This is a genomic window from Micromonospora haikouensis (assembly GCF_900091595.1).
Taxonomy (GTDB): Bacteria; Actinomycetota; Actinomycetes; order Mycobacteriales; family Micromonosporaceae; genus Micromonospora; species Micromonospora haikouensis.
The window spans coordinates 1-56932 of the sequence record NZ_FMCW01000038.1 but is presented as its reverse complement, the minus strand read 5'-3'; the positions used below and the strand labels follow the sequence as shown (position 1 = coordinate 56932).

Genomic DNA, 56932 nt, shown 5'->3' with positions numbered 1-56932 from the left:
GCGGCTGCGGCCGTCGACCCGCCGGCCGGCGGTGGCGCGGCGATGGCGGGTGCACCTGCCAGGACGGTGCAGGCGCTGGTCAGCAGTGCGAGGGTGGCGAGGGGGCGGGTTGGCACGTGATTCGTCCCTTCCGGTGGATCCTGGCGGTCAGTACGGGTAGCCGGGCACGTTCAGCCGCACGCTGTAGAGCCCGGAGTCGTTCGTCGGGCCGGAGGTGACGTAGAGGGTCCGCCGGTCGGACCCGCCGAATGCCACGTTGGTGGTGCCCGTGGAGCCGGAGCGGACGGTGCCGAGCTCGACGCCCGTGGGCGAGTAGACGTGGACCAGGCCGTCGAAGCCCGACGCCCAGTACACGTTGCCGGCGCAGTCGATCGTGCCGCCGTCCGGGCCGCCGACGTAGTTGACGAAGACGCTGCGGGGGCCGGTGCTGCCGTCGGGTGCGACGGCGTACTTGTAGATCTTGTTCTCGCCGTAGGCGCCCACGTAGAGCGTCGCGCCGTCCGGGGAGAGCGCGATGCCGTTGGGCTGGCGCAGCGCGTCGTCGACGAGCGACACCTGGCCGCCGGAGACGCGGAAGACGCTGGTGCGCCCGCTCATCTGGTCGGCGCGGGCCCCGCGCTGGAAGTTGGGGTCGGTGAAGTAGACGACGCCGTCGGAGCGGACCGCCACGTCGTTCGGCGAGTTGAACGCCCGGCCCTGGTAGTTGGCGGCGACCACGCCGCGGGCCAGGTCGTCGATGCGGTACGACGAGACGCTGCGCTGGTCGTGTGTGGCGGCGACGAGCTGCCGCCCGTCGGGGCTGAGGGCGAGCCCGTTGCTGCCGGAGTTGGCGAGGAACGTGTCGAAGGTCGCCGGCGGGGTGAAGCGGCGGATGGTCGACGGCTGGACCCGCTCCGGCCCGGTGGCCGCGCCCATGTCGGACACCAGCAGGTAGCCCCGGTCGGCGAGCCAGACGGGCCCTTCGAGGAACGAGAAGCCGCCCCGGATCTTCGCCGCCGTGACCGAGGTCGCCGGCAGCGGCGGGCCGTAGCTGGCGCCGGACGGGCAGACGCCGGGCGGGGCCCCGGGTGGCCCGGCCAGCGCGGTCGTGGTGTGAGCGCTCACATGGCCGGCGCGAAGAATCTGCGGGGGCGAGGCGGCGGCGCCCACCGGGACGGCGGTGGGCAGGGCGAGGCAGAGGCTGGCCAGTGCGGCGAGTGTGGGAGTCGGGACCATCGGGGGCTCCGATCGGCGAGGGCCCGCCGCCGATGGCGGGCGCGGGGTGGCGCGGCGACGGATCCGCCGAGTGGCTCCGGTGGTGGCGGACGAGCCCGTCGGGCGCGATGGGGACATCGGGCAGCATAAGTCCTAATCCATCGATCTGCATGATTTCGTTGCCGCCAACTTCCCATGTGGGGCGGGGTGGGTCGCAGTGCTTGAGTTCAGCGAAATGGCCCGGTAACATCGTCACCCTTCAATGGATAGTCGTCGAGGTGGGCAACTCCTGCGCCCCGGCCGTCCGGACTGTCGTGGGTGGAATCGACGTTTCAGGGTTGCTCATCTACCCTCAGGGCACATCCGGTCTCAACTTTCGTGGGCCGGCGTCGGTTTGGCAGCCATGGGTGTCGTGTGTGGTCTCCCCGCCAGTCTGTGAGCGACCATGGCCGTGTGCGGAGGGGTCGAAGCGTTGACCAGCGAGAATGTGGCGCCTCCGGGCGTCGACACCACCCGGCCCAGCATTGCCCGGGTCTACGACTACTACCTAGGCGGCAAGGACAACTTCGCGGTCGACCGGCAGGCCGCCCAGATGGCCATGCAGATCACGCCGGACGGTCCCGAGGCGGGGCTGGCCTGCCGGGCCTTCCTCCGGCGATCGGTCAGATTCCTCGCGGCCGAGGCCGGCATCCGGCAGTTCCTCGACATCGGCTCCGGGCTGCCCACCCAGGGCAACGTGCACGAGATCGCCCACGAGGTGGACCCGAACGCCCGGGTGGTCTATGTGGACAACGACCCGATGGCCCTCGCCCACGGCCGGGCCCTGCTCGCCGACGCCCGCACCACCACCGTGCTCGGGGGTGACGCCCGCCGGCCCGAGGAGCTGCTGGCGCAGCTCACCGAACGCAAGCTGATCGACTTCGACCAGCCGGTCGGCCTGCTGCTCCTGGCGATCCTGCACCACCTCAACGACGAGGACGACCCTGCCGGCGTCGCCCGGCGGCTCGTCGCCGCCCTGCCCTCCGGCAGCTACCTGGCCATCTCCCACTTCCACGATCCGGGCGACGCCCAGCCGGAGGTCTCGGAGCGGGCGCGCGCGGTGGAGAAGGTGTTCAACGCGACCCTCGGCACCGGCCGGTGGCGCACCCGCGAGGAGATCATGGGCTTCTTCGGCGACCTGGAGCTGCTGCCGCCCGGGCTGGTCCCGCTGGCGGAGTGGCACCCGGACGGCGAGGAGGACCCCAAGCAGACCGCCACCTACCACACCATCGTCGGCGGGGTGGCCCGCAAGCCCTGAGGCTCGTCGGGCGGCGGCTCCGCGCCCGAAGTCCGTTCACGATCCCGGCGGATGCCGACAGAGGCCGCCGACCCGCGCCACGAACCGCGGGTCGGCGGCGAGCCGGTGCCCGTCCTGGACGTGCGGCCGCAGGTCGAACCGCCGCCAGATCCGGCCGACCGTCGAGGCGGACAGCCCGCTGTGCGCGGCCATCGACGCCCGGGACCAGCGGGCCGCCCGCTCCGGCTGCGAACCCAGGGTGGCGGCCACCACCTGCTCCACCCGGCCCGGCCCGATCGTCGGGGGCCGGCCGGCGCGCGGTGCGTCGGCGAGGCCCGGCAGCCCGCGCGTCACGAACCGGGACCGCCACTTGCCCACGGTCGGCGGTGACACGCCGAACCGGGCCGCGACCTCCGCGTTGCTGGCCCCGTCGGCGCAGGCCAGCACGATCCGGCAACGCAGCGCGTACGCCTGTGTCGAACGGGCGGCCCGCGCGCCCCGCGCCAGCCGTGCCCGCTCCTCCTCGCTCAGCATCAGCTCGGCCTTCGGCCGGCCCTTTCCCCCATGCGGCCGATGATACATATATGTAAACGAATTTGTGGCGCAGATATCCGGACGTCGCAGGTGGTGGGACGAATCGATGTCCCTTCTGGACAGCGTCAGGCCCCCTCGGTATGGTCCCGACGAGTTCCCAAGCGAGGGACTCGCTCGCTGCTGCAAGGTCGCGGTGGCCCGTGGAATCACATTGACATGGAGACCGCTTCAGTGACTATGACCGATTTGCAACTGAAGATGACATCCATCTGCGCCGACGTGCTGAACCGTTCCACCCTCGGGCCGGACGAGGACCTCGTCGCGCTGGGCATGGACTCGGTCGCGGCGGTGGAGATCGTGACCCGCGTCGAGACGGCCTACGGGGTCGACGTCGTCGACGTCATCTTCGACAACCCCACGGTGAACCGCCTCTGTGACCTGGTGGGGGCGACCGCCAGCAGCGACAGCACACATGCCTAGTCCGCTGGACGAGCCGGATCTCGCGGTCACCACGAACCTGCTCGACCTCGTCCGCGCCGCCGCCGAGCGCCACGGCGACCGCCCGTACCTGGTCCCCGCCGAGCCGGGCGGCCGGGCGGCGAGCTTCGCCGACGTCCTGACCTTCACCCGGGGCTGCGCCGCGCTGCTCGACGAGCACGGGGTGCCACCGGGCGGCCGGGTGGCGGTGGTCATGCACAACTCCTCGCTGACGGCGCTGCTGTTCATCGGCGTCATCGCCGCGCAGCGCGTCCTCGTGCCGCTCAACCCGAAGTCGGGGCCGGGAGAGCTGGACGCGCTGCTCGCGCACTGCGCGCCCGCGCTGGTGCTCGCCCCCACGCCGGTCGCCGCGAAGATCGGCCCGGGGTCCCGCCGGGTCGCCGTGGACGACGCCGCAGCCCTCCTGGCCGACGTGCTGGCGCGCGGCGCGGCGTACCAGGGGGAGCTGACCGCCCCCCGCGACGGCGGGGCGGGCGACGCGGAGATCGTCTACACCTCCGGCTCGACCGGGGTCCCCAAGGGCGTCGTGCTGTCGCACCGCAGCCTGCTCGCCAACTCGCTGGCCATGGTGAAGTGGGCCGACGCGGGCCCCGACGACGTCTTCCTCAACGTCGTCCCGCTGTTCCACGCCGGCGGGCAGGGGTTCCCGACGCTCACCCCGCTGTGGAGCGGCGGCCGGTCGGTCTGCGTGCGCTCCGAGACGGCGCTGGTGCGGTTCTGGCACTACGTCGACCGGCACCGCCCGACCTGGACGCTGGTTGTCAACGCCTACCTGGCCAACCTGGTGGAGCGGCCGGAGCGGCCGGCGACCGGCAGCCTCAAGGGCGTCCTCGCCGGCGGCTCGGCGCTCGGCCCCGAGCTGATCCACCGCTTCGAGGACACCTTCGGCATCGGCGTCCACCAGGTGTACGGCATGACGGAGATGACCTCCCTGACGACGGTGGAGCCGCGCGACCGCCGGCCGGGGGAGCCCCGCAGCGCCGGGCTGCCCGTGCCGTTCGCCCGGGTGCGCGTGGTCGGCCCGGACGGGCGGGACGTCCCGGCGGGCGAGAACGGCGAGGTCCTGCTCAGCGGCCCGAGCATCTTCACCCGCTACGAGGCCGCGCCGGAGCTCACCGCGAAGCGGCTCGACGACGGCTGGGTGCGCAGCGGCGACCTGGGGCACCTCGACGAGCGCGGCGAGCTGTCCATCGTCGACCGGATCGACAGCATGGTCATCGTCAGCGGCGAGAACGTCTACCCCGCCGAGATCGAGAACGCGGTGTCCCACCTGGCGGGCGTCGAGGACGCCGTCGTCGCGGCGCTGCCGCACCCGGTCACGGGCGTGGAGCTGATCCTCGTCTACACGCTGCTGCCCGGCGCCGTCGCCGACGACGACGCCTGGCGCACGACGCTGCTGCGGTTCCTGAGCCCGTTCAAGGTGCCCCGCAGGTTCGTCGCGCTCAAGGAGATCGGCGTCGACGCCTTCCCCCGTACCCCGCTCGGGAAGATCCAGCGGCCGGAAGTGCAGCGGCTGGCCGCCGACAGTCTTTCCCCGACCCGGACCTGATTCGGGCCACCAGAACTCCACGCGATTCGGCGGGAATGCCGTAACGGTGCGGCAGATCCCTTTCTTTCCGGCCGGCACCATTCGGGCTTTAGTCGACAGGAGGTGGTTTGTCATGTCAGTCGAGATTCTCGACGACGAGGAAGTCGTGGTGCGCACCCCCGAAGAGTTCAAGCGCATGCCCCGGGCGTACCAGAAGGCGCTCATCAGCCAGGTCATGATCAATACGGAGGGCGAGCTCTCCGGCGGCGACGACTACACCATGATGTTCATCCCGCTGGCCCCCAACGCCGAGGAGCGCCAGGTGTGCGCCGAGCGGGCGGCGGAGGAGTACGACCACTACAAGATCGGCAAGCGGGTCCTCGCCGAGATCGGCATCGACACGACCTACATGGAGGAGCAGACGATCGAGGAGCGGCGGCTCTTCTCCGACAAGCGCCTGCACCAGTGCACCACGTGGGCCGAGCGCGGGATCTACTCCTACATCGGCGAGGAGAGCGCCCTGCTGATGATCAGGGAGTTCGCCGAGAGCAGCTACAAGCCCTGGGCCGACGCCGTCCGCACGATCATCCTGGACGAGAAGATCCACATCGCGCACGGCGCGCGGGTCTGCCGCAACCTGGCCACCACCGACGAGGGCCGCGAGCAGCTCCAGGCGGGCCTCAACCGCCTGTGGCCGGTGTTCCAGGGCCTCTTCGGCACGCCGGACTCCGAGCGCTCCAAGCGGGCGGTCCGGTTCGGCCTGCGCAGGACGACCAACCGCGAGGCCCTGGAGAAGTGGTTGCAGACGGTCACGCCCCGCATCCACTCCCTCGGGCTCGTCGTACCGGACTGACGGAAGGGACGACCGCGTCATGCCCACCCCTGTCGCCATCAATCCACGCCCGCCCTCCCGCAAGGAGGCCAAGGCCCGGCTCCAGGCGCTGCTCGCCGGCCGCCCCGACCTGGCCGGGCGGCTCGCCGCCGTCCGGGACATGGGCCTGCGGGTCACCGCGTCCGAGGTCCACCTGACCACCACGTGCAACATCCGGTGCAAGGGCTGCTGGTACTTCGAGGGAGGCTTCGACGCGGCCGTCCCCGAGACGTCGGACCCCGTCGTCATCTCCGACTTCGTCGACTCGCTCGTCGCCCGGGGCGTCACCCAGGCGACGCTCATCGGCGGCGAGCCCACGCTGGTGCTCAACCGGGTCGTGCCGTTCGTCGAGCGGCTCCCGTACGTCACGATCTCCACCAACGGGATCCGGCCGCTGCCGCGCGCCGGGTTCGAGGACGTCGCGGTGGCGATCAGCCTGTTCGGCGGCGGCCCGCTCGACGACTCCCTGCGCGGCTACCGCCCGAACGGGTCGGCGTTCACCGGGCTCTTCGAGACCGCCCTCGGGCACTACCGCAACGACCCGCGCGTCATCTTCGTGTACGCGCTGTCCGAGGAGGGCCTGCAGTACGTCGAGCCGACGGTGCGGGCGATCCAGGACAACGGCAACCAGGTCACCTTCAACTTCTACTCCGACCACGGCAGCGACCACGCACTGCGGATCGACAACGAGCAGCGCACCCTCGCCGAGGCGCTGCGGATCAAGGAGAAGTATCCGGAGACCGTGGTCAGCCACCCGTACTTCATCGAGACGCTGATCACCGGGCGCAGCCACTGGGGCGGCCAGTTCGGCTACGACGTCTGCCCGAGCATCAGCGTCGAGCACCCCGACCACGCCGACCGGATCGCCAACGGCAACCCCGTCCTGGACGGCTTCGCCGTCTACGGCGCCGACTACCAGACCCTCCAGTTCTGCTGCACGTCCGGCAACTGCGCCGACTGCCGCGACAGCCAGGGCGTCTACAGCTGGCTCCTGGTCAGCGCCAACCGGTTCCTCGACGACGTCGGCCGGCTGGAGACCTGGCTGGACCTGGCGGAGAGCTACTGGCGTCAGTGGTACTGGGCGCAGCGGCACCACGCCAACTTCGCCCGCCGCGCGCCGCTGGCCGCGTAGCCAACCCATCCGATCGAAGGAGCGCCCCGCATGTCTTCCCCCTCTGCCCCGATCACCGAGTCCGTCGTCGCCGACCGGCTCCGCGTGGAGCTGATCGACCTCGGCGTCGACGAGGAGGCGATCACCCCGGACGCCAAGTTCGACCAGCTCGACATCGACTCGCTGGACGTCGCCGACCTGATGGCCATGGTCGTCAAGGAGTTCAAGGTGGAGATCCCGCGCAGCGAGCTGGCCGACGTCACCATCGGGCAACTCGTCACGCGGATCGTCGCGGGCGCGTCACATTGACCTCCCTGCTCAGCCTGGACAAGCGCCGCTACCTCGTCACCGGCGTCCTCAACAACGAGTCGATCGCCTGGCACGTGGCGGCGGCCCTGCAACGGGAGGGCTGCGAGGTCGTCCTGACCTCGTTCGGTCGGGTGGCCCGCATCACCCGCAAGGTGGCCGACCTGCTGCCGTCCCCGGCCGAGGTGCTCGACCTGGACGTCATGTCCGACGAGAGCGTCGCGTCCCTGGCCGAGCAGATCGAGAGCCGCTGGGGGCAGCTCGACGGCGTGCTGCACAGCATCGCCGCCGCGCCGCCCGACGCGCTGGGCCCGGGCTTCGTCAGCGCGCCGGCCAGCGGCGTGCTCGACGGGTTCCGGGCTTCGGCGTACTCCTTCCAGCAGCTCACCACCGCGCTCGCGCCGCTGCTCGCGCGCGCCCCGGGCGGCGGCGCGGCGGTCGGCCTGACCGTCGACTCCACCCGCGCGCTGCCCGGCTACGGCTGGATGGGGGTCTACAAGTCGGCGCTGGAGGCCGTCGCCCGCTACCTCGCGCTGCACCTCGGGCCGTCCGGCATCCGGGTCAACCTGGTCGCCGCCGGCCCGGTCGAGACCGTGTCGGCGCGCGGGGTGCGCACCTTCGCCGAGCTGGCCGACCAGTACGAGCGGTGGGCCCCGCTGGGCTGGGACCGCGCCGACCCGGCGCGTGTCGTCGGCGCGGTCCTGTTCCTGCTGTCGGACCTGTCCCGGCACACCACGGGGCAGGTGGTGCACGCCGACGGCGGCATGCACGCCGTCTTCGGCGGGGTCGGCGTGTCGCCGGCGACGGGCACCGGCGTGCCCCCCGCCGCGACGGCTCAGGCCGGCGGGACGACGGCGTCGCGCGGCGAGACCGCGACCGGCTGACACACACTGCGGGGAGCGACCGTGCGTCTTGTCATCAAGGGGACCAGCGAACCCCTCGTGGGGGAACTCGACATACCGGCATCGAAATACCATGCCCACCGCGCGCTGATGCTGGCGTCGCTCGCCGACGGGACGAGCCGCATCCACGGCGCCTGCGGCGCCGGCCACGTGCGCCACACCATCGGCGCCCTGCGTGACCTCGGCACGTCGATCACCGTCGACGACGACACGTTCGTGGTGCGGGGCGGCCCCTACCGGCCGGTCCGGCCGGAGGTCTCGGTCGGCAGCTCCGGCACGACGCTCTACTTCCTGACCGGGCTGGCCGCGCTGGCCGGGTCGCCGGTCACCATCACCGGCCAGAAGTACTTCCGGCGGCGGCCCATCGGCCCGCTGCTCGACGCGCTGGCCGGCATCGGCGTGGAGATCGGGTCCACCGGCGGGCTCCTGCCGATCCGGGTCCCGGCCCGTCCACCGACCGGGGGCCGGGTGGAGATCCCGGGCACCCTCTCGCAGTGGATCTCCAGCCTGCTGCTGGTCGGCCCGTTCGCCACGGGCCCGACCGTGGTCGACGTCGTCGGCCCGTTCAACGAGCGCTCCTACGTCGACCTGACCATCGCGATGATGCGACGGTTCGGCCTGCACGTGAGCGTCGGCGCGGACGGGCGGCGGTTCGAGATCGAGCCGGGGCAGCGGGCCACCCCCGCCGAGATCCACCTGCCGCCCGACGTCGGCGCGGCGGCCTTCGGCCTGGCGGCGGCGGCCCTGCACCCGTCCGACGTCCTGTTCCGGGGGCTGGCGGCCGGCCCGTCGGGCGAGGTGGACCACCCCGAGGCCGACCTGCTGGACCACCTGCGCGAGATGGGCCTGCCGCTGCTGCGCGACCCGGCCACCGGCTGGACGCGGGTGCGGCACGACGGGTCGCGGCTGGCCGGCGTACGCGTCGACTGCCGCGCCGTGCCCGACATGCTCCCGGTGCTCAGCGTGCTCGGGGCCCACGCCCGAGGCAGCACCGTCCTGGAGAACGTGGCGCACGTGCGGCTCAAGGAGTCCGACCGGGTGGCCGCGATGCTCCAGCTCAACCGGATGGGCGGGCGGGTGCGGCTGGACGCCGACCGGCTCGTCTGCGACGGCGTGGACCGGCTGCGGGAGGCCGACCTGTCGTCGTTCAACGACCACCGGGTGCTGATGGCCCTGGCCGTGGCCGCGTCCCGGGCCTCCGGCGAGAGCCGGCTCACCTACCCCAACGCCCACCGGATCTCCTACCCGCAGTTCCTCGACCAGATGAACGCGGTCGGCCTGAACATGTCCGTCGACCGGGCACCGGTCGACAGGCCGCCGGCCGACCGGGAGCCGGCCCGGCCGGCGGCGCTGCCGTCCCCGGCCCGGCTGGCCGCCACCGGCCCCGCCGACCTGGTACGCCGGCACGCCCGCGCCCACCCGGGCACCGCCGCCGTGATCGAGGCCGCCTCGCCGGGGCGGCCGGGCGGCGTACTCACCTGGCGGGAGCTGGACCGGCGCGCGGACGCCGCGGCGGCGCTGCTGCTGGAGCTGGGCGTCGGGCCGGGCGACGTGGTCGCCTGGCAGCTGCCCAACTGGCACGAGTTCGTCGTGCTCTCCCTCGCCACCCTGCGCGTCGGCGCGGTCTGCTGCCCGATGATGCCGTTCTTCCGCGAGCGGGAGGTCGACGACCTGCTGCGCCGCTCGCGGGCGCGGGTGTTCGTGGTGCCCGCCGCATTCCGGGGGCGCGACCACGTCGCCGAGACCGCGTCGGTGCTGGCCGCGCCCGGCGCGCCGGCCGTGGCGCACGTCCTCGTCGTCGGCGGCGACGGCCCGCTGCCGCCGGGCCCGGCGTCCCAGGGGCCGGAGCCGGCGGGCCCGGCGTCGCCCGGTCCGGCGCCGGAGGGCGGCCCGGCCGCGCGGTGGCAGCGGTTCGACGCGGCCCTCGCCCGGCAGCGCCCCGACGCGGCGGCCCTTTCCGCCCGCCGGCCCGCCCCGGACGCCCTCGCCCAGCTCATGTTCACCTCGGGCACGTCCGGCCAGCCCAAGGGCGTGCTGCACCGCGCCGACACGCTGACCCGCGCGGCGGCCATGCAGGCCCGCCACCTCGGGCTCACGGCAGCCGACCGGTTGTACGTGCCGTCGCCCCTGGCGCACCAGACCGGCTTCCTCTACGGCATGTGGGTCGGCTTCGTCCTCGGCGCGCCGGTCGTGCTGGAGCCCATCTGGAGCGGCCCCGCCGCCCTGGCCACCCTGCACCGCACCGGCGCGACCTTCGTCCAGGCCGCCACGCCGTTCCTCGCCGACCTGGTGGACGCCGTCGAGACCGGCGGCGGGCCGCCCGAGGCGCTGCGCGTCTTCGTCGCCACCGGCGCGGCGGTGCCCCGCACGCTGGCCGAGCGGGCCACCCGCACCCTGGGGGCGGCGGTGTGCGGCGCGTGGGGCTCCACCGAGTCCTGCCTCGGCACGCTCGCCGCGCCGACCGACGAGCCGGCCCGCGCCTGGGGCACGGACGGCCGCGCGCTGCGCGGCGTGCGGATCCGGGTCACCGGCGACGACGGCAGCGTCCTGCCCGCCGGCACCGAGGGCAACTTCGAGGTCGGCGGCGACTGCCTCTTCGCCGGCTACCTCGACCATCCGGAGTGGACGGCCGCCGCCCTGACGCCGGACGGCTGGTACCGCAGCGGGGACCTGGCGGTCATCGACGAGGCCGGCTTCGTCCGGATCACCGGCCGGGTGCGCGACGTCATCAACCGGGGCGGGGAGAAGATCCCGGTGGCCGAGGTGGAGCAGCTCCTGCACACCCACCCGGCCGTCCGCGACGTGGCGATCGTCGCGATGCCGGACCCGCGCCTCGGCGAGCGGGCCTGCGCCTTCGTCGTGCCGCAGCCGGCACCGGAGGCAACCGGGCCGGCAGAGGCGGCCGGGCCGGGGGGTTCGTCCGAGCCGTTCACCCTCGACGGGATGCGGCGGTTCCTGGACGCGCGCAAGGTCGCCAAGCAGTACTGGCCCGAGCGGCTGGAGACCGTGCCCGAGCTGCCCCGCAACGTGGTCGGCAAGGTGCAGAAGTTCGTGCTGCGAGACCAGCTCAAGCAGATCATCAGCGAGGAGGCCACGTGACCGACGACGACGGCGAGGCGTTCGCGACGCTCGCCCGCGAGGTCGAGGCGTTCGTCCGCGGGCCCGGCGAGGAGTACGCCGAGACCATCGAGCGCACCCGGGCGGTGCCGCCGCAGCTCTGGGACGACCTGCGCGACCGTGGCTACCTGCGGCTGGCCGCCCCGGCCGAGTACGGCGGCGCCGGGCTCTCCTTCACGCAGTACCTGCGGCTGCTCGAACTGTTCTCCATGTCCCACGCGTCGCTGCGGATGATCGTGCACGTCTGCAACGGCGTCTGGCGGGCCATGGACCAGTTCGCCACCGACGAGCAGCGCAAGCGGTTCGTCCTCCCGCAGGTGGCCGGCGACCTGCGGGTGGCGTTCACCCTCACCGAGCCCACCGCCGGCACCGGGGCCGACCTGCGCGCCAGCGTGGTCCGCGACGGCGACACCTATCTCCTCTCCGGCGAGAAGCACCTGATCACCTTCGGGGTGAGCTGCGACTACTGGCTGCTGTTCGCCCGGCTCGCCGGCACCACCGGTAAGGACGGCACCGTCGCGCTCATGGTGGACCGGCACGTCCCAAGCGTCCGGGTCGAGCCGATGGCCGACACCATGGGGGTACGCGGCACCGACCACGCCCACCTGATCTTCGACGGGGCCCCGGTGCCGGTGGCCAACCGGCTCGGCGAGGAGGGCGCGGGCCTCGCGGTCGCCCTCGGCGGCTTCCTCACCCCCAGCCGCATCGGCGTCGCCATGACCTGCGTCGGCCTGGCCCGCCGCGCCCAGGAGCTGGCGGTCGCCCACGCGCGCCGCCGGGTCACCTTCGGCAAGCCGCTGACCGCCCGCCAGGCGATCGCCTTCGCGCTCGCCGAGAACGCCGCCGACATCGAGGCCGCCCGGCAGCTCACCCTGCACGCGGCGCGGCGGTGGGAGGCGGGGGCCGCCGACGCGGACGCGCTGTCCTCGATGGCCAAGCTGGTCGCCGTCGACATGCTGACCCGGGTCACCGACAAGGCGCTGCAGGCGCACGGCGGCATCGGCTACTGGGAGGGCAGCCCCATCGAGCGCGTCTACCGCGACGCCCGCGCCCAGCGGTTCGAGGAAGGCACCAACGAGATCCAGAAGACGGTCATCGCACGAGAGATCCTGGCGGAGCAACGGTGACGAGCTACCACGGCAAGACCGCACTGATCACCGGCAGCTCCCGGGGCATCGGGCGGGCCCTCGCGTTCACCCTGGCCCGGGGCGGCGGCTCGGTCGTCGTCAACTACAAGAAGAACGCGGAGCTGGCCGACCAGGTCCGCAAGGAGATCGAGCAGCTCGGCGGCCGGGCGCTCACCGTGGCCGCCGACGTCGAGCAGCCCGAGGAGATCGACCGGCTGTTCGCCGCCGCCGAGCAGGAGTTCGGCACCCTCGACTACTTCGTCTGCAACGCGGCGGCCAGCTCGTTCAAGAACATCATGGACCTGAAGGTGCACCACCTCGACCGCTCGTACGCGATGAATTTGCGCGCGTTCGTGCTCGGCTGCCAGCACGCGGTGCGGCTGATGCCCGACGGCGGCCGGATCGTGGCCCTGTCCAGCTACGGCAGCATCCGCGCCTACCCCACGTACGCGAACCTCGGCGCGGCCAAGGCCGCGATCGAGGCGTGGGTGCGCTACATGGCCCTGGAGTTCGGCGGGCGCGGCATCAACGTCAACGCGGTCAACGGCGGCATCATCGACACGGAGTCGTCGCAGTACTTCTACGACGTGCCCGGGATGGCCCCGCTGTCCACGGTGCTGCCCAAGATCCCCAAGGGTCGGATGGGCACCGCGCAGGAGATCGCCGACGTCGTCGCGTTTCTGCTCTCCCCGGCGGCCGAGTACATCACCGGGCAGACCATCGTCGCCGACGGCGGCCTGTCGATCGTCTCGCCGCCGTTCGTCCAGGACCTGACCGCCCCCCTGACATGACGTCCGGCCTGGAGCACGTGCTGCGCCCCGGCCGGATCGGCCGGCTGGCGCTGCCGCACCGCGTCGTCACCGGAGCCATGCACCTGGGCTGGGAGGCCCGCGACGACGGCGGGGCGGCGCTGGCGGCGTTCTACGTCGAGCGGGCCCGGGGCGGGGCCGGGCTGATGGTCACCGGCGGCGCGGCCGTCAGCCCGGAGGGCGCCGGGGGGCCGGGCTACGGCGTGCTCGACGACGCCCGCTTCCGCGCCCGGCTGCGGCGCGTCGCCGCCGAGGTGCGCGCGGCCGGAGGGCTGCTCGCGCTGCAGTTGTTCCACGCCGGCCGGTACGCCCGGCCGGCGGCGGGCGGCCCCCACCCGGTCGCCCCGTCCGCCGTCTACAGCGCGTTCTCCCGGCACACCCCGACCGCGCTCGACGCCGCCGGCATCGCCCACACGGTCGCGGACTTCGCCCGGGGGGCCGCCCACGCCCGCGACCTCGGCTTCGCCGCCGTGGAGATCATGGGCTCCGAGGGCTACCTGCTCGACCAGTTCCTCTCCCCGCTGACCAACCTTCGCGACGACGAGTGGGGCGGCGACCCGCGGCGGCGGTCCCGCTTCCCGGTGGAGGTGGTCCGGGCGGTGCGCGCGGCCGTCGGCACCGACTTTCCGGTCATCATGCGGATGACCGGTGACGACCTGATGGCCGGCGGCACGACCCGCGACGACGTCCTGGCGTACGCTCGCGCGCTCGCCGCTGCCGGTGCGGACGCCCTCAACGTCGGGGTCGGCTGGCACGAGTCCCCGGTCCCCACCGTGCAGGCCGTGGTCCCGCCGGGGCACTGGGTGCCGGTGGCGGCGGCGGTCAAGCAGGCCGTCGGCGCGTTGCCCGTGCTGGCCAGCAACCGGATCAACCGGCTGTCGCAGGCCGAGGCCGTCCTCGCCGGCACGCCGTTGGACCTGGTGTCGATGGCGCGGCCGTTCCTCGCCGACCCGGCGCTGGTCGCCAACGCCCGTGCCGGCCGGCCGGTGAACGTCTGCGTGGCCTGCAACCAGTCCTGCATCGACCGGTCGCTGGCCGACGAGCCGGTGTCCTGCATGGTCAACCCCCGGGTCGGGCGCGAGCACGAGCCGGCGGCGACGCCCGCCGCGTCGCCCCGCCGGGTCGCCGTCGTCGGGGCCGGACCGGCGGGCCTCAGGGCCGCCCGCGAGCTTGCGCTGGCCGGGCACCGGGTCACCGTGTACGAGGCCGCCGACGAGCCCGGCGGCCAGTTCCGGCTGGCGGGCCGGGTGCCCGGCAAGGCCGACTACCTCGCCGCGATCGGCTTCCTCGTCGCCGAGCTGGCCCGGCTCGACGTCGAGCTGCGCACCGGCCGTCGGATGACCGCCGCCGACCGGGACCTGCTCGGCGGCTACGACGGGGTGGTCGTCGCCACCGGCGTGCTGCCCCGGCCGGTGCCGATCCCCGGCGTCGAGCTGCCGCACGTGCTCGACTATCCGGCCGCCTTCGCCGACGGGGCGCTGGCCGAACGCGTCGTCGTGATCGGCGGCGGCGGCGTCGCCGTGGACGTGGCGCACCTGGCCAGCCACCCGGCCGGGCCGGCACGGCGGGTCACGGTGCTGCACCGGGGCCGCCGGCTCGGCCCCCGGCTGGGGCGCTCGACGCGGTGGGCGGTGCTCGCCGAGCTGCGCCGGCAGCGGGTCGACGTCGTGCCCGGCGTCCGCGACCTGCGGATCAGCCCGGCCGGGGTGCACTTCGCCGACGCCGAGGGGCAGCCGCGCACCGTACCCGCCGACACCGTGGTGATCGCCGCCGGGCAGGTGCCCGACGACGGCCTCGTGGCGACGGTGCGCGCGGCCGGCGTCTGGCACCACGTCGTCGGCGGCGCGCGGGACACCGCCGGGCTGGACGCGGTGCGGGCCTTCGCCGAGGGCACGGCGGCGGCGGAGGCGTTCCGGCGCGCGCAGGACCGCGCCGACCAACTCGCGGGGATCGAGGAACGGGTATGACCGTCGACGGGCAGGAACGCATTACCGCGCTCGGCGTGCTGCGGCGCACCGCCGTGGACCGGTGGCGCATCGTGCGGCTGCTGCCGCGCGCGGGCTGGGCGGCGGTGACCGCCGCCGTCGTCAACAACGTGCTGCTGGCCGCCGCGCCGGTGCTGTTCATCGTGATGACGAGCCTGCTCGTCGGGCGGCTGCCCGCCGCCGTCCGCGACGGCGTGGACTCGCCGGCGTTCGGGCGGCTGGTGACCGCGTTCGTCGTCGCCGCCGCCGCGCTCAGCGCGCAGCAGCTGCTGGCCCAGCTCCAGCTCACCACCGGGCTGCTGGTCCAGCGCCGCGTCGACGGGTGGGTCGCCGACGAGCTGATGGCCGCCGCGCTGAGCAGCCCGGGCATGGAACCGCTGGACGACCGGGCGCTGACCGACCGGCTCAGCGAGGCGTCCCGCGAGGTGGAGCAGGGATTCCAGAGCCCCGGGGCCGCCTGCGCCGGGATGCTGGCGCTGCTCGCCCGCTACGGCCAGCTCACCGGGTACGCGGTGGTCGTCGGCGTCGTGTTCTCCTGGTTCGCGGGCGTGGGCCTGCTCGCCGCCGTCCTGGCGTTCCGCCACGGGCAGCGCGGTGGCCTGCGCAAGTACGCGGCGATCTACGGCACGATCGTGGCCCAGGTGCGCCGACTGACATACTTCCGCTCCGTCGCCACGGGCAAGCCGGCCGCCAAGGAGATCCGCGTCTTCGGTCTCCTGCCGTGGCTGCGCGAGCAGTACGCGGCGGCGTACCTGGACTGGATGCGCCCGGTCTGGGCCGAGCGCCGCCGCGTCTACCTGCGGCCCTACTTCGGCTACACGGCCCTCGGGCTGGTGGTGCTCGTCGCGGTCCTCGCCGCGCTGGGCCTGGCCGGCGGGCAGCGGGAGGTCGACCTCACCCGGCTGGCGCTGGTTATCCAGGCCGTCCTGGCGGCGATCCAGCTCGGTGAGTTCTATCCCGAGGCCGACGTGCAGACCCAGTTCGGCATGAACGCCTACCGGGCGGTCGACGAGTTCCGCGCCGGCATGCGGGCCCGATCAGCCCCGGACCAGGCCCCCGCCCAAGCCCCCGCCCTTGTTCCCGGGCCCGCATCGGCACCCCCGCCGGTGCCCGCGCCGCGCCCCGCCGGGGAGCCGGGCGCGCCGCCCGCCGCCGTGCCGATCCGGTTCGAGGCGGTGTCCTACCGCTACCCGCACCGGTCCGCGCCCGTGTTCACCGATCTCGACCTCACCCTGCCCCCGGGCAGGTGCACCGCGATCGTGGGGCTCAACGGCGCCGGCAAGACCACCCTGGTCAAGCTGCTCGCCCGGCTGGCGACCCCGACCTCGGGCCGGATCACCGCGGGCGGGCAGCCCGTTGACGCCCTGCCCGTGGCACGCTGGCGCGGCAACCTCGCCGTGATCTTCCAGGACTACCTGCGGTACGAGGCCAGCGCCGCCGACAACATCGCGCTCGGTGCCGCCGGGCACGCCGGTGACCTCGCCGGCATCCGGGCGGCGGCCGAGGCGGCGGGCATCCTGGGCACGCTCGACGCGCTGCCGCAGGGGCTGGACACCCCGCTGTCCGGGCAGCTGCGCGGCGGGGTGGACCTCTCCGGCGGCCAGTGGCAGCGGCTCGCCATCGCCCGGGCGCTGTTCGCCGTCCGCCACGGCGCGTCGGTGCTCGTCCTCGACGAGCCGACGGCCAGCCTGGACGTCCGCGCCGAGGCGCGGTTCTTCGACGAGATCATCGCCGCCACGGCGGGCGTCACCACGGTCCTCATCTCGCACCGGTTCGCCACCGTGCGCCGCGCCGACCACATCGTCGTGCTGGCCGAGGGGCGCGTCGTCGAGCAGGGCTCGCACGACGAACTGTTGCGCCACGGCGGCCGGTACGCCCGGCTGTTCGAGTTGCAGGCGGCCCGGTTCCTCGACGCCCGCCCGGACGACGACCCGGACCACCCGGACGGCGACGGCCCGGACGGCCGGGACGGCGACGACCCGGGCGGCCCGGAGGGCGACGGCGCGCCGGTGGAGATCGGACAGGAACGGAGCCTCGGATGAGTCGCGGACTGCTGTCGGCCGCCTGGTCGCTGTGGCGGACCTCGCTGCGGCAGGACCGGCGCAAGGCCGTCACGGCGCTGGTGCTCGTCGTCGCCGGCGCGGCGGCGTGGCCCCTGGTGGCGATCATGCTGCGCGTCCTGTTCGAGGCCGCGAACGCCGGGCGGCCGGTCGCCGCGAGCCTCGCCGGGGTCGCCGTGGCGGTGCTGCTGATCGCCGGCCTCACCCTCGGCCACTTCGCGCACATCGCCTACTTCGAGCTGTCGGAGCTGGACGTCCTGCACCTGCACCAGGAGCTGATGGACGCCACCAACGGCTCGGCCGGGATGGCCCACTTCGAGCAGCCCGAGTTCGCCGACAAGGTCAGGATCCTGGAGGAGGACGTCGAGCAGCTCCGCGTCGGCCTCCAGGCCGTGCTGACCGGCGTCGGCCTGGCCGTGTCCATGACGCTGACGACGGCGGTGCTCGCCTCGCTGCACCCGCTGCTGCTGTTGCTGCCGCTGGTCGCCGTGCCGCCGCTGCTGGCCGGCCGGCGGGCGGAGCGGATGGTGGACCGGTCTCGGGAGGCCAGCGCCGAGTCCACCCGCCGGGCCCTGGGCCTGTTCCGCCTAGCCACCCACGCCGCGTCCGGCAAGGAGCTGCGGGTCTTCGGCCTGGAACAGGAGGCACGCCGCCGGCACGGCGCGTTCTGGCAGGACGCCACCCGGCGGCTGTGGCGCACGCAGGCCGTGGCGAGCCTCGTCCGCATGCTCGGGCAGTTGGCGTTCGCGGGCGGCTACATCGCCGCCGTGCTCCTGATCCTGCGCGACGCCGTCGCCGGCCGCCGGGGCGTGGGCGACGTCATCCTGGTCATCACCATCGCGGCGCAGGTCAACCAGCAGGTGGCCGCCGCGGTCGGTGTCCTCCAGGACCTCCAGCGGCTGCGCAGCGTCTACCAGCGGCTCGACGAGGTCCACGAACTGGTCCGGGCCGGGGAGCGCGCCGACCGGGACGAGGCCCGCCCCGCCGGTTCCGCTGACCCGCCCGGCCTCACTGACCCGCCCGGCCCCACTGACCCGCCCGGCCCCGCCGGCTCACCCGCCCCGCCGGCCGGGTCGCCGCCGGAGCGGCTGCGCGACGGCATCCGGCTCGTCGGCGTCGAGCTGCGCTACCCCGGCGGGGAACAGCCGGTGCTCGCCAACCTCGACCTGCACCTGCCGGCGGGCGCGACCGTGGCGATCGTCGGCGACAACGGCGCCGGCAAGACCACCCTCGTCAAGCTCGTCTGCGGGCTGCTGCGCCCGACCGCCGGCCGGGTCCTCGTCGACGGCGTCGACCTGGCCGACCTGCCGCTGCCCGGGTGGCGGGCCCGGATCGCGGCCGGCTTCCAGGACTTCGTCCGCCTCGAACTGCCGGCCCGGCGGACCATCGGCGTCGGCGACCTGCCCCGGCTCGACGACGAGCCGGCGGTGCGTGCCGCGCTGGAGCGCGCCGGCGCCGGCGACCTCGTCGGGCAACTCGAAGCCGGCCTCGACACCCAGCTCGGCCGCGAGTACGCCGACGGGGCCGAACTCTCCGGCGGCCAGTGGCAGAAGCTCGCCCTCGGCCGGGCGTTCATGCGCGACGACCCCCTGCTGGTCGTCCTCGACGAGCCCGCCGCCGCCCTCGACGCCGAGGCCGAACACGCGATGTTCGAGCGGTACCGGCTCCAGGCCGCCCGGGTCGCCGCCGCCACCGGCGCCGTCAGCGTGTTCGTGTCGCACCGCTTCTCCACCGTCCAGTTGGCCGACCTGATCGTGGTGCTCGCCGACGGCCGGGTCGCCGAGCTGGGCGGCCACGCCGACCTGATCGCCGCCGACGGCCTCTACGCGGAGATGTTCGAGCTGCAGGCGAGGGCGTACCGGTGACCGGGGTGGACGCCGACGTCCGGCCCACCAGCCACAGCGAAGTCCGGAGGACCCGTCAGTGACCAGCGCAACGCACACCGCAGAGTTCGACCCCTTCTCACCGAGCGCCATGGACAACCCCTACCCCGCGTACGCGGAGCTGCTGCGCCACGAGGAGCCGCTGTACCTGGCCGACCGCGACATGTGGCTGGTCATCCGGTACGACCACGTCCGCGCGGCGGCGAAGGACCACGGCGGCCTCTCCTCGGCCGAGGGGATCGCCTACCACCGGTCCACGCTGCCCGTGCTGTTCGGGCTCGACCAGCCCGACCACACCCGGATGCGCGGGCTGATCCGGCACGACTTCTCGCCCCGTGGCGTGCAGTTCTGGCGGCCGTTCATCGAGCAGGTCTGCGGCGAGCTGCTCGACGAGGCCGTCGCCACCGGCGACATCGACCTCGTCCAGCAGGCGATCATCCTGCTGCCCGTCAAGGTCGTCACCACGATCGTCGGGGTGCCCAGCGACAACCTCGCCAAGCTGAAGCTGACCGCCGGGGTGCTGGAGAGCTTCATCGCCAACGCGAAGGTCGGCGAGGACGCCCCGGACGACCCCGACGAGAACGCGCTGCGGCTGCGGGCCGCCAAGTCCGCGCTCTCCTCCGTCGCCGGCCTGTCCACCTTCCTCGGTGGGCTGCTGGAGGAGCGCCGGGCGCAGCCGCCCCGCAGCGACGTGGTGTCGAAGCTGTTCGCCGCCGCCGAGAAGGGCGGGGTGACCGAGAACGAGATCCTCTGGCTCTGCCTCACCCTGCTCGTCGGCGGCCAGGAGACCATGACGCACTTCCTGGGCAACATGCTGGACGCCCTGCTCAACCACCCCGACCAGTTCCGCCTGGTGCGCAGCCGGCCCGACCTGATCCCGGCGACGATCGAGGAGACGGCCCGCTTCTACCCGCCCGTGCAGAACGTCTTCCGCACCGCGACGACCGACGTCGTCGTCGGCAACACCACCATCCCGAGGGACGCCCGGGTCGAGCTGTCGTTCGCGGCGGCCAACCGCGACCCGCGCAAGTTCCCCGACCCCAACGCCTACCGGATCGACCGCCGCACCGACGGGCACCTGGGCTTCGGGGCGGGCATCCACACCTGCGTCGGCATGCACCTGGCCCGCCTCCAGGCGGCGACGTTCCTGCGCCTGCTCATCGAACGCACCGACGACATCGAGCTGATCGGCGAGCTGGTCAAGATCCCCAGCCCGGCGTTCCGGGGGCTCGACCACCTGCCGCTGCGCCTCACCCCGAAGGGCGGTCGCCCGGCCGCCGGGCCGGTGAACGGGGGGCACCGTGCGTGACGCGACCACCGGCGGCCCGCCGGACCCGGCCGTGCGCGACCTGCCGTTCGCCGTCGGCGAGGCCGCGTCCGGGCCGCTGACCTGGGCGCAGAGCGTGATGTGGGACGCGATGCAGTGGTTCGGCAAGGAGGCGAACCAGTTCAACATCGGCCAGCCCCTCGTGCTCGCCGAACCCGTCGGGCAGGCCCGGCTGCTCGCGGCCCTGCGGGGCCTGGTCGAGGCGCACCAGACGCTGCGGACCCGGTACGTGGCCCGGTCGGGCCAGCCCCGCCAGGAGGTCCACGCCTCGGGGGCGTACGACGTCGTGGTGGCCGACGGGCACGACGACCCGGCGCGCGTCGCGGAGGAGCTGGCCGGGCGGTTGGCGGAGACCGCGTTCGACCACGAGGCCGAGTGGCCGCTGCGGGTCGGCTGCGTCGTCGACGGGGACGGCCGGGTCACCGCCGTGGCGCTCGTCGGGTCGCACCTGGCGTTCGACGGCTGGGCGTTCCACACGATCGTCGACCTCCTGCTCGCCGGGCTCACCGGCGAGCCGGACCAGCCGGAGCAGCCGGAGCAGGCGTCGCCGCCGGCCGCCGTGCCGCAGCCGGCGTCGCCCGTCAGTGCGCAGCCGTCGGCCGGTGAGGGCGTGCCGCAGGCGCTGGAGCAGGCCGCCTTCGAGGGCTCACCCGCCGGCCAGCAGCAGAGCCGGCTCGGGCTGCGGCACTGGGAACAGGGCCTGTCCGCCGCGCCTGCGTCGATGTTCGACCTGCCGCGCGCGGCCACCGGCGACCAACCCATCGAGCGGCACCTGCTCGACTCGGCGGCGGTCGCCGCGGCGGCGGCCACCCTCGCGGCGCGCACCCGCACGTCGTTCTCGACCGTGCTGCTCTGCCTCACCACGCTCGTCCTGACCGCCTACAACGGCCACGACACCGCCGTGTTCAAGCTGATCACGGGCAACCGGCTCGACCGGCGCAGCCGCGACCTGATCGCGCTGAACACCCTGGACGCGCTGCTGGCGTTCACCGTCCCGCGCGACGTGGACCTGCTCACCGCCATCCGGCAGACGCACCGGCCCGCGTTCGACGCGTACCGCCGGGCGCAGTGCGACCCGCGCGCCGTCCGGACGGTGGTCGAGGAGGTGGGCCGGCGGCGGGGCGTGTCGTTCGACCTGTCCACCTACTTCAACAACGGGCACCGGGGCAACGACTGGGCCGTCACCGGCCCGGAACCGGGGCCGGACCGGCTCGCCGAGCTGCGCGCCGGGTCCCGCTACACGCGGCTGGACCCCCTGCCCCGCAGCGACATGAAGTTCATGGTCGCCGCCAGCAACGCCGGGGAGGGGATCTGCCGCCTCGGCCTGCTGGTGGACACGACGTACCTGCCGGGCGGGCTCGGCGAGACCATCGTGCGGGGCATCGAGACGCTGCTGTGCGACGCGGTCGCCGACGAGATCGGCGTCGCCGAGATCCCCGGCCGGATCGGCCTCACCCCCGCCGTCCGGGGGGCGGACTGGGTGCGTACCCCCGCCGGCTGGGTGCGCCCCGCCGACGTGGCGGAGCTGGTCCGCGAGGCGGCCGGGGGCGTCGAGGTCGCCGTCCTCGCCGCCGGGCCCGCGCCGGGCACCGGGCTGACGGCGTACGTCGCCGACGCCTCGGCCGTACCGGAGGAGTTGCACCGGCGCGTGCTCGACCTGCTGCCGGGCCGCACGGGCGTGGCCGCCCCCGACGGGTACGTCGCCTGCGTGGCGGCCCCGCCCGCCGGGGTCGGGCCCGACGCCTGGCGGGGCGTGCCCGTCGCGGCGCGCGGCCCGGGGCGGCCGGCATGACCGGCGGGCTCTCCGGGACGACCAGCGCGGCGGCCGGCATGCGCGGCGGAGCGGTCGGCGGGAGCGGCGACCGCCGCACGGACGCCTGCCGCGCGGTCACGGCGATTGATAGTCTGCGGTGGGTCGTTCGATGCCTGAGAAGTGGGGCCGTGGCGGGATGGTAGGGGGCGACGTCGTCATCACCGGCATCGGCGCCGTCACGCCGCTCGGCCTCGACCGGGAGAGCACCTGGCACGGCCTGCTGGCCGGCAAGTCCGGCGTCGGCGCGATCACCGCGTTCGACGCCGCCGACCTGCCCACCCGCATCGCCGCCGAGGTGCGGGGCTTCGACCCGGCGGCGCACTTCACCCCGAAGCGGGCCCGCCGGATGGCGCGGTTCAGCCAGTTCGCGGTCGTCGCCGCGCGGGAGGCGGTCGCCGACGCGCGCCTGACCGTCGACCCCGACCACGCCGACCGGGTGGGCGTGGTGGTCAACGCGGCCGTCGCCGGCTTCGACACCGTCGAGGCGGCCACCCGGGGGCTCCTCGCGCCCGTGCCGTCCGCGCCCAGCGCCCAGTTCGTGCCGTCCTCCCTGACCAACATGCCGGCCTGCGAGATCGCCATCGACCTGGGCGCGCACGGGCCGGTCAACGCCAGCGCCCTGGCCTGCGCCAGCGGCGCGTACGCGCTGCTCGACGCCCGCCGCCTGATCCTCAGCGGCGAGGCGGACGTGGTCGTCTGCGGCGGCACCGACGCGGCGATCACCCCGGCCATGTTCGCCGGCCTGGTGAGCATGGGCGCGATGTCCGAGCGCAACGCCGACCCGGCGGGCGCCAGCCGGCCGTTCTCCGCCGACCGCGACGGCTTCGTCTTCGGCGAGGGCGCGGTGGTGCTGGTCCTGGAGTCGGCCGAGCACGCCCGCCGCCGGGGGGCCACCCCCTACGCCACCCTCGCCGGTGGCGCGCTGACCAGCGACGCGTTCCACGTGAGCGCCCCCGCCCCGGGCGGCGTGCACGCCGCCGCCGCGATCCGGCAGGCCGTGGCCCGCTCCGGGCTGCGCCCCGACGACGTCGACTACATCTGCGCCCACGGCACCTCGACGAAGGCCAACGACCGCACGGAGACCGTCGCGATCCGCGCCGCGCTCGGCGACGCCGCCGACCGGGTGGCGGTCAGCGCGCCCAAGTCGATGCTCGGCCACCTGATCGGCGCGGCCGGGGCGCTCGGCGCGATGGTGTGCGCCATGGCGATCCGCGAGCAGGTCGTGCCGCCCACGATCAACCTGCACGAGCCGGACCCGGAGTGCGACCTGGACTACGTGCCGCACCAGGCCAGGGAGATGCCGGTGCGGGCCGCGCTCACCAACGCCTTCGGCTTCGGCGGGCAGAACTGCGTCGCCGTCTTCACCGAGCCACCGTCCCGAGGAGAGCCCAGATGACCGCCGAGTTCCGGTTGAGGCGAACCGACCACCCGACTCCCCAGCAGCAGCGGGAGGAGATCCTCGCCGATCCCGGGTTCGGCCGGCACTTCACCGACCACATGGTCACCGTGACGTGGACGCCGGACGCGGGCTGGCACGACCACCAGGTCACCGCGCTGGCCCCGTTCACCCTGCACCCCGGGGCGGCCGTCCTGCACTACGCCCAGGAGATCCTCGAAGGGCTCAAGGCGTTCCGCCGCGCCGACGGCAGCATCTGGCTGTTCCGGCCCGGCCTCAACGCGCGCCGGTTCGCCGCGTCCGCCGACCGGCTGGTCCTGCCCGAGCTGGACGAGGAGACCTTCGTCGAGTCCGTCGCCGCGCTGGTCCGCGCCGACGAGGCGTGGGTGCCGCCGTACGGCGGGGAGCAGAGCCTCTACCTGCGCCCGTTCATGTTCGCCGCGGAGGCGTTCCTCGGCGTGCGGCCGGCGCAGCAGGTCACCTACTGCGTGATCGCCTGCCCGGCCGGGTCGTACTTCCCGAACGGGGTCACCGGCGTGACCCTGTGGATCTCCACGAAGTACAGCCGGGCGTCGATCGGCGGCACCGGCGCGGCCAAGTGCGGCGGCAACTACGCCGCGAGCCTCGCCCCGCAGCGCGAGGCGCTGGGGCACGGCTGCGAGCAGGTGCTCTACCTGGGCGGCGAGCAGCGGCGCGACATCGACGAGTCCGGCACCATGAACGTCTTCTTCGTGACCCGCGACCAGCAGCTCGTCACCCCGAGCCTCGGCACCATCCTCGACGGGGTGACCCGCGACAGCGTGCTGGCGCTCGCCGCCGAGCACGGCCTCGACCCGGTGCAGCGGTCGATCGGCATGGACGAGATCCGCGACGGGCTCGCCGACGGCACGGTCACGGAGGCGTTCGCGGCCGGCACCGCCGCCGTGATCACCCCGATCATCGGGTTCAAGAGCGAGGAGTTCTCCGCCCCGGTCGGCGACGGCACCCCCGGCAAGTACACCCGCCAGTTCCGCACCCACCTGCTGGACATCCAGTACGGCCGGGCCGAGGACACCCACGGCTGGATGCACCGGGTCCTGTAGTGGGCGCACCCATCGCGGTGGTCGGGATGGCCGTCCGCGCGCCGGGCGGCATCGCCGACCTCGACGCGTACTGGTCGGCCATCCTGCACGCCCGCGACCTCACCGGCGACCTGCCGGCCGACCGGCGCGACGCGTTCGGCGCGGCGTGGGACGGCATGGTCACCCGGGGCGGATACCTCGACGCGGCGTTCGACTTCGACCCGAAGTTCTTCGGCATCGCGCCGAAGGAGGCCCGGGTGCTCGACCCGCAGCACCGGCTGCTGCTGGAGGTCGCCTGGGAGGCGTTCGAGCACGCGGCGATCCCCGTCGCCGCCGTCGCCGCGTCCACCGGCGTGTTCGTCGGCATCACCGGCCGGGACTACTGGCAGTGGCTCTCCGGCGACCCCAACTCGTACTGGACCATCGGCAACGGCCACGCGTTCGCCGCCGGCCGGGTCGCGTACACCCTCGGGTTGGGGGGTCCGGTGTTCGCGCTGGACACGGCCTGCTCGTCGTCGCTGGTGTCCGTGCACACCGCGTGCCGGGCGCTGGCCGCCGGCGACTGCGACGTCGCCCTCGCGGGCGGCGTCAACCTGGTCCTCGCCCCGGGCACCACCCGGGCGGTGGCGCAGACCGGCGCGCTGTCGCCGCAGGGCCGCTCCCGCCCGTTCGACGCCGATGCGAACGGGTTCGTCCGGGGCGAGGGCTGCGGCCTGCTGGTGCTCAAGCGGCTCGCCGACGCCCGCCGGGACCACGACCGCGTCCTCGCGGTGATCGGCGGCACCGGCATCAACCACGACGGGCGTACGGCGACGTTCACGACGCCGAACGTGTCGGCCCAGGCGGGGCTCATCGACACCGTCCTCGCGGCGGCCGGCGTGTCCGCGCGGGACGTCGGCTACCACGAGGCGCACGGCACCGGCACCCCGCTGGGCGACCCGTCCGAGCTGGAGGCGGTCGTGGCCGCGCTCGGCCGCCGCGACGGCCGCCCGCTGTACGTGGGCTCGGTGAAGGGCAACGTCGGCCACACCGAGTCGGCCGCCGGGGTGCTCGGGCTGGTGAAGGCCGTGCTGTGCCTGCACCACCGCACGATCGCCCCGCAGGCCAACTACCGGGCGCTCAACCCGCGCGTCGACCTCGCGGGCACCGGCATCGAGATCGCGGCGGCGGCGGTGCCCTGGGACGACCGGCTGGGCCCGTGCGCGTCGACGAGCTCGTACGGGATGAGCGGCACCAACGCCTTCGCGGTGCTGTCCCCGGCACCGCCGCCCGAGCCGGCCGCAGCGGTGCCCGCCCCGCGCGGCTTCCCCGTGTCGGCCGCCGCCCCGGGCGCGCTCGCCGAGCTGGCCGGCCGGTACGCGGCGCACCTGGCCGCCGTGCCCGACGCGGACTACCCGGCGTTCGTGTCGACCGCCACCGGCGGCCGCACCCGGCTCAAGCACGCGGTGTGGGTCGAGGCGGCCGAGCCGGCCGGCGCGGCGGCGGCGCTGGCGGCCCTGGCCGCAGGCGAGGCGCACCCGGCCGTGCGGGCGCTCGGCGCGGACGAGCCGGTGCCGGCCCCGCCCGGCCGGGCGGTCGTCTCGCTGCCCGGCTACCCGTGGCAGCGCGGCACCTACCTCTCCGCCCCGGCCTGAGCCCTCTCCGCCCCGGCCTGGGCGGCGAGCGTGGCCGCGCGGGCGGCCCGCGACGGCAGCGCGAAGTGCAGCGTGGCCATGGCGACCAGGCGGCCACGGTGGTCCGTGGCCCGCGCGTCCACGACCGCCGAGCGGCTGGCGATGTTGACCACCTCGGCGGCGACCCGCAGCACGCCGGGCTCGGCCGGCTCCAGGAAGCTGATGCTGCTGTTGGCCAGCGCCATCGCGGGCGCCGGCCCGACCAGCACGTTCACCGCGACGAAGCCGGCCAGGTCGATCGCCCAGAACATGGCCGGCCCGGACAGCGCCCCGTCGATGCGGCGTTCGAGCCCGTCGGGGCCGGCGGCGCAGACCACCCGGCCGCCGTCGATCGCCTCCACCCGGAGCCGGTCGGTGCCGGACAGGATCTCGGCGAGCCACGCCCGCGCCTCGTCGATCGCCATCACCGGTTGCCACGCCATGGCCACACTATAAGTCGCGATCGATCTTTTCCGGTCGTCTCGTACGGTGGGGCGATGGGGGAGAGAACGGTCCTGATCGTCGGCTACGAGGGCGCGGAGCTGATCGACATCGCCTGCGTCAGCTCCAGCCTGGACATCGCCAACCGCATCGGCGCGGACCCGCCGTACCGGATCGTGCTGGCCACGCCCGGCGGGCAGCCCATCACCTGCGACTCCGGCCTGCGACTCTGCGCCCAGGAGACGCTGGAGCGGTGCACGGGCCCCGTCGACACGCTGGTCGTCTCCGGCGGCCTGGGCCACACGCGGGCCGCCGCCAACCCGCTGGTGACCGGCCACGTGCGCCGGCTGGCGGCGCTGGCCCGCCGGGTCGCGTCGGTGTGCACCGGGGCGACCGTGCTCGCCGAGGCCGGCCTGCTCGCCAACCGCCGGGCCACCAGCCACTGGATGTACGCCGACCAGCTCGCCCGCAGCTATCCCGACGTCACCGTCGACCCGGAGCCGATCTACATCCGCGACGGCAACGTCGCCACCTCCGGCGGCGTCACCAGCGCCCTCGACCTCACCCTCGCCTTCGTCGAGGAGGACCACGGCATGGCCCTGGCGCGGGGTGTCGCGCTGGGCGTGGTCACCTACCTGCAACGCCCCGGCGCCCAGGCGCAACTGAGCATGTTCCTGGCCCGCTGCTCGACCGACGACCTCGTGGTGCGCCGGGCCCGCAGCCACATCGCCACCCACCTGGCCGACGACCTCGGCACCGCCGCCCTGGCCCGGCTCGCCGGGGTCAGCGAGCGGCAGCTCTCCCGGCTCTTCCACGCCCACGCCGGGTCGACCCCCGCCCAGTACGTGCGGCGGGCGCGCACCGAGGCCGCCGCGCACCTGCTGACGTCGACCGCGCTGCCGCTCGCGGCGGTGGCCCAACGGTGCGGCTTCGGCTCCACCGAGTCGCTGCGCCAGGCGTTCCTCACCCACTACGCGGTGACCCCGTCGCGTTTCCGGGCCGAGCGCCGCAGGACCGTCGACGCCCCGTGACCCCGTCGGGCGGGACCGGGGTTGGGCACCGGCCCTCGGTTTCTGTAACTATCCGTGGGGTGACGTTCACGGATGGGGTCGGCGTCTCGGTGGCGTCGGGATGAACGGCCGGCTGGGGGCCCTGCTGCGGCGACACCGCACGGACGCCGGCCTGACCCAGGAGGAGCTGGCCGACCTCGCGGGCGTCGCCGTGCGTACGGTGCGGAACCTGGAGCTCGGCCGCGTGGCCCGGCCGCAGCGCCGCACCGTGCAGGAACTGGCCGACCGCCTCAGCCTCTCCGAGCCGGACCGGTCCCGGTTGCTCACCGCGGCCCGTGGGGGCGGGTGGGACGACGGGGCGGGCTCCCTCCCCGGTGACCTGGCCGACTTCGCCGGCCGGGCCGGGGAACTGCGCCGGCTGGCCGGCGCGGCCGAGGCGGCCGGACGGTCCGGCGTCAGCCGGGTCGTGGTCGTCAGCGGCGCGCCCGGGGTCGGCAAGTCCAGCCTGGTGGTGCACGCCGCACACGAGCTGGCGCGCCGCTTCCCGGGCGGCCCCCTGCACGTGGACCTGCGGGGCCTGGACGACGAGCCGACGACCCCGGCGCAGGCCCTCGACCAACTGCTGACCGCCCTCGGCGTGACGGCCCCACCGCCCGCCACGGACGCCCGGCTGACCCTGTGGCGCACCCTCGCGGCCGACCGTCGCGGGCTGCTGGTGCTGGACGACGCGCGCGACGAGGCGCAGGTGCGGCCCCTGCTGCCGGGCGGGCCGGGCTGGCTGGTGCTGGTGTCCAGCCGCAACGCCCTGGCCGGGCTGGTCGGGGCGGACCGGATGCCGCTGGGCGTGCTGTCCGACGCCGAGACGCGCACCCTGCTCGCCGCGTCGGTGGGTGGCGGGCGGATCGCCGCCGACGACCCGGCGGCGGCGGAGCTGGGCCGGCTCTGCGGCGGGCTGCCGCTCGCCGTCCGGGCGGCCGCGAACCGACTCGCGGTCCGGCCCGAGTGGAGCGCGCGGTGCTTCGTCGAGCGGCTCCGCGACGAGCAGCGCCGGCTCGACCTGCTGCGGGCCGGCGACATCCAGGTGCGGGGGGCGTTCGAACGGTCGTACCGGCTACTCGACCCGTCCGTCCGGCGCACGTTCCGGCTGCTGGGCGCGGCCCCGCTGCCGGAGTACACCGCGCCGGTGGTCGCGGCGCTGTCCGGCGAGCCGGTGCCGGTCGCCGAGGACCGGCTCGACAGGCTGGTCGACGCGGGACTGCTCGGCACCGGCGCGGCGACCGGCCGGTACGTCCTGCACACGCTGCTGGCGCTGTTCGCCGCCGAGCGGTTCGCCGGTGACGAGGTGGCCGGGGACCGGGAGGCGGCCCGGGGGCGGCTGGCCGCCCACCTGCGGGGTCGGGGCGCGGCGACACGACCAGCAGCCAGCCCGGGGGCCGGCGGGCCCGGCTCCCTCAGGTGACCGGGTCGGTGCCCCCCGACCGCCGCCGCACCAGGCCGAGGGTGATCGCCTCGCGGGTCAGCTCCGCCTTGTTCCCGACGTCCAGCTTGGACCTGATCCGGGTGAGGTAGGTGTTCACCGTCGCCTCGGAGATGCCCAGCCGGCGCGCGGCCTGGGCGTGCGTCAGCCCCTGGGCGATCAGCGTCAGCGTCGCCGCCTCCCGGGGGGCGAGCGCGGGGCGGCCGGGCGGCCGGAAGCGCGCCCGGTCGCGGCCGGGGCCGGGCCCCGGCGCGCAGGCCGGGGCCCGACCTCCGCCGGCCGCCGGCCGCCCCGCCTCCGGGCCGGTCGCGCAGGCCCGGAGCCGCGCCGACAGCGTCGGGCACAGGTAGAACCCGCCGGCCGCGACCACGTCGAGGGCCGTCCACAGGTGGACCCGCTCGGTCGCGGTGGTCACCACCGAGCGGGCGCCGGCCCGGATGGCGTCCAGCGTCGCGCCCTCCGCGGACTCCGGCACCATCACCAGCGTCGGATGCCGGGCGCACGACCAGCGGAGCACCTGCGGTGGCGGGTCGACCAGGACCACGACCGCCACCGTCCCGGCCGCCACCTCGCCCACCGCGTCGACGGTGCACAGGCTCCGCACCCGGTCGTTGCCGTCGATGAGCTGGCGCACCCCGCGCCGGGCCAACGGCTCGGCCACCACCACACACACGTCGAACATCGCCCCACCCCTCGGTGAGCAGTCAACTACGGTGCGGTTGGTGGGGCGAGGCAAGATGACCGGCAAGAACGGGTTCACACCGACAAATAGCCGAGTTCCACCGCCCGCCGGGTCAGCTCCGCCTTGTTGGCCGCCCCGAGCTTGCGGCGCAGCCGCTTGGCGTACGTGTTGACGGTCTGCTCCGTCACCCCGAGGCGGTGGGCGACCTGCCGGTGGGTGAGGCCCTGCGCGATGCACCGCAGGGTCTCCACCTCGCGGGGGCCCAGCGACACCTCCGGCCCGCCCGGCGACGCCCGGCCGCCGCCGTCCGGTCGGCCGCCGACCAGCGCCGCCACGCTCCGCGACAGGTACGACCCGCCGGTGAGCACCGCCGACCGGGCCAGCTCCAGCTCGTCGATGCCGTCGCCGTCGCGCAGGACGGCCCGGGCCCCGGCGGCGAGCAACGCCAGCGGGTCGACCGTGGTGGCGCGGGGCAGCACGAGCAGCACCAGCCCGTCGGCGGTGAGCGTGGCCAGCTCCGGCCAGCGTTCGCCGGTCAGGCGGTCCCACCGGACGACGACCGGCGCGGGGCCGGCGTCGGGTGGATCGACGGTCGGCATCAGGTTGCTCCCGGGAAGGAGGGGTGCCCGAACTCCAGCGTGTACCGAGCGCTACCGATGGTAGATGCCGGAGAAGTCCCCAAAATGACGGCTGTCCATGTCCCCCGCGCGCCGCGCACACTGTCCCCCGCGGCGTCGACGTCGCCACCTCCCCAGCACCGGCCGTCGCGCCTGGGCCGCCCCGGCGTCGTCGCCCCGCGCGGCCCGGTGTCGGCGTCCGGCGCGTGCCGGCGCGCGGTCGGCGTCGCCGTGGCGGCAAGGGAGACAGATCACATGATTTCGAGGGATCGCCCGATCGTTGCGGCAGAACACCCCCGCCTGTGGCTGCGGTGCTTCGGCGGATTCCGGCTGGAACTGGACGGCGTCCCGGTGGCCTGGTCGGGCGTCCGGCCCCGGGTCCGGGCCCTGATGCGCTACCTGGCGGCCGAGGCCGGTCGGCCCGTGCACCGGGAACGGATCATGGCGGCGCTCTGGCCGGAGCTGCCGGAACGGGCCGCCGTCAACAATTTGCACGTGAGCGTGTCGACGCTGCGCACCTTCCTGGAGCCCGGGGTGGCCCGGGGCGCGTCCCGGTTCGTCGTCCGGGACGGGTCGTCGTATTTGCTGGACCCGGGGCCGGGCGGCGGCAGCGACGTGCTGGCCTTCGAGGCGGCGCTGGCCGTCGCCCGGCACGCCGGGCCGACCGGCGACGCCACCGCGGTCACCGGGGCGCTGCGCGGCGCCCTCGACCACTACGGCGGTGACCTGCTGCCCGAGGACGGGACCGCCGAATGGGTGGTCGCCGACCGGGAACGGTACCGGGCGCGAGCGACGGAGGCGGCGGCGCTGCTCGCCCGGGTGGAACTGGACCGAGGGCGGGCGCGGGCGGCGGTGCTGGCCGCCCGGCGGGCGCTGGAGCTGGACGGCTACCACGACGACGGCTGGCGGCTGCTCGTGGCCGCGCAGCGGCGGGCCGGCGACGTGGCCGCGTCCCGGCGCAGCCAGCAGACGTACGAGCGGGTGCTGCGCTCGCTGGGCGTGACCCACCCGTCGGCCGCCCGGCCCGTGCACGTCACGGCCGCCTGAACACCTCCACCTCGGCCAGCGCCACCTCCCGCCCCCGCTGCGCGCCGTAGCTGGCGTCGATCGTCAACCGGAGCCGGGTCACCCCGCCCACCACGTGGTGGAAGGTCTGCGGCCCCGGCCGGTCGGTCAGCCGCAGCTGCCGGGCGCTGCTCGGGCCGTCCCCGGTCCACAGGGTCATCGTCAGCTCGGCCGGTCGCGCCTGCCGGACGAAGGCGTCCTGCTGCGGCGACGCCCCGGTGTGCACGATCAGGTCCATCAGCCGGATCGGCGGGTCGAAGGTCAGCTCCACGTACTGGCCGGTGGCGGGCCGGTCGGCGGCGGGCGCCCAGTAGCGGTTGTTCAGCCCGTCCACGACGGACCGGGCGGGGTGCCCGCGCGCCTCGCTGGAGGCCACCACGGCGCTGGGCAGGACGGCCTCGGGCGTCGCCGTCCGGTCCCGCACCGCGTCGACGGCCCGGGGACCGAACCGGACCGCCGCCCAGACCGCCGCGGCGAGCAGGGCCAGGACGACCAGCACCGCGAGCAGCCGGCGCAGCCCGCCCCGGCCGGGTCGCCGCCGGGGCCAGCGCAGGCGACGCCACCACGGCACGGCTCCCGCCGGGCCCGTCGGCGCGGCCAGCGGCCCGCCGCAGCGGCGGCAGAACGACCGGCCCGCCGGGTTGCCGGTGCCGCAGGCCGGGCAGACCACGTCGCCCGGCGCGCCGGCGGTGTCCCCGGCGAAGTCGCGGACCACCGGCGCGGGGGCCACGGGCAGCCCCGGCTGCACCGCGCGGGGCTGGTCGGCGGCGGGCGGCGGCTCGGCGGGGGCCGACGCGGGCACCGGGTCGGGCGGCCCGCCGGGGCCGTCGTCGTCGGCGGGGCGCACCGGTACGACGAGCGCGGCGGCCCGCCGCGCGGCGGTGTCCCCGGCGTCCGCGACCGGCTCGGCGGCGGTGTCCTCGACGGCCGCGGCGGGCTCGGCCGTGGCGTCGTGGACTGTGGCCGCCGTGGCGGGCGGCGGCGTGGGGTCGTTCCAGGCGAGGAACGCACCGCAGTTGCCGCAGAACCCGTCGCCGGGGGAAACCTCGGCACCGCAGTTGTCGCAGGTCCTCACCGCGCCCCGCCCGTCGCCGGTCCGCCGTCGGGCAGCAGCACCTCCACCGTGTACGGCACGTGCGCCGGCCGGTTCGCCTCGATGACCGCCCGCAGCCGCGCCGCGAGCGCCGGGCCCGGCTCGGCGACGCGGATCCGCACCGTCAGGGCCGGCTCGGGCGACCCGGGCAGCGCGCCGCCGGGGGTGGCCGACCAGGCGGTGCCGCCGCTCTCGACGATCTCCGCAGCGATCCCCGTGGCCAGCCGCACCTCCTCAGCGAGCGCGGCGGCCGTGCCGCGTACGCGGTGCCGGCCGACCGCACCGGCGACCACCCGCCGCCGGTCGTCGCCGGCCCCGTCGGGCGGGCCACCGGCGGCGACCCAGCCGCCCAGCCAGTCCACGAAGTCGGGCGGGGCCAGCGCCGGGTCGAAGTACGCCCACAGGCTGTCCAGGGTGGCGTGCACCGGCGCGATCACCTGGTCGTACGCGCCGGTCAGGCGCTGGGCCAGGTCGTCGGCGGCGTAGACGGCGGGCAGCCGCCGACCCAGCGGATCGGGCGTGGCCAGCCCCTCGACGGCGGCGCGCATGCGAGCCCCCTCCTGTTCAGGCACCCGACCGGTGCTCGTCGACGCGGACCTGGTGCTGGTGGGAGAAGACGAGGGCGTGCCGGTCCAGCTCGATCCGGGTCACCTGCTCGCCCCGGCGGCCCGTCAGCGGGTCGGCGGGGAACATGCGTACTTCCTCGACGACCTCGACCCCCGGCAGCCGTTGCAGCACCCCGAACACCTCGCCGGAGTGCACCTGCCGCCCGAACGGCCAACCGGTCCCCTCCGGCCCGCCGTGCACGGGGTCGAGATAGCGGTAGAGGGTGGCCGTCGCCTCGGCCCGCAGCTGGGCGACGGCGGTGTCGGGGCGGGGGACGAGCCGGGCGACGACCGTGACGCCCTGATAGAACGGCGGCTCCACGACCAGCCGCGCCCCGATCGGGCGGCGGGCGTCCAGGTGTTCGGCGATGGTGGCGAGCATCCCGTCCGGGGGGACGAGGTCCTCGAAGTGGAGGCGGCCCTCCTCGTCGGCGACGGCCTCCGGCACCACCAGCAGGCGTACGCCGCCGGCCGCGCTGCCGTCACCGGCGGGCAGGCACCGGACCCGGGCGGCGGCCGGGCAGGCCTGCCTTGCCAGCAGCTCGTAGTCGCGGGCGGTGACCGCCCGGTCCTGGGCCCGCAGCTGCACCGGCCCGCGCAGCCGGGCCTCCGCGACGGTCTCCCCGTCGACGCCGCCGGTGGCGGGAGCCCGGTTCTCCACCCGCGACACGTACGGCATCGAGCTGCGCAGCACGGCCAGGGCGCCCCGGGCGACGTTGCCGCTGTGCCCGCCCCCGGTGCGGTAGCGCCGCACCCGGATCCGGGAACCGGCCGTCGGCACGGCACCGTAGCGGCGCAGGGTGCCGTCGGGCTGCCGGACGGCCGGACCGAACAGGATCTCCCCGGCGGTGCGGTCGACGACGATGTGCCGGTCGCCCGGCCCGGAGCCGCCGAACGTCTCCACCTCCGTCCACTCCAGCCACCCCGTGCCGTCGCTGCTCTCCACCACCAGCGGGTGCTCGTCGGGGACGATGGGCGGCCGGGCCACCGTCAGCCGCTGGCCGGGCACTCCCTCCGCCTCGCCGACCTGCTCGCCGAGGACCGTCTCGGCGTGCACGGCGCCGACCGTGCCGCCGATCGTGGCCGCCTCCACGGAACGCACCGTCGGCGAGGCGGCATAGAACGGCTGGCCGGGGCGGGCCGCCACCAGCCGGCACCGCAGCCAGCCGGCCCGCTGCCCGGCCACCACGGAGGTGACGTGGGTGGCGGGCATGTGCAGCACCACCTCGCCGGGCCGGTTCAGCCCGCCGGTGTCGTCGTGGTCGATGTCGCACGGCGACCAGCGCTCACCCGTCCACGCCTCCCACACCAGCGGCGGCTGGCGCGGGTCGACGCCGACGCCCTCCACCCGGCTGTCCATCTGCAGCAGCACCGCGCAGGACGGCACGGCGGCGGAGAGGCCGACGAGCATGGCGTCGCCCACCGACGGGACGGCGGGGAAGCAGGACACGTCCCGGCCGTCGAGCAGCTCCTCGGTCCGGTCCGCCGGCGGGCCCTCGGCGGGGTGGCTGCGCAGCCGGGTCAGCTCGCAGGGCACCACCGCCAGGTCCGCCGTGGTGGTGAACACGACGGCCTCGTCGGTCTGGGTGCGTTCGGTGCCGACCTCGGTGCCGGCGCGCAGCAGCACCGGCTGGGTCTGCGGGCCGGACAGCCAGAACGTGACGTCGCCCCGCGCGGCCGTAGGCGGGAACGGCCGCACCCCGATCAGGTCGAGGAACGCCAGGTAGTTCTTCTCCGGCACCCGGTTGAGCCGGTAGAGCAGCTGGTCGACCATGTGGGCGAACGTCTCGACCAGGGTCACCCCGGGGTCGGAGACGTTGTGGTCGCTCCACTCCGGGCAGCGCTGCTGGATGAAGCGTTTCGCCTCGTCGACGAGCTGCTGGAAGCGGCGGTCGTCCAGGTTGGGCGCGGGCAGCGGCATCAGGCGGCGCTTTCCTCGTGGTTGCTTCCCCCGCGCGAGAGGGCGCTCTCCTCGTGGGAGGGGATGACGTAGAACGGGAAGACCAGGTTGCGCGGGTCGTTGGTGCCCCGGATCGAGTAGCGGACGTCGATGTAGAGCACCCCGGCGTCCCCGGCATCGAAGTTGATCACCACGTCGGTGACGTCGATGCGGGGCTCCCACCGGTCGAGCGCCCGGCGCACCTCGAAGGCGATCCGCCCGGCGGTGTTCTCGTCGGCCGGGGCGAAGACGTAGTCGTGCACCCCGCAGCCGAACTCCGGCCGCATCGGCCGCTCGCCCGGCGCGGTGCCGAGGATGAGCCCGATCGCCTCGACGATCTCCCGCTCCCGGTCCACCAGGGCGATGCCGCCGGTGGCGTCGGTGCGCAGCGGGAACGCCCAGCCCGCCCCGATGAACTGCTCGGCCACCGCCGCCTCACCCGCCGATCAGCACGGTCGTCGCCCCGGTGCTCACCACGGCCTTGCAGGTGGTGGCGTCGCCGCGCCGCGCCGCCTGGTGCCCGCCGATCAGCACCCGGCGCAGCGGCGGCGGCACCGCCGGCACGATCCGGTTGGTCAGCAGCAGCACGGCGTGCTGCGGCGGCTTCTCGCAGACGCAGACCGTGCCGACCACGGCGGCCGGTTTGCCGCCGATGAGCACGCTGGACACCCCGAGCAGCGGGGCGCCGGGCGTGCCCGGCGGCAGGGCCTGCCCGCCCGGCGGCCCGATGGTCCCCGTGGGCAGCCCCGGGGTGACCCCGGTGGCCAGGTGGCTGATCTTGTCACCGATGCGCGCGGCCGGCGGCATGAGCGTCCCTCCGGTCAGTTGAGCTTCACGAGTGGTGCCTGGATGTCGACCTGGGTGCCGCCGTCGACGCTGACCGACCGGCCCCTCAGGGTCAGCTCGCCCGCCCCGGCATCGAGGGTGATCCCCCGCCCCTTCACCGTGACCTGCTGCCGGGCCTCGATCTCGACGCTGCCGTCGCTGTGCACCACCACGGCCGTACGCCGGTCGTCGAGGTGCACGGTCAGCCGGTCCCGGGCCGTGGTCAGCCGGATCCCACGGGGCCCCGCGGGCAGCGCCGACTCCAGGAACTCGATCCGGTCCCCGCGACGCGAGGCCAACGAGCGCCGGTTGATCCGCCCCGACGAGGCGTCCACCAGCGCGCCCTCGTGCACCGACGGCTTGTCCACCCCGTTGTAGAGCCCGCCGATGACGTACGGGCGGTCCAGCAGCCCCTGCTCGAAGCCCACGAGGACCTCGTCGTTGACCTCCGGGCAGAACACCCCGCCCCCGCCGACGCCGCCGAGCTGCACCGTACGCACCCAGTCCGTCTCGTAGTCCGGCGCGTCCGTCAGCCACGGGAAGCGCAGCCGCACCCAGCCCTGGCCGACGCGCTCGGGGTGCCGGCGGTCCACGTCGGCCTTGGTGTTGGTGACGATCGCGACGGCCAGCCCCGGGATCCGGGTGGCCCGCGCGGGCGCGGCGGCCCCCGTGGCCAGGCCCCACGTCGACCGGTCCTGCCGGCCGCTGACCGTCAGCCACGTCTCGTAGAGCTGGGCGGGGCCGAAGAGGTGCCGGCTCGCCGTGATCGTGTACTTCCCCTCGAACGGGGCGCCCACCTGCTGCAACGACAGCGGCACCCCGGCCCGCAGCCGGGGGTTGCCCCGGATCCCCACCTCCAGCTCCGCGAACGCCGCCGTCACGTCGGCCGCCACCGCCCCGGCAACCGCCCGCGTCTCGGCCACCGTCCGGTAGGGCACGTCCGCCACGCAGAGCCGGGCCGCGCCGAACGGCTGGGCCGCCTTCGCCGGGGTGGTGCCGATCTGCACCTCGTCGCTGGCGTCGGTGGCGACCTCCGTACTCACCGGCCGCTTCGCCCGCACGTCCCAGCCGCGCACCGTCACCCCGGCCACCTGACCCACGGAGGTGACGGTGGAGCGCACCGACAGCAGGTTCTCGTTCATCTCCACCACGAACGGGCTCTGCTCGGCGGTGACCCCCGCGCCCGGCGCGGCGGCGGCCCGCACCGACCGGCGGAAGAAGAACCGGCCGTCGACCACCACCACCTCGGCGTCGTTGTCGACCGCGAGCATCTTGAGGAACTCCCAGTCGTTGACGTTCGGCTGGGTGACCGTCTCGTACACGGTGGGGGTGGGGTCGATCCGGCCCACCGGGATCCCGGCGGCGGCGGCGACCTCCCGGGCGATGTCGGAGGCCTTGCGGTTGACGAAGCTGCGCACCCGCTGCCCCCGCATCAGCCGGTGCGACAGGTCCAGCGCCCGGACGGTGGTGAAGGTGCCCACCCCGTCGTACTCCGACTCCAGCGTCACCACCTCACCGGCGAACAGCGGCAGCGGGGCGGCGTCGCGGCCGGTGCGGACCCGGACGGTCACGTCCGTGCCGATGGTCACCCCGTTGTCCCGCAGGAACCGGCTCTGCTGGTCGCGGAAGCGCAGGGTCGCCGTGGCGGCCAGGTTCGTGCTGTCCTCCACCACCGCCGACACCAGCCGGTCGGCCCAGGCCCGGGGCAGCGCGCCGGGCAGGCCCACCACCAGGTTGTTGGTGTGGTCACCGCTGGACATCGAAGCCCTCCCCGGTACGCAGTTCCTCCGGCGCGGGCAGCAGGAGTTGGCGGCCGGGGCGCAGCCGCACCGGGTCGTCGATGTCGTTGGCCTCCGCGATGACCCGCCACGCGGTCGGGTCCCCGTACTCGCGGTGGGCCAGCAGCTCCAGGGAGTCCCCGGCGACCAGCCGGTGCACCCGGCGGGCGGTGCGGCTGCCCGACGTCGGGTTCTGCCCCGGGGTGGAGCCGCTGACCTCGTTGAGCGTCAGCGAGCAGGTCGCCCGCAGCGGGGTGCCGTCCGGGTCGAACAGGCTGTAGGTGGCGTTGACCTGGCTGACGTACGAGTAGAACGACACCGTCTGGAACTGCCCCCAGGCGAACTTCACCCACGGCGGGGACGGTGCCTTCGCCGCGATGCTCGCCTTGGTCGGCACGCAGCAGGTGAGCAGGGCGTCGACCCGGTCCTGGACGGTGCGAGAGTGGGTGTCCGTGGCGTCGAGGAAGACCTCCAGGGTCAGCGTCCGGGGCCCGGACCCGCTGAACTCGGCGACCCCGACGTCCGCCGCCCCGCGTACGACGTGCGGGATCCAGCTCGCCGACTTGGTCAGCGCGAGCTGCTGCGGGTTGAACATGAAGGTGATCGGCCCGCCGAGGGCACCGCCCGGCTGGTTCCCGCCCGAGGCGGGCGGCTGGTACCGCTGCAGGTGCGCCGCCACCTTCCCGGCCCGTGATCTCATCCGCCGACCTCCAGGAAGCCGTGGTACGCCAGCTCGATGCTCTCGGTGGCCACCTCCGAGCGGTTCGGGTCGAACGACGGCCCGGACCACCGCACCAGGACCACGTCGGCCAGTCCCCACTGCACCAGCATCGCCAGGTCGGGCCGGAGCGCGGCGATCTGCGCGGTGCCCCGGCGCACCCCGCTGGGCAGTTGCGCGAGATAGCTGGAGACCTTGGCGGTGTCCCTGGTCAGCGGGCGGGTCAGGGTGACGTTGGAGTAGCGCAGCCGCGACGGCAACTGCCAGACGAACTCGTTGTTGCCGCCCTCCTGGTACTGCTCCAGCTCGACCTCGCAGCCGAGCCCGTCGCAGCCGCTCCAGTCGCCCAAATCGATGCCGTCGATCTGGAGCCGGAAGTGGACGCTGGTCCCCGGGTCGTCACCGGCCATCGCCGTCTCCCCTCTCGTGCTGATCGGTGCGCCGGCTCATCGGGTGCCGTCCCGCCACCGGCCGGTCCGTTCCCGGGCGGCCCGCAGGTCGGCCCGGACCAGCCGGCTGACCGGTTCGACCAGGCGGTGGGCCAGGGCGTCCAGGTGCCGCCGGTCCAAGCCCCGCAGCAGGGTCTCGGGGTCCGGCCCCGGGTCCCGCTCAGGGGTGGTGCCGGTGGTCACGGCGCTTTCCCGCCGCTGGACGGCCGCCGGTGGGGCGGCGCGCCGCGCCGGCCCGCCGCCGCCCGGCCGGGCGCCGGCGCCGCTCGTCGTGCCGGTGCCGCTCGTCGCGTCCGGCCGGGCCGTGGCCCGTTGGACGGCCGCCGGGGTGCCGCTGGCGACGCCCGTCGCCGTGCTCGTCCGCCGCGCCGGGCCCGTGGTGCCGTCCGGTCCGCCGGCCGCCACCGGGCCCGCCGCCCGCCGCGTCGGCAGCGGTACGCCCGCGAAGCCGGCCTGCCGACGCGACGTGCCCGGCGACGCGTGCGGTGCCGGGGTGGCCGCCCCGGCGAGGAGGAGCACGGGAGCCGAGCCCCGCCCGGTGCCCGGCCCACCCTCCGCCTGCCCGCCCTGCGAGCCCTGCCCGCCCTGCCCGCCCCGCCTGCTGCCGTGCCCGCCCTGCCTGCCGTGCTCGCCCTGCCAGGTCCGGCCGTCGGGGCCGGTCCCGGCCGTGGCCGCCGGACGGGGCGTGCTGCCCGCGCCGACCCGGGGGGCCCGCTGGACGGCGGTCGGGCCGCCCGACGACGTTCCCGCCCTGCCCGACGACGTTCCCGCCCTGCCGGACGAGGGTCCCGCCCCGCCGGACAGCCCGGCGGAGGCCGGTTCGGGGCTGGCCGCGCCCCGTGTCCGCCAGGTCACGGGCACCCCGGTCCGTGCACCGGCCGGGACCGCGCCGGCCAGTGCCGGCGCCCCGGTCAGCAGGGGCAGCCCGCGTCCGGTCAGCAGCGGAACCCGGCGCGGACCGGTCGGATCGGGCGACGCGCCCTGTGTGCCGGAGGCGGGCGGCGCGCCCGGCCCGACGGAAGTAGCCGGCACGCCCTGCGCTGCGGAAGTGGACGGCGCGCCCTGCGCGTCGGGGGCGGGCGGCGCGTCGTGCGGTATCCGGGCGGGCGGCGCGTCGCGGGGTCGGACCGGTGCGGGCGGCGGTGCTCCCTGCGGGACGACGCCGGCTGACGGCACGCCCTGCGGCACCGGGGCGGGCGGTGGCACCGCGCGGGCGGCCGGGTCCGGGCCGGCGTCACCGGACGGGGCGACCACCGCCGGGGGACCGCCTGCGGTCCCGGGCAGGTCCGCCGGCCGCCACCGGAGCCGCTGCACCACCGGCCGCGACGGGGTGCCGGCGGCACCGCCCGACGCGCCGCCGACCGGGGGCCGGACCGGTACGCGTGCCGGCACGGGCATCGCCCGGTGCCGGTCGCCGCCGGTGGCGCGGTGGGGGTCGTCCGGCGTGCCCGGCGACGGCCGGGTTCCTTCCGCCCGGGTGGCCGGTGCGCCGGCCGGGGCCGGGCGAGCGGGCCGAGGGGTGTCGCCCGTCGGGGCGGGACGCGGCGGCGCGGGGGCCGGCCGGTCGGCACCGCCTGCGGGGGCGACGGCCGATGGTGTGCCGGGCCGGGAGGACCCGCCTCGGGCGGCGTCGCTCGGGAGCGCGTCGTGGCTGGTGGGCGGGGCCGGGCGCACGACCGGGGGCGGGGCGTCGGCGGGCAGCGGCGGCCCCAGGCCGGCGCGTCCGGGACGGCGCTCACCGGGATCGGTCGACCCGGGACCGGTCGACCGGCGCGGGTCGACCCCCGGTCGTGGGCCCGGGCCGGTGCTCGTCCCGGCCGGCTCCCGACCGGCCGGGGCGCGCTGCACCGTCGGCGGGTGGCCGGACGGCCCCCGGCCCGCCAGGTCGCCAACGGTCGTGCCGATGGAGGGTCCCGGTGCAGCCGGTCGCCCGGCCGCGCCGGGTCGGGCGGTCCCGGGCAGCGCGGGCAGCGGGTCGCCGAGGCCGAGCCGGGCGGGGCGCATCGGCGGTGGCCCGCCGCGCCCCTGCGCTGATCCACTGTGGACGACCGGTGCGACCGGCCCGCCATCCGGAGCACCCGGTGGGGATCCGCCGTCGGGCCCGGCGGGCGGAGCCGTGGCGTCCGGTCGGCCGGGCGGCATGCTGCCGGTGGCACCGCTGGGCGGGGAGCCGGTGAGATGGGCGCCGGTGGAGTGGGCGGCGTCGGTGGGGGCGGGGCTGGGGGCGGCCGGAACGGTGCGGGTCCGGCCGCCGGTCGGAGCGACGGGCCCGGCGGGGCGCGGATCGGCGGCCGTCGGGGGGCGGCCCGTCGGAGGGGGGACGGCCGCCGCCGTCGCGGGCGGCGTGGCCCGCTGGACCGTGGCCGGCCGATGGGCCGGTAGCGGCGTACCGGCCAGTCTGCGGACCGGGCCCGGTATCGGCGCGGTGACCATTGCCCCTGGCCCTGTCCCTGCCCCGGCCGGCTTCGGGGCCGCCACCATGGGCAGGCCCGAGGCACCCGCCGGTGCCGCAACCCCCGCCGGCTCCGGGGCCGGAGCTGACGTCGAGGCCGGGGCCGACGTCGGGGGCGGTGCCGTAGCCAGGGGCGGGACCGGCGTCGGCACGGCCGGCGTGCCGCCGGTGGCCGGATCGGCGGCCGGGTAGCCCGCCCCCCGGTCGCCGGCGGGGAGACCGGCGCCCCTCCGCTGGACGGCGGGCAACTGTGGAGCCGGCCCCCGGCCGGCGTCCGGTCGGGCCGGGCGGGGCCGGGCCAGGTCGTGGACGACCCCGAGCGGTCCCTGGTCGCTGACCAGGTGGTCGAGCGGCGTGCGCAGGGTCGGGTCGCGGTAGGTGGCCAGCCGGTCGGTGAACCGGGGCAGGTCGGCAACCTGGAGCGGACCCGTGGACACCGCCCGCATCAGCGGCGGCAGCGCCCGCCAGCCGGGGTCGCCGGCATCCGTGGGGACGCTGCCCGTGTCGCCGGGCGGCGGGCCCGCCGGCCCGGCCGGGGTGGGGGACGGGCGGGCGTCACCGACGGTGCCGGCCACCCGGGCGCGGGTGCCGGCGGCCAGCCGCCGCATCCTGTCGCGTAGCCCCATCGCGCCTCACTGACCTTCGTTCATCCTGGTGTTGATGCGGGCGATCTCCGCGACGTACCGGGCCCGCTCGGCGTGGGTGAGGGCGAGGATCTCGGTGCGCGGCCAGTGGAAGTGGTAGGCGACGTACGAGACCTCCTCGTGGAGCCGGTCGGCCCCGTACGTCACGATTCCCCCGGGCGACCACCGGCCAGGTCCACCTCGAAGACCGACTCGCACGCCGGGCAGGTGACCTCGGCGAGGGTGTGCCCCTCGGCGTTGATCCGCCGGTACAGGTCCTGCAGGAAGGCCAGGTCGGAGGCGAAGAGCCGCTCGACGACCTCCGCCCGGACCTGGGTGATCGTGCCCAGCCGGGTGATCACCAGGCTGAGCAGGACGATCGACAGGTACGCCGGGTTCTGCTTGACCCGCAGGTCCACCAGGGGCGCCAGCTCGTCGCGGGCGGTGGCCAGCCGCATGCTGCCGTCCCGGTGCACGGTGCCGTCCTCGTCGACGTACCCCCGGGGAAGTTGGAAGGTGAACTCCGTCTGGAGCCGGACGGGCGCGACCGGCGCGACCACCGGCGAGGCGGCCTCCTCCGGGCCGCCGGCCGGGTCGACGAGGGTGTCGAGGCCCCCGGCCGAGACACCACGGCGTCTCATTGCGCGCTGATCTCCTCGTAGACCACGGTGACCTTCTCGGTCGCCGCAGTCGGGTCGCCGGCCTTCAGCCCCGGCCCCTCCCACTTGCTCACCCACGCGTTGGACAGGTCGAAGCGTCGCGTCTCGGACTTGTCGGCGTTGTTGAGGATGATGCTGATGTTCTGCCGGGCCGCCTCCACCGCGCCCTTCAGGAACGTCTCCTTGATCCAGTCGGTGAAGGCGCTGCTCTTGTCGAGCCCCCGGGTGATGGTGACCTCGCCGGCCTTCCGGGCCCCCGGGATCTTCCGGATGATCAGCTCGCCGGTGGCGGTCACCGACTTGACCTCGATCGAGTCCAGCTCGACGGTCAGGCCGCTGACCTCCTGCACCAGCTCCACCTGGATGCCGCCCAGCTCCACCTGGAAGCTGTGCACGATAAGGGTGTCACCACTGGCCATCGTGGCCGCCTTTCGTCAGGGTTTGTTCGGTCAGTCGCTGACCAGGCTGGTGCTGTCGGAGAACTGCGCCAGCCGGAAGACGACGAACTCGGCGGGCTTGACCGGGCAGATGCCGATCTCGCACACCACCTGGCCCCGGTCGATCACCTCCGGGGGGTTGGTCTCCTGGTCGCACTTGACGTAGAAGGCCTCCGCGGCCGTCGCCCCGAACAGCGCGCCCCGCCGCCACTCCTCGGTGAGGAAAGCCGTGATGTTGCGCCGGATCGTGCCCCACAGCCGCTGGTCGTTCGGCTCGAACACCACCCACTGGGTGCCGAGGAGGATGGACTCCTCGACGTAGTTGAACAGCCGCCGGACGTTGATGTAGCGCCACGCCGGGTCGGAGGAGAGGGTGCGCGCGCCCCAGACCCGGACGCCGCGCCCGGGGAACGCCCGGATGCAGTTGACTCCGATCGGGTTGAGCAGGTCCTGCTCGCCCTTGGTGACGTTGTTCTGCAGGTCGACCACGCCCCGGACCACCTCGTTGGCGGGGGCCTTGTGCACGCCCCGCTCGGTGTCGTTGCGGGACCAGAGGCCGGCGAGGTGCCCGCTCGGCGGCAGGAACACGGCCCGGCCGGTGCTCGGGTCGAACACCTTCACCCAGGGGTAGTAGAGGGCCGCGTACCGGGAGTCGTAGCCGGCCTCGTCCTGCCGCCAGGCGCGCACCTGCTGGGCGGTCAACTCCGGCGGCGGGTCGAGCAGGGCCATCCGGTCGCCCATCTGCTCGCAGTGCGAGATCAGGGCGAGCTGGGCGGCCTTGACCGCCTCCAGGTCGACGACCCCCTGCTGGTACGCCCCCATCAGGTCCGGCGCGGCGACCATGGTGATCTCGTCGATGGCCTCCAGGCCGGCCAGGCCGGTGCGGGAGTCGACGTCCCCGGCGAACTCGCCCGCGGTGAGGGCGGCCGGCACGGCGTCGCCGGGTGCGGCGGCCGGGGCCAGGGTGACGGTCTGGTTGGCGGGCCGGGCCAGCGCGTTGGCCGGGCCGACCTCCTCCATGCTGATCAGCTTGGACCGCTCGCGGACCTGGCTGACCACCGAGGTCTTGCTGTTGCGCCGGAACGAGCCGTCGTACTCCTCGGCCACCTGGCCGTCCCGGCGCACGACGAGCCGGAACCGGTCCTCGCCGGCCCCCTCGCCCTCGACGTCGGCGACCTCCACGCTGACCTCGCCTGCGCCGGCGGGGAGGGCGGCCACCCGGAACGTGCCGAGCGCCGACGGTTCCCCGGCGGGCAGCGCCTTCTGCCCGCCCCGGCCGCCGGCCGTCCGGCCGGTCGACGGGTCGCCGATCCGCACCACGTAGCAGACGCCCCCGCCGTTGGCGAAGTACCCGTACACCGCGTGCGCCAGGTAGGCGCCCTCGACCATCCCGCCGAAGAGCTGGACGTACTGGCTCCAGTTGGTGACCAGGGTCGGCGCGTGGAAGGGCCCCTTCTCGGCGAATCCCAGGAAGGCGGTGACGGCGGTCCCGACGCCCTCGATGGGACGCGAACCGCTCTGCACCTCCTCCACGTACACGCCCGGGGACAGGTACGTCGGCATGCAAGCTCCTCTGCCAGGTCGGCGGACGCTGGCCAGCCTGCTCGGCTGGGGAGCCGGCGGGAAGGTCCCTACGGGCCGTGCGGGGGCAGAGTCCCGCGCCGCAGGGGCAGGGGTGCCGGTGCCCGCCGGACGTGCGCCGCCCGGCGGGCACCCGTCCCGCAGGCCGGCCCGGTCGCACCGGCCTCTGCTCCTGTCCGCGCGCACCTCGACCGGCCCGCGGAGCCGGCACTACCGTGTACGTCGATGCCCGCCCTCGCAACGAGGAGGTGCCGACGTGCGCGCGCAGCGGCCCGCAGCGACATCCAGCTCACGCGAGGAGCGGCCCCGCCCCGCCCCATCCGGCGGCCGGCGCGGCGACGCACCCGCACCCGCACCCGGCGTCGGCGTCGCTGCGGGGCACAGCCCCGGGGAGATCCTCACGCTGCAACGAGCCGTGGGCAACCGCGCGGCGACCTGGGCGATCGAGCGCGACCGGCATGAGCACGGCGCGGCCTGCGGCCACGACACCCCCGCCGTCCAGCGCTCCACGGTGCACGAGGTGCTGCGTGGCGGCGGGCGGCCGCTCGACCCGGCCGCCGTCGAGCTGCCCGCCCTCGCCGGCCCCGGCGCGCAGACCCCGGTGCAGCGGGTGCCGAGGGCGGAGGGCACCAGGACGACCAACCGCAGCGAGCCGTACAGCGGCCGGGCCACCCGGTCGAAGTCCAAACCGGAGGCGGACCTCAACGCTCCCCGGCTGACCTTCACCTCCTCCTACACCGGCCCGGCCACCCAGCGACTGGACACGCGCCAGTCCATCGGGTTCACCCAGGTGGCCACCCTGCACCGGCCGGACAACGCGGCGCTGTCGGCGGCGACGCTCTACGACTTCCGGCAGGAGGTCACCGACCAGTTCGTCGCGTACACGGTGGACGAGGACGGCGAGGTGGGCACCCCGCAGCGCGAGAACCGGGCCTGGGTGCAGGACGGGCCGTACCGCCCGAACTACACCAACCCGGTCATCCAGACCACGCCGGCGGCCATCGTCTTCAACGACGATCCGGGCTTCTCCACCACCAGCGCGATCGGCGAGAACAGCTGGCTCGCCGAGTACGAGGTGCGGTTCCGGTGGCGGGTCAGGCGACGGGACGTGGAGAGCCAGACCTGGGTCAGCAGCCCGGAGATGGTGCACACCCTCACCTCCGACTTCGACCCGGACAACCCGCCGCAGAGCGACGCGATCGACCACGCCGCCGCCGGCGACCACGAGTGGACCGTCTCGCTCTGACCGGGTCGCGCCGGTCGTCGCGGTGGTGTGCCGGCCGGACGCGGCGGGTCAGCGGCGGTGCGGCACCCTGCCGGTCGGTGTGTCGCGGGGCAGCACCAGGCGGCCCAGCTTGCGGTACTCGCGCTGGGCGGCGGCCACCAGCATCGCCATCGTCACCGGGCCGCCCGCCTCGGCGGCCAGATAGCCGGCGCTGACCACGCACGCCCGGATACCGCCCCCGCTCAGCTCGAAGTCCCGCGCGCAGCGGTCCAGGTCGACGTCGTCGGCCCGGGGCAGCTCGCCGCCGAGACAGCGGTCCCACAGCGCCCGCCGCTGCGCCGCGTCCGGGGTCGGGAAGTCCACGACGACGTCGAGCCGGCGCAGGAACGCCTCGTCCAGGTTAGCCCGCAGGTTCGTGGTCAGCACCGCCACGCCGTCGAACGACTCCATCCGCTGCAACAGGTACGCGCTCTCCAGGTTCGCGTACCGGTCGTGGGCGTCGCTGACCTCCGATCGCTTGCCGAAGATCGCGTCGGCCTCGTCGAACAGCAGCACCCCGTTCACCCCGGCCGCCTCGGTGAAGATCCGCTCCAGGTTCTTCTCGGTCTGGCCCACGTACTTGTCGACGACGGTGGACAGGTCCACCACGTACAGGTCGAGCCCCAGGTCGGCGGCGACCACCTCGGCGGACATCGTCTTGCCCGTGCCGGAGTCCCCGGCGAACAGGGCGGTCACCCCGTGGCCCCGCCCGCCGCCGGGGCGCAGCCGCCAGCCGCCCAGCACCTGCTCGCGGTGGCGGACCCGCAGCGCCAGCTCGGTGAGCTGCTCCCGCGCCGGGGCCGGGAGGACTAGGTCGTCCCAGCCGACGGCGGGCTCCACCCGCCGGGCCAGCTTCTCCAGCGCCGCCGCGTTCTGCGAACGCACCCCGGCCCGTACGTGCCGGGCGGCGACCCGGTCGGCACCGTCGAGCACCGCCTGCTGCGCCGCCGCGACCGCCGCCCGCCGCGTCTGGCCGGGCGACAGCACGTACGCCGACAGCTCCCGCTCCGGGTCGACATCGTCCGCCAGCCGCGTCGACCGGCCGGCCAGGGTGTCCCGCCACAGCCGGGCCCGCTCTGCCGCCCCGACCGGGTGGGCGGTCACCAGCAGCGGGGACTCCTCCGCCCAGTGCGGATCCCAGCGCAGCCGCCCGGTGAGCAGCACCGGCACCGGGAGGCCGGCGAGCCGGCGCAGCAGCCGGGCGGGGGCCGCACCCGCCGCCGGGTCGAGGGCGTCGACCGGGCCGAAGACCAGCCCGGCCCGCCGCAGCCGGGCCTCCCGCACGGCGCAGGCCAGGGCCTCCTCCGGCGCGGGGTCGACGCCCAACGCGTCCAGGTCGAGGGCGAGGACGCCCCGACCGGCCGCAGCGAGGGCGGCGGCGGCCACCTCGTCGGCCGCCCCGCCCGGCTCCTCGCGCAGGTAGGCCAACCGGTCACCGGCGCGGATCGCCGCCGCCAGCCCGGCGGCCACCGGCCCCGCCGACGCCCCCGGTCGCCCCGACCGCCGGAGCAGGCCGTCGAGCCGCTCGTCCACGCCGGCGTGCCCGAGCAGGTGCCCGGCCACCCGGTCCGGCACCCGCAGTGAACGGGTCAGGAAGGGCCGGTCGGGCTCCTCGACGAGGAGCAGTCCCCCGGCCACCAGCGGCCCGGTGTCGGCGAGGCGGGCGCGGGCCGGGCCGGCGGCCGGGGAGACGCCGCAGAGCGACAGGGCCAGCCCGGTCGTGGCGCGGCGGCGCGTCACGTCGTCGTTGAGGTAGCCGTACAGCTTCTCGTAGCGCCGGTCCAGGTCGGGCAGGAGCGCGATCAGCAGCACCTCCACGTCCAGCGGGCCCAGCCGGAACTCCTCGGCCACCTCCCGCAGCGGCACCCGGGCGCCCGCCGACCGGGCCCCGTCGGCCCACCGGTCGGCCGCCTCCACCGCCTCCGCCGCGATCTCGTCGGGGACGGGCGGGGCCGGGCCGTCGGCGAGCCGCCAGGCGTCGTCGTCGGAGACGTGCAGCCCGCGCAGCGGGTCGTCCGGGGCCGGGTCCGCCGTGCGGGCCGCCGCGACGGCCCGCCGGACCCGCTGCTCCACGAGGAACAGCCGGGCCCGCAGGTACGTGGTGCCGGCCGGCTCGACCCGTGCGGACCGCCGGGCACCGGAAGGTGGGCCCTCCGGCGCGGCCGCACCGGGCTCCGCCTCGACGGCGGCGCTCACCGCCGGCCGCCCCGGATGGGCCCGCCCGTGCCCTGCCGGCGCTGCCGCTCGGCTGCGGTGCCCCGCGCCCGGCGTACGCCGATCGGGGTCGTGGCGTCCACCGGCTCGGGGTGGCGCAACCGCCGCGTCTCCCCGCCCGCGACGGGCTCGGCCCGGTCGGCGGCGCGCAGCCGGAGCCCGTCGGTGACGGGCTGGGCGGCGAAGGTCGCGGACGCCGCGATCGGCGTGGTCACCACCAGGTCCAGCGACGGCTTCAGCGAACCGCCGAGGGCCGACCAGATGTCGGCGAGCCCCCGGTCCCGCGACGGCGGCACCGCGACGCTCATCGGCACGGTCAGCCCCAGCGCGGCCAGCCCGCCGACGAGCCGGGACGGCGGCAGCACGTCGTGCACGACCAGCCCGGCCAGCAGCACCGACAGCAGCCGGTGCTCGTCCTGCGGCTGTGCCGTCCACGCCGTCACCAGGTACGACAGGGCGAAGTACCGGGGCGGGCGGTGCTCGGCGACGACCGCGCCGTCGGCGTCGTACTCCTCGACCCGGCCCTCCCGACGGTGGGTCATCTCCTCCCGGACGTCGTAGAGGAACAGGTTCACCGTGGGGGCGTTGCGGCGGGCCTCCCACTCCCGGGTCGGCGCGTCGAAGGCGAGCTGCACGTCGGTGCCGGCGAGCATCTCCTCGGTCAGCAGCGCGTGCAGCGCCTCGTCCACCTCGTGGATCATCCTCGTCGTCCCCTCACCAGCCACGGAACAGCAGGCCGGGCGGCTGCTGGGCGGGCAGGATCACCCGGAAGCCGGTGCGGACGGTGCCGAACCCCGCACCGGTGGCCAGGATCCTTCGGGGGCCGAGCTGGTCGCGCGGCACCACCAGCAGCTGCGCGGCGAAGGTGCCGTCGGCCGCCGGCACGGCCGGGTTCGCCGCCGCGGTCAGGCCGACGTCCCAGGCCAGCCGCACCGGCACGCCGGGCGGGAAGTCGGTGCCCCGGACCGAGGTGACGAAGCCGGGCGGCCCGATGGCCGGCACGGCGACGATCCGGGGCTGCAGCACCCGGAACGGCGCCTGGGCGGTGTCGTCGAGACCCCCGTCGGCGGCCACCGTGCCGCGCACCGTCGTCGACGTGGCCGCGCCCGGGGCCAGCACGAACTCCAGGGACCGGCCGACGCCCGGGGCGAGGTCGGGGACCGGGCAGGAGGTCGCGGAGCACCCCGACGGCCGGCTGCGCACCGGCACCCCCGCCGGCAGGGCGGGGGTGATCCGGATTCCGGTCGCCGGCCGGCCGCCGGTGTTGCGGACCGTGTAGGTCACCGTGACCGTCCCACCCACGTACGCCGGGACGGGGTCGACCGTGACCGTGATGTCGAGGCCCGCCGCCGGTGGGCTGGTGGGCGGCGGACCCGTCGGCGTCGCCGTGGCCGTCGGGGTCGGCGTCGGGGTGGCCGGGGGCGGGGTGGTCGTCGGCGGGGGGACCGGGACGACCGTCACCGGCACCGACGCCGTGTTGTCCGACGGCCGGGCGTCGGCCGTCCAACCACCGACCGTCCACTCCACCGGGTACGTTCCGGCGGTCACCCCGGTCAGCTCCACGCGTACCCGCACCGTGTTGCCCAGCCCGATCGGCCCCAGGTCGCAGCCCGGCGGGGCGAGCTGGCAGGAGCCCACCTCCGGCTCCAGCGCGGTGACCCGGACCCCGTCGGGCACCCGCAGGTCGAGGCGGACGTTCGCCGCCGGGGTCGGCCCCCGGTCGGTCACCGTCAGCGTCAACGTCGTCCGCTCGCCGACCCGCACCGGCGCGGGCGGCTCCGCCACGTCCGTGGCCAGGTCCACCGACCGCTGCCAGGTCGGCTTCCGGTGCCGGCCGGGGAACTCCCAGGTCAGCCCGTCGAAGACGGCGGTGTCGAAGTCGTACGTCTTGACGTACTCGGGGCTGGCCGGGTCGGTGTACCGGCGCGAGTTGAGGGCGAGCCGGTGCCCGTCCGGCGACCAGGCGACGTCCCGGGGCCGGTGCGGGCCGTCCGGCGGGGCGACCAGCGGGCCGGCGCAGCCCGCCCCGGGGGTCTGCGGCGCCAGCACCCGGCAGTCGTCGCCGTCGGTGCCGGTGACCACCAGCCCGTCGGGGCCCCGCCCGAACGCGATCCGGCCGCCGTCCGGGGAGAAGCTCGGGCCGTAGTCCGCCCCGACGCACCCGGGGCAGCCGATGGCGGTCAGGTCCCGCTGCCCGCTGCCGTCGCGGGCGTCGACCGTCCACACGTGACTGTCGGCCGCCGCCCCGTCCGGCTGGCCCCGCACCAGGGCCAGCGTCGACCCGTCCGGCGACCAGGCCGGCTGGCTGTCGGAGCGGCCCGGGTCGCCGCCCGACGGCACGGTGAGCACGCGCTGCCCGGTGGTCACGTCCGCCACCACCACCCGGCTGGGCCCGCCCGGCCCGGCCAGCGCGTACGCGACGCGGGTGCCGTCCGGCGACCACGCCGGGTCGGTCTCGACGTCGGCGTCCCCGCGACCGGCGAGGGGAAGCAACCGGGGATTGCCGCCGTCGGCGTCGACCACCCAGAGGCGGGACACCCGGTTGCCGCCCACGGTCTCGAACCGGTTCACCACGATCCGCCTGCCGTCCGGCGAGTAGTCGGGGCGGGCCGTCCACGGGTCGCCGTCGACGGGCCGCCACAGCAGGTCCGGATCCGTCGCCGCCCCCGGGTCCTCCCGCAGCACGGTCAGCCCCAGGTCACGGGGGTCGGTGGCGTCGGGACGGACGTCCTGCAACGTCACCGTGTACTGGTCCGGTGCGGTGGTCCGGCTGACCACCAGCACCGGCGTGCCGGCACCTGGCGGGACATACCAGGCGGGGTGGCCGACGAGGCGGTCCTCGGCGAGGCGCAGCACCGCCTCGCACGGGCACCAGTCGGGGCGCGGCACCCCCGTGTAGACCAGGTCGGCCGCCCCCCGCGTGCCGTCGTCGGTGGTCCGGCTCAGGAACGCCAGGGTCGTCCCGTCCGGCGACCAGCTCGGCTGGTGGCTGTCCCACGACGGGGCGAGCAGCAGCCGGTCGTCGCCCCCGACGGTGTTGATCAGGTGGATCTGCCGGGCGTCCGGGTCCTGCGGCGCGGCCGTGTACGCGATCCGGTCGTGCGCCGGATCCGGATCCCACGCGGGCTCCCCGGCCCCCTCCGGCCGGGCGGTCAGCGCGGTCACCGGCCCGCCGTCGACCGGCATCCGGTGCACCTGCGGCACGCCCGCGTCGTCGCGCCGCTCGAACGCCAGCGTCGTGCCGTCGGGTGACCAGGTGGGCCGGCGGTTGTCGTTGGTGCCGTCGGTGACCTGCCGCAGCCCGGTGCCGTCGACGCCGACCACGAAGACGTCGTGCCAGCTCCCCACGCCCTCCCGGGTCTGCTCGAAGGCGACCCGGGTGCCGTCCGGCGACACCGCCGGCGCCCCGGCGACCTGCACCGGGTCGTCCACCAGGCAGGTCGGCTCCCCCGAGCCACGGCGCACCCAGAGCTGGGCCAGCTCCGACCCGCGCCGGCTGACCCAGACGACCACGTCCCCCGTGGCGGACACCTCGTCGTCGAAGTGCGCCGGGCCGCCGCCGAACAGCGGCGGCGCGGTCGCCTCCGCCCCGGTGCCGGAGACCACGCCGATGCTGCGGTGCCCGGTGCCCAGGTAGGCCACCCGCAGGTCGGTGACCGGCGGCGGGTCGGCCGGCTCGGCGTACGACGCCCGGTCGGGCGGGACGCCCAGCGCCCACGCGCCCAGCAACGCGGCGACCGCCGTCGCGGCGGCGACGAGGGGAGACCTTCGGGTGGGACGCAATCGGCACCTCGACGGGAGACGGCGGGCGGGCGGCCACGTCGCGCACGGCCCAGAGGGCCATCGTGGCCGCCCGCCACCGGCCGGCACAGGGACCGGCGGCCAGGGACCGGGGCAGAACCGCCGCCGGTACGGGCAACGCCCGCCCGTACCGGCGACCCCGGTCCCCGCCCGGCCGGCCCGCCGGTGCGGCCCGGATCCGGCCGGTCAGATCAGGTCGTGCCGCAGCGCGTACGCCACCGCGTGCGCCCGGTTGCGCAGGTGCAGCCGGGTCGTCATGCCGTGCACCACGTTCTTCACCGTCCGCTCCGAATACGACAGCTTCACCGCGATCTCCCGCGTCTCGAACCCGTCGGCGACGAGCCGCAGCACGTCCACCTCCCGCGAACTCAGCCCGCCCAGGCTCAACCCGCGCGGGTCGAGCACCTCCCGCTGGAGCCGGCGCATCTGGTTCAGCAGCCGACCGAGCAGGTCGGCGGGGACGCTCCCCTCGCCCCGCGCCGCCGACAGGATCACCTCGACCAGGCGGCCGGCGGACGCCTCGCTGCGGCGTACCACCCCCACCACCCCGCACTCGACGGCGGCCGACAGCTGGGCGTCGTCGATGGTGGCCGGCACCAGCACCAGCCGGTTCTGCTCCCGGCGCAGCCGCCGCAGGGCCTGCACCACCGGCGGGGTCAGGCTGTCCACGACGACCAGGGTGACCGCCGCGTCGGCGGCGTCCGCCTGGGCCAGGACCCTGACCTCCGAACGACCCGTGAGCTGCCCCGTCACGCCCGTCCACGAGATCGGATCCGTCGCGTGCACGTAGACCGGTATCCGCTGCATCCTCGCCTCCTCTCCCCGTGCCGACGGCCGGCGCGCCGACGGCACGGCGAGTATGGGCGCGATGTCTTTGCGTGTACTTAACGTCGCCCGGCGGGCAGCGACCTCTGCCCGCCGTCGTACCCCGATGGCCCCTGACAGGCCACAGAAGCGCTCCTACGCTCCAGCAGATGCGCGCATCGGCGAATCTGGCCAGCACCTCCGTGAGCGTCGCCCCCGGCGGCGAGGTCGAGGTCCCGGTCACCGTGCGGAACGCCGGCGACACGGTCGAGGCGTACCGGTTCGAGATCCTCGGTGTGCCGGGCGAGTGGGTGACCGTGCAGCCGCCCACCCTCAACCTCTACCCGGCGGGCTCGGACACCGTCACGGTCACCTTCCGCCCGCCCCGCTCCGCCCGGGTGGACGCCGGCGACCGGCCCTTCGGCGTCCGCGTGGTCCCCGCCGAATACCCCGACTCGGCGGTCGTGGAGGAGGGCGTCCTCACCGTCGAGCCGTTCTCGGAGCTGGCCGCGCAGGTGCAGCCGCCGTCGCGCAGCGGGCTGCGCGGGGCCCGCTACCGCATCGACACCGACAACCTCGGCAACGTGACCGAGCAGGTCGGCCTCGCCGCCGCCGAGGGCACCGACCAGGTGACGTTCGCGCTGCCCCCCGAGCCGGTCACCGTGCCCAACGGCACCCGCGCCGAGACCCCCCTCCGGGTACGCGCCCGCCGGCTGCTCTGGTGGGGCGCGCCGAAGGAGTACCCGTTCGCCGTCGAGCTGCGCACCTCGGACGGCCGGGCCCGTGGCCTCGACGCCGTCTTCGTCCAGCGCCCGATCATCTCGGCCGGGCTGCTGAAGCTGCTGGCGGCCCTGCTCGCGCTGCTCCTGGCGCTGCTGGCCCTCTGGTTCGGGCTGCTGCGCCCGCAGGTGGAGACCGCCGCCCGGGAGGCGGTGGAGGCGGAGCAGGCCCGGCAGGTCGCGCGGGGCGAGCCGGTGCCCAGCGCCGCGCCGAATCCGGCCCCGACGACCACCCCGCCCGGTGCCGGCCCCCCAGGCGGCGGGACCCCCGGCGACGGCAGCACCGACGGCAGCGGGGTGGGCGGCCCCGCCGGTGGCCTCGGCGGCGAGCAGTTCTCCGTCGCCATCACCTTCCGCACCAGCCCCAACGGGTCGGCGGAGCGCAGCTACACCGTCCCGGCGGGCAAGACGTTCCTGCTCACCGACTTCCTGGTCGACAACGTGCAGGGCGACGAGGGCACGCTGACGGTCACCGCGAACCAGGTGCGGGTGGTCACCTACGCCCTGGAGAACTTCCGCAACCAGGACTACCACTCGGTCACCCCGATCCGCGTTCCCGCCCGGGGCCGGGTGACCCTCACGGTGGTCTGCCGCCGCCCCGGCACCCCGGCCAACGCCCCCCGCGCCACCACCTGCCGCGAGTCGCTCTACCTCAACGGCATCCTCCGGGACAACCCGGCCCCGGAGGACTGACGCCAGGGTTCGCCGCGGCTTCCGGCGTACCCGATGGGTCAGGTCCGGGCGCCCGCGGCCCGGCGGGCGCGCTCGGCCCGCCGCCGCACCTGCTGGTACGCCCCCGTCAGCCCCATCGCCCGACGGACCTCGACCAGGGTGCGCCGCACCTCGGCCCGGGTCCGCTCCGTGCCGTCGACGATGAGCTGGTCGACCAGCCCGGTGTCGGCCTCGATCCGGGCCCGCCGTTCCCGGATCGGGTCGAGGAAGCGGTTGAGCGTCACCGCGAGTTGCTCCTTGACCTCGACGTCGCCGACCCGGCCGGCCCGGTACCGCTCCTTCAGGTCCGCCACCTGCGCCCGGTCGGGGTTGAACACGTCGTGGTACGCGAACACCGGGTTCCCCTCCACCGTGCCCGGGACGTCCGCGCGCACCCGGTTCGGGTCGGTGTACATCCCCATGACCGCCCGGCGGACGGTGTCCGCGTCGGCGGAGAGCGAGATCGTGTTGCCCAGGCTCTTGCTCATCTTCCGCCGGCCGTCCGTGCCGACCAGCGACGGCGTCTCGGCGGCGATCGTCTCCGGCACGGGGAAGACCTCCCCGTAGAGGTGGTTGAACCGGCGGGCGATCTCCCGGGTCACCTCGACGTGCGCCGCGTTGTCCTTTCCGACGGGCACCACCTGCCCCTTCACGCAGAGGATGTCGGCGGCCTGGAGGACGGGGTAGCCGAGCAACCCGTACGGCATCTCCTCCTTGCCGGCGGCCCGGGCCATGTCCTTGAGCGACGGCACCCGTTCCAGCCGGGGCACGGTCACCAGGTTCTGCAGCAGGGTGTTCAGGTCGCCGACCTCGGGGATGGCCGACTGGAGGTAGAACGTGGCCCGCGCCGGGTCGACGCCGGCGGCGAGGATGTCCGTGACCATCTCCCGGGCGTTGCGGGACACCGCGGCGATGTCCTCGCGGGTGTTGCGGGTGGTCAGCATGTGCAGGTCGGCGATGATGAAGAAGCTCTCGTAACGCTGGTGCAGCCGCACCCGGTTGGCGATGCTGCCGACGTAGTGGCCGAGGTGCAGCCGCCCGGTCGGGCGGTCACCGGTGAGCATCCGTGCGACGGACATGGGGATGTGCCTTTCGTGCCGTGGAAGCGGTGGGAGGCGCGCGGGCGCGCACCGACCTCGGGCGAAGGCCCGTCGGAGGTCGGGTGGATCGGCTCGTCAGATCAGGGAGCCGGTGCGCCATCGCCCGCCGGCGCGGAACCGCAGTCCGCCGGCACGCAGGACGTCCAGGATGCGCTCGCGGCCGTCGCCGGAGCTGCCGGGCGGCACCGGCGCGGCACCCACCGGGAGGCCGTCGACGGCCTCCGGCGCGAGGGTGCAGGGCCGGACCACGCCTCCACGATAGACCGCCGGGCCGCCGTCCGTGCGCCCCTCACAGAGCAAACGGGGTACGCGTCGCAGGTCCGCTGGCATACTCGCGGACCATGGTGTTGTCGCGCGGCTGGGCGCTCTTCCTCGTCGGGGTCGGTGTGTGGACGTGGGTGATCTGGCCCCGGTTCGCCGTCGCCATCTGGAACGACCCCCGCGCGTGGGCCGGCGGCGTCGTGGGCGAGGGGGCGCCCACCGGGTTCCTCTGGATCCACGCCCTGTTGATCGCGGCGTCGCTGGCGGTCGGCACTACGGTCGGTGCCCTCGGCGTACGGGGCTGGCGGGGCGCACGCAGCCGGGGCTGACCCGCTGAGCTGCGGGTATCTTCGGTCACGAATGGTGTGACGCGGGCCTCTACCCCCCGATTTGACGTTGAAACCCCGGGACGCGTAACTTTCTCTCTGCCAGCGCGGAACGGACGAAACAGGGCGAAAGTCCTGGGAGGCCGGAGCGCCGGACAGCACAGCTCGACCCTCCGGGGGCGAGCCGGGCGGGGCCACCGGATCTGCCGCAGGGCGGATTTGGAGCGGCGAAACCGACCGGGTAAGGTTGACGACCGGCGGGGAACCGGGCGAGATCGTGGGAGACCACGACGGCCGGCCTGCCAAATCCGATGATCACGAGCAGTGGTTCGCTGCTGCGCGCGCTCAGCGGGGCCGGATCCGTACGAAGCACGACAGACCGGGACACACGGTTTGACACGGCAGAGACGGTGAGGTAACGTAGTAAAAGTGCCCAGCGCGAAAGCGGGGGGCGCGGATGAACGGAATGCCCCGGATGGGGCCCCCGGGTTTGGGGGTTTCGGATGGTGTGTGGTTGTTCTTTGAGAACTCAACAGGGTGCTTGATAAGCCAGTGCCAAGTAGTTTGATACCCCGCGCTGGGTCGGCTTTGCCGGTCTGGTGGGGATTCCTTTGGCAACACTTTTTGTTGTCGGGATGGATTGTTCAACAGGTTTTTGTTGGAGAGTTTGATCCTGGCTCAGGACGAACGCTGGCGGCGTGCTTAACACATGCAAGTCGAGCGGAAAGGCCCTTCGGGGTACTCGAGCGGCGAACGGGTGAGTAACACGTG

49 protein-coding genes and 1 rRNA gene (1 of these 50 cut by a window edge) are annotated in these 56932 nt (G+C 75.3%); 25 read left to right on the top strand and 25 right to left on the bottom strand.

Annotation, left to right across the window (positions count from 1 at the left end; all coding sequences use genetic code 11):
- Positions 1-116, bottom strand: partial view of a PQQ-dependent sugar dehydrogenase gene (locus GA0070558_RS28900; RefSeq protein ID WP_091285569.1) — the 5' portion only. The gene continues 1588 nt to the left of window position 1, outside the view; only the first 116 of its 1704 coding nucleotides appear in the window; it begins with the start codon at positions 114-116; the stop codon falls past the left edge of the window.
- A 31-nt stretch (positions 117-147) separates the two neighbouring features.
- Positions 148-1215, bottom strand: coding sequence for an SMP-30/gluconolactonase/LRE family protein (locus tag GA0070558_RS28895; RefSeq protein WP_091285566.1), 1068 nt, complete (start codon positions 1213-1215; stop codon positions 148-150).
- Between the two features lie 451 nt (positions 1216-1666).
- Between GA0070558_RS28895 and GA0070558_RS28890 the strand changes: the two genes are divergently transcribed.
- Entirely contained in the window at positions 1667-2491 is an 825-nt protein-coding gene (locus GA0070558_RS28890) for an SAM-dependent methyltransferase (RefSeq protein ID WP_077935145.1), read from the top strand.
- A 36-nt stretch (positions 2492-2527) separates the two neighbouring features.
- Here the strand turns inward: GA0070558_RS28890 and GA0070558_RS28885 are convergent, their stop codons facing one another.
- Entirely contained in the window at positions 2528-3004 is a 477-nt protein-coding gene (locus tag GA0070558_RS28885; RefSeq protein WP_176734423.1) for a helix-turn-helix domain-containing protein, read from the bottom strand.
- 237 nt (positions 3005-3241) lie between these two features.
- Between GA0070558_RS28885 and GA0070558_RS33645 the strand changes: the two genes are divergently transcribed.
- The 17 genes from GA0070558_RS33645 to GA0070558_RS28800 all read left to right on the top strand — a co-directional run bounded on the left by GA0070558_RS33645 (position 3242) and on the right by GA0070558_RS28800 (position 26432).
- Entirely contained in the window at positions 3242-3484 is a 243-nt protein-coding gene (locus GA0070558_RS33645; RefSeq protein ID WP_256092179.1) for an acyl carrier protein, read from the top strand.
- Positions 3477-5051: a class I adenylate-forming enzyme family protein gene (locus GA0070558_RS28875; protein WP_091285555.1), complete on the top strand. Its 1575-nt coding sequence runs from the start codon at positions 3477-3479 to the stop codon at positions 5049-5051. The genes GA0070558_RS33645 and GA0070558_RS28875 overlap by 8 nt, the downstream gene beginning before the upstream one ends.
- A gap of 112 nt (positions 5052-5163) precedes the next feature.
- A complete protein-coding gene (locus GA0070558_RS28870; protein WP_176734421.1) occupies positions 5164-5883 on the top strand; it encodes a Phenylacetic acid catabolic protein in 720 nt (239 codons plus the stop codon).
- Positions 5884-5902: 19 nt separating this feature from the next.
- Complete coding sequence (locus GA0070558_RS28865) at positions 5903-7033, top strand: radical SAM family protein (RefSeq protein ID WP_077935114.1); 1131 nt, start codon at positions 5903-5905, stop codon at positions 7031-7033.
- Between the two features lie 30 nt (positions 7034-7063).
- The gene (locus tag GA0070558_RS28860; protein ID WP_043960761.1) at positions 7064-7321 is read left to right on the top strand and encodes an acyl carrier protein; all 258 of its coding nucleotides are present in this window, start codon (positions 7064-7066) and stop codon (positions 7319-7321) included.
- The gene (locus GA0070558_RS28855; RefSeq protein WP_228986437.1) at positions 7318-8202 is read left to right on the top strand and encodes an SDR family oxidoreductase; all 885 of its coding nucleotides are present in this window, start codon (positions 7318-7320) and stop codon (positions 8200-8202) included. Before GA0070558_RS28860 ends, GA0070558_RS28855 begins: the two co-directional genes overlap by 4 nt.
- Positions 8203-8223: 21 nt before the next feature.
- Positions 8224-11319, top strand: a complete 3096-nt coding sequence (aroA, locus tag GA0070558_RS28850) for a 3-phosphoshikimate 1-carboxyvinyltransferase (RefSeq protein ID WP_091285551.1) — start codon at positions 8224-8226, stop codon at positions 11317-11319.
- A complete protein-coding gene (locus GA0070558_RS28845) occupies positions 11316-12464 on the top strand; it encodes an acyl-CoA dehydrogenase family protein (protein WP_091285548.1) in 1149 nt (382 codons plus the stop codon). Before aroA ends, GA0070558_RS28845 begins: the two co-directional genes overlap by 4 nt.
- On the top strand, positions 12461-13255 hold the full coding sequence (locus GA0070558_RS28840; protein ID WP_091285544.1) for an SDR family oxidoreductase: 795 nt from the start codon (positions 12461-12463) through the stop codon (positions 13253-13255). Before GA0070558_RS28845 ends, GA0070558_RS28840 begins: the two co-directional genes overlap by 4 nt.
- Complete coding sequence (locus GA0070558_RS34690; RefSeq protein WP_091285541.1) at positions 13252-15240, top strand: FAD-dependent oxidoreductase; 1989 nt, start codon at positions 13252-13254, stop codon at positions 15238-15240. The genes GA0070558_RS28840 and GA0070558_RS34690 overlap by 4 nt, the downstream gene beginning before the upstream one ends.
- Positions 15237-17300: an ATP-binding cassette domain-containing protein gene (locus tag GA0070558_RS28830; RefSeq protein ID WP_141722355.1), complete on the top strand. Its 2064-nt coding sequence runs from the start codon at positions 15237-15239 to the stop codon at positions 17298-17300. The genes GA0070558_RS34690 and GA0070558_RS28830 overlap by 4 nt, the downstream gene beginning before the upstream one ends.
- The gene (locus GA0070558_RS28825) at positions 17297-19183 is read left to right on the top strand and encodes an ABC transporter ATP-binding protein (RefSeq protein ID WP_091285538.1); all 1887 of its coding nucleotides are present in this window, start codon (positions 17297-17299) and stop codon (positions 19181-19183) included. The genes GA0070558_RS28830 and GA0070558_RS28825 overlap by 4 nt, the downstream gene beginning before the upstream one ends.
- Positions 19184-19241: 58 nt before the next feature.
- Positions 19242-20510 (top strand): cytochrome P450, encoded by a 1269-nt coding sequence (locus tag GA0070558_RS28820; protein ID WP_141722354.1) that lies wholly within the window; start codon positions 19242-19244, stop codon positions 20508-20510.
- The gene (locus tag GA0070558_RS28815; protein WP_091285532.1) at positions 20503-22320 is read left to right on the top strand and encodes a condensation domain-containing protein; all 1818 of its coding nucleotides are present in this window, start codon (positions 20503-20505) and stop codon (positions 22318-22320) included. Before GA0070558_RS28820 ends, GA0070558_RS28815 begins: the two co-directional genes overlap by 8 nt.
- Positions 22321-22450: 130 nt before the next feature.
- On the top strand, positions 22451-23737 hold the full coding sequence (gene fabF, locus GA0070558_RS28810) for a beta-ketoacyl-ACP synthase II (protein ID WP_229405825.1): 1287 nt from the start codon (positions 22451-22453) through the stop codon (positions 23735-23737).
- The gene (locus tag GA0070558_RS28805) at positions 23734-24819 is read left to right on the top strand and encodes a branched-chain amino acid aminotransferase (protein ID WP_077935104.1); all 1086 of its coding nucleotides are present in this window, start codon (positions 23734-23736) and stop codon (positions 24817-24819) included. The genes fabF and GA0070558_RS28805 overlap by 4 nt, the downstream gene beginning before the upstream one ends.
- Complete coding sequence (locus GA0070558_RS28800) at positions 24819-26432, top strand: beta-ketoacyl [acyl carrier protein] synthase domain-containing protein (protein WP_256092178.1); 1614 nt, start codon at positions 24819-24821, stop codon at positions 26430-26432. The genes GA0070558_RS28805 and GA0070558_RS28800 overlap by 1 nt, the downstream gene beginning before the upstream one ends.
- Here the strand turns inward: GA0070558_RS28800 and GA0070558_RS28795 are convergent.
- Complete coding sequence (locus GA0070558_RS28795) at positions 26411-26893, bottom strand: PaaI family thioesterase (RefSeq protein ID WP_077935103.1); 483 nt, start codon at positions 26891-26893, stop codon at positions 26411-26413. The two genes, GA0070558_RS28800 and GA0070558_RS28795, sit on opposite strands and share 22 nt — an antisense overlap.
- A gap of 54 nt (positions 26894-26947) precedes the next feature.
- Between GA0070558_RS28795 and GA0070558_RS28790 the strand changes: the two genes are divergently transcribed.
- A complete protein-coding gene (locus GA0070558_RS28790; RefSeq protein WP_091285526.1) occupies positions 26948-27922 on the top strand; it encodes a GlxA family transcriptional regulator in 975 nt (324 codons plus the stop codon).
- A 100-nt stretch (positions 27923-28022) separates the two neighbouring features.
- Complete coding sequence (locus GA0070558_RS28785; protein ID WP_091285523.1) at positions 28023-29360, top strand: helix-turn-helix domain-containing protein; 1338 nt, start codon at positions 28023-28025, stop codon at positions 29358-29360.
- Here the strand turns inward: GA0070558_RS28785 and GA0070558_RS28780 are convergent.
- Positions 29353-30060, bottom strand: coding sequence for a helix-turn-helix transcriptional regulator (locus GA0070558_RS28780; RefSeq protein ID WP_091285520.1), 708 nt, complete (start codon positions 30058-30060; stop codon positions 29353-29355). The two genes, GA0070558_RS28785 and GA0070558_RS28780, sit on opposite strands and share 8 nt — an antisense overlap.
- A gap of 74 nt (positions 30061-30134) precedes the next feature.
- Positions 30135-30659 (bottom strand): helix-turn-helix transcriptional regulator, encoded by a 525-nt coding sequence (locus tag GA0070558_RS28775; protein WP_091285517.1) that lies wholly within the window; start codon positions 30657-30659, stop codon positions 30135-30137.
- Positions 30660-30932: 273 nt separating this feature from the next.
- Between GA0070558_RS28775 and GA0070558_RS28770 the strand changes: the two genes are divergently transcribed.
- Positions 30933-31724, top strand: a complete 792-nt coding sequence (locus tag GA0070558_RS28770; RefSeq protein WP_176734420.1) for an AfsR/SARP family transcriptional regulator — start codon at positions 30933-30935, stop codon at positions 31722-31724.
- On the opposite strand, the gene GA0070558_RS28765 is transcribed toward GA0070558_RS28770, so the two are convergent.
- Genes GA0070558_RS28765 through GA0070558_RS28710 form a run of 13 tightly spaced genes read right to left on the bottom strand, consistent with a single transcriptional unit; the run spans position 31711 to position 44883 of the window.
- Positions 31711-32817: a zinc ribbon domain-containing protein gene (locus tag GA0070558_RS28765; RefSeq protein ID WP_091285511.1), complete on the bottom strand. Its 1107-nt coding sequence runs from the start codon at positions 32815-32817 to the stop codon at positions 31711-31713. The genes GA0070558_RS28770 and GA0070558_RS28765 overlap by 14 nt on opposite strands.
- Entirely contained in the window at positions 32814-33383 is a 570-nt protein-coding gene (locus GA0070558_RS28760) for a phage tail protein (RefSeq protein ID WP_091285509.1), read from the bottom strand. The genes GA0070558_RS28765 and GA0070558_RS28760 overlap by 4 nt, the downstream gene beginning before the upstream one ends.
- Positions 33384-33399: 16 nt before the next feature.
- Positions 33400-35361 carry a putative baseplate assembly protein gene (locus GA0070558_RS28755; RefSeq protein WP_091285506.1) on the bottom strand — a complete coding sequence of 654 codons (1962 nt, stop codon included), beginning with the start codon at positions 35359-35361 and terminating at the stop codon, positions 33400-33402.
- A complete protein-coding gene (locus GA0070558_RS28750; protein ID WP_091285503.1) occupies positions 35361-35807 on the bottom strand; it encodes a GPW/gp25 family protein in 447 nt (148 codons plus the stop codon). The genes GA0070558_RS28755 and GA0070558_RS28750 overlap by 1 nt, the downstream gene beginning before the upstream one ends.
- A gap of 7 nt (positions 35808-35814) precedes the next feature.
- Positions 35815-36186, bottom strand: a complete 372-nt coding sequence (locus GA0070558_RS28745; RefSeq protein WP_091285500.1) for a PAAR domain-containing protein — start codon at positions 36184-36186, stop codon at positions 35815-35817.
- A 14-nt stretch (positions 36187-36200) separates the two neighbouring features.
- On the bottom strand, positions 36201-37964 hold the full coding sequence (locus GA0070558_RS28740) for a VgrG-related protein (protein ID WP_091285498.1): 1764 nt from the start codon (positions 37962-37964) through the stop codon (positions 36201-36203).
- Complete coding sequence (locus tag GA0070558_RS28735; RefSeq protein WP_091285495.1) at positions 37951-38682, bottom strand: CIS tube protein; 732 nt, start codon at positions 38680-38682, stop codon at positions 37951-37953. Before GA0070558_RS28735 ends, GA0070558_RS28740 begins: the two co-directional genes overlap by 14 nt.
- A complete protein-coding gene (locus GA0070558_RS28730; protein WP_077935092.1) occupies positions 38679-39110 on the bottom strand; it encodes a phage tail protein in 432 nt (143 codons plus the stop codon). The genes GA0070558_RS28735 and GA0070558_RS28730 overlap by 4 nt, the downstream gene beginning before the upstream one ends.
- A 36-nt stretch (positions 39111-39146) precedes the next feature.
- Positions 39147-42227: a hypothetical protein gene (locus GA0070558_RS28725; protein WP_141722353.1), complete on the bottom strand. Its 3081-nt coding sequence runs from the start codon at positions 42225-42227 to the stop codon at positions 39147-39149.
- A gap of 6 nt (positions 42228-42233) precedes the next feature.
- Positions 42234-42392: a DUF6760 family protein gene (locus GA0070558_RS33640; RefSeq protein ID WP_176734419.1), complete on the bottom strand. Its 159-nt coding sequence runs from the start codon at positions 42390-42392 to the stop codon at positions 42234-42236.
- On the bottom strand, positions 42389-42865 hold the full coding sequence (locus GA0070558_RS28720; protein WP_043960742.1) for a hypothetical protein: 477 nt from the start codon (positions 42863-42865) through the stop codon (positions 42389-42391). Before GA0070558_RS28720 ends, GA0070558_RS33640 begins: the two co-directional genes overlap by 4 nt.
- Entirely contained in the window at positions 42862-43302 is a 441-nt protein-coding gene (locus GA0070558_RS28715) for a phage tail protein (protein ID WP_043960741.1), read from the bottom strand. The genes GA0070558_RS28720 and GA0070558_RS28715 overlap by 4 nt, the downstream gene beginning before the upstream one ends.
- Positions 43303-43332: 30 nt before the next feature.
- Positions 43333-44883, bottom strand: coding sequence for a phage tail sheath family protein (locus GA0070558_RS28710; RefSeq protein WP_091285491.1), 1551 nt, complete (start codon positions 44881-44883; stop codon positions 43333-43335).
- A gap of 274 nt (positions 44884-45157) precedes the next feature.
- On the opposite strand from GA0070558_RS28710, the gene GA0070558_RS28705 reads away from it, so the two are divergent.
- The gene (locus GA0070558_RS28705; RefSeq protein ID WP_141722352.1) at positions 45158-46147 is read left to right on the top strand and encodes a hypothetical protein; all 990 of its coding nucleotides are present in this window, start codon (positions 45158-45160) and stop codon (positions 46145-46147) included.
- A 48-nt stretch (positions 46148-46195) separates the two neighbouring features.
- On the opposite strand, the gene GA0070558_RS28700 is transcribed toward GA0070558_RS28705, so the two are convergent.
- From GA0070558_RS28700 to GA0070558_RS28685, 4 genes are all read right to left on the bottom strand, one after another.
- Positions 46196-48361 carry an AAA family ATPase gene (locus GA0070558_RS28700; RefSeq protein WP_091285483.1) on the bottom strand — a complete coding sequence of 722 codons (2166 nt, stop codon included), beginning with the start codon at positions 48359-48361 and terminating at the stop codon, positions 46196-46198.
- Positions 48358-49080, bottom strand: coding sequence for a Pvc16 family protein (locus GA0070558_RS28695; protein ID WP_091285480.1), 723 nt, complete (start codon positions 49078-49080; stop codon positions 48358-48360). The genes GA0070558_RS28700 and GA0070558_RS28695 overlap by 4 nt, the downstream gene beginning before the upstream one ends.
- Positions 49081-49093: 13 nt before the next feature.
- Positions 49094-52162, bottom strand: a complete 3069-nt coding sequence (locus GA0070558_RS28690; RefSeq protein WP_176734418.1) for a DUF11 domain-containing protein — start codon at positions 52160-52162, stop codon at positions 49094-49096.
- Positions 52163-52366: 204 nt separating this feature from the next.
- Positions 52367-52987 carry a helix-turn-helix transcriptional regulator gene (locus GA0070558_RS28685; RefSeq protein WP_091285474.1) on the bottom strand — a complete coding sequence of 207 codons (621 nt, stop codon included), beginning with the start codon at positions 52985-52987 and terminating at the stop codon, positions 52367-52369.
- A 167-nt stretch (positions 52988-53154) separates the two neighbouring features.
- Here GA0070558_RS28685 and GA0070558_RS34915 point away from each other — a divergent pair, with 167 nt between their 5' ends.
- Positions 53155-54456, top strand: a complete 1302-nt coding sequence (locus tag GA0070558_RS34915; RefSeq protein WP_141722350.1) for a COG1470 family protein — start codon at positions 53155-53157, stop codon at positions 54454-54456.
- A gap of 38 nt (positions 54457-54494) precedes the next feature.
- Here the strand turns inward: GA0070558_RS34915 and trpS are convergent, their stop codons facing one another.
- Positions 54495-55553 (bottom strand): tryptophan--tRNA ligase, encoded by a 1059-nt coding sequence (gene trpS / locus GA0070558_RS28675; RefSeq protein WP_091285467.1) that lies wholly within the window; start codon positions 55551-55553, stop codon positions 54495-54497.
- 96 nt (positions 55554-55649) lie between these two features.
- Positions 55650-55823 carry a hypothetical protein gene (locus GA0070558_RS33635; RefSeq protein WP_176734417.1) on the bottom strand — a complete coding sequence of 58 codons (174 nt, stop codon included), beginning with the start codon at positions 55821-55823 and terminating at the stop codon, positions 55650-55652.
- Positions 55824-55915: 92 nt separating this feature from the next.
- On the opposite strand from GA0070558_RS33635, the gene GA0070558_RS28670 reads away from it, so the two are divergent.
- Both GA0070558_RS28670 and GA0070558_RS28665 read left to right on the top strand, forming a co-directional pair.
- Positions 55916-56164 (top strand): SCO4848 family membrane protein, encoded by a 249-nt coding sequence (locus tag GA0070558_RS28670; RefSeq protein ID WP_091285464.1) that lies wholly within the window; start codon positions 55916-55918, stop codon positions 56162-56164.
- Positions 56165-56816: 652 nt separating this feature from the next.
- Positions 56817-56932 (top strand): 16S ribosomal RNA (locus tag GA0070558_RS28665); the annotation flags it as partial.

Excerpts from the sequence above, each read along its gene's own strand:
- GA0070558_RS28895 (WP_091285566.1), bottom strand. The coding sequence starts at position 1,215 with ATGGTCCCGACTCCCACACTCGCCGCACTGGCCAGCCTCTGCCTCGCC.
- GA0070558_RS28885 (WP_176734423.1), bottom strand. The coding sequence starts at position 3,004 with ATGCTGAGCGAGGAGGAGCGGGCACGGCTGGCGCGGGGCGCGCGGGCC.
- GA0070558_RS33645 (WP_256092179.1), top strand. The coding sequence starts at position 3,242 with ATGACCGATTTGCAACTGAAGATGACATCCATCTGCGCCGACGTGCTG.
- GA0070558_RS28875 (WP_091285555.1), top strand. The coding sequence starts at position 3,477 with ATGCCTAGTCCGCTGGACGAGCCGGATCTCGCGGTCACCACGAACCTG.
- GA0070558_RS28870 (WP_176734421.1), top strand. The coding sequence starts at position 5,164 with ATGTCAGTCGAGATTCTCGACGACGAGGAAGTCGTGGTGCGCACCCCC.
- GA0070558_RS28865 (WP_077935114.1), top strand. The coding sequence starts at position 5,903 with ATGCCCACCCCTGTCGCCATCAATCCACGCCCGCCCTCCCGCAAGGAG.
- GA0070558_RS28860 (WP_043960761.1), top strand. The coding sequence starts at position 7,064 with ATGTCTTCCCCCTCTGCCCCGATCACCGAGTCCGTCGTCGCCGACCGG.
- GA0070558_RS34690 (WP_091285541.1), top strand. The coding sequence starts at position 13,252 with ATGACGTCCGGCCTGGAGCACGTGCTGCGCCCCGGCCGGATCGGCCGG.
- GA0070558_RS28830 (WP_141722355.1), top strand. The coding sequence starts at position 15,237 with ATGACCGTCGACGGGCAGGAACGCATTACCGCGCTCGGCGTGCTGCGG.
- GA0070558_RS28825 (WP_091285538.1), top strand. The coding sequence starts at position 17,297 with ATGAGTCGCGGACTGCTGTCGGCCGCCTGGTCGCTGTGGCGGACCTCG.
- fabF (WP_229405825.1), top strand. The coding sequence starts at position 22,451 with ATGCCTGAGAAGTGGGGCCGTGGCGGGATGGTAGGGGGCGACGTCGTC.
- GA0070558_RS28805 (WP_077935104.1), top strand. The coding sequence starts at position 23,734 with ATGACCGCCGAGTTCCGGTTGAGGCGAACCGACCACCCGACTCCCCAG.
- GA0070558_RS28795 (WP_077935103.1), bottom strand. The coding sequence starts at position 26,893 with ATGGCGTGGCAACCGGTGATGGCGATCGACGAGGCGCGGGCGTGGCTC.
- GA0070558_RS28790 (WP_091285526.1), top strand. The coding sequence starts at position 26,948 with ATGGGGGAGAGAACGGTCCTGATCGTCGGCTACGAGGGCGCGGAGCTG.
- GA0070558_RS28785 (WP_091285523.1), top strand. The coding sequence starts at position 28,023 with ATGAACGGCCGGCTGGGGGCCCTGCTGCGGCGACACCGCACGGACGCC.
- GA0070558_RS28780 (WP_091285520.1), bottom strand. The coding sequence starts at position 30,060 with ATGTTCGACGTGTGTGTGGTGGTGGCCGAGCCGTTGGCCCGGCGCGGG.
- GA0070558_RS28775 (WP_091285517.1), bottom strand. The coding sequence starts at position 30,659 with ATGCCGACCGTCGATCCACCCGACGCCGGCCCCGCGCCGGTCGTCGTC.
- GA0070558_RS28770 (WP_176734420.1), top strand. The coding sequence starts at position 30,933 with ATGATTTCGAGGGATCGCCCGATCGTTGCGGCAGAACACCCCCGCCTG.
- GA0070558_RS28760 (WP_091285509.1), bottom strand. The coding sequence starts at position 33,383 with ATGCGCGCCGCCGTCGAGGGGCTGGCCACGCCCGATCCGCTGGGTCGG.
- GA0070558_RS28755 (WP_091285506.1), bottom strand. The coding sequence starts at position 35,361 with ATGCCGCTGCCCGCGCCCAACCTGGACGACCGCCGCTTCCAGCAGCTC.
- GA0070558_RS28745 (WP_091285500.1), bottom strand. The coding sequence starts at position 36,186 with ATGCCGCCGGCCGCGCGCATCGGTGACAAGATCAGCCACCTGGCCACC.
- GA0070558_RS28740 (WP_091285498.1), bottom strand. The coding sequence starts at position 37,964 with ATGTCCAGCGGTGACCACACCAACAACCTGGTGGTGGGCCTGCCCGGC.
- GA0070558_RS28735 (WP_091285495.1), bottom strand. The coding sequence starts at position 38,682 with ATGAGATCACGGGCCGGGAAGGTGGCGGCGCACCTGCAGCGGTACCAG.
- GA0070558_RS28730 (WP_077935092.1), bottom strand. The coding sequence starts at position 39,110 with ATGGCCGGTGACGACCCGGGGACCAGCGTCCACTTCCGGCTCCAGATC.
- GA0070558_RS28725 (WP_141722353.1), bottom strand. The coding sequence starts at position 42,227 with ATGGGGCTACGCGACAGGATGCGGCGGCTGGCCGCCGGCACCCGCGCC.
- GA0070558_RS28720 (WP_043960742.1), bottom strand. The coding sequence starts at position 42,865 with ATGAGACGCCGTGGTGTCTCGGCCGGGGGCCTCGACACCCTCGTCGAC.
- GA0070558_RS28715 (WP_043960741.1), bottom strand. The coding sequence starts at position 43,302 with ATGGCCAGTGGTGACACCCTTATCGTGCACAGCTTCCAGGTGGAGCTG.
- GA0070558_RS28710 (WP_091285491.1), bottom strand. The coding sequence starts at position 44,883 with ATGCCGACGTACCTGTCCCCGGGCGTGTACGTGGAGGAGGTGCAGAGC.
- GA0070558_RS28695 (WP_091285480.1), bottom strand. The coding sequence starts at position 49,080 with ATGATCCACGAGGTGGACGAGGCGCTGCACGCGCTGCTGACCGAGGAG.
- GA0070558_RS28685 (WP_091285474.1), bottom strand. The coding sequence starts at position 52,987 with ATGCAGCGGATACCGGTCTACGTGCACGCGACGGATCCGATCTCGTGG.
- GA0070558_RS34915 (WP_141722350.1), top strand. The coding sequence starts at position 53,155 with ATGCGCGCATCGGCGAATCTGGCCAGCACCTCCGTGAGCGTCGCCCCC.
- trpS (WP_091285467.1), bottom strand. The coding sequence starts at position 55,553 with ATGTCCGTCGCACGGATGCTCACCGGTGACCGCCCGACCGGGCGGCTG.
- GA0070558_RS28670 (WP_091285464.1), top strand. The coding sequence starts at position 55,916 with ATGGTGTTGTCGCGCGGCTGGGCGCTCTTCCTCGTCGGGGTCGGTGTG.